The sequence below is a fragment of the Enterococcus sp. DIV2402 genome, from assembly GCF_017426705.2.
GTDB classification, from domain to species: Bacteria; Bacillota; Bacilli; order Lactobacillales; family Enterococcaceae; genus Enterococcus_F; species Enterococcus_F lowellii.
Genome location: NZ_CP147251.1, coordinates 1957574 through 2013803, shown reverse-complemented (window position 1 = coordinate 2013803; position 56230 = coordinate 1957574). Strand labels below are relative to the sequence as shown.

At 35.7% G+C, this 56230-nt stretch carries 68 protein-coding genes (2 of these 68 cut by a window edge); 28 read left to right on the top strand and 40 right to left on the bottom strand.

Going from position 1 to position 56230, the window contains the following annotated elements; all coding sequences use genetic code 11:
* The 5 genes from DOK78_RS09790 to DOK78_RS09770 form a co-directional block, all read left to right on the top strand.
* On the top strand, positions 1-378 hold the 3' portion of the coding sequence (locus tag DOK78_RS09790; protein WP_207940530.1) for a hypothetical protein. Its footprint begins 291 nt before the window's first position; the window shows 378 of its 669 coding nt (coding positions 292-669); its start codon lies off the left edge, out of view; its stop codon occupies positions 376-378.
* Positions 378-1238: a sce7725 family protein gene (locus DOK78_RS09785; RefSeq protein WP_207940531.1), complete on the top strand. Its 861-nt coding sequence runs from the start codon at positions 378-380 to the stop codon at positions 1236-1238. Before DOK78_RS09790 ends, DOK78_RS09785 begins: the two co-directional genes overlap by 1 nt.
* A gap of 196 nt (positions 1239-1434) precedes the next feature.
* Complete coding sequence (locus DOK78_RS09780) at positions 1435-2052, top strand: NAD(P)H-binding protein (RefSeq protein WP_207940532.1); 618 nt, start codon at positions 1435-1437, stop codon at positions 2050-2052.
* Positions 2053-2077: 25 nt separating this feature from the next.
* Entirely contained in the window at positions 2078-3337 is a 1260-nt protein-coding gene (locus DOK78_RS09775; RefSeq protein ID WP_207940533.1) for an MFS transporter, read from the top strand.
* 15 nt (positions 3338-3352) lie between these two features.
* The gene (locus DOK78_RS09770) at positions 3353-3733 is read left to right on the top strand and encodes an iron chaperone (RefSeq protein WP_207940534.1); all 381 of its coding nucleotides are present in this window, start codon (positions 3353-3355) and stop codon (positions 3731-3733) included.
* A gap of 79 nt (positions 3734-3812) precedes the next feature.
* Here the strand turns inward: DOK78_RS09770 and DOK78_RS09765 are convergent, their stop codons facing one another.
* From DOK78_RS09765 to DOK78_RS09755, 3 genes are read right to left on the bottom strand one after another with little or no spacing between them, the layout of a single operon-like run.
* Entirely contained in the window at positions 3813-4613 is an 801-nt protein-coding gene (locus DOK78_RS09765) for a Cof-type HAD-IIB family hydrolase (protein WP_339076097.1), read from the bottom strand.
* A 3-nt stretch (positions 4614-4616) separates the two neighbouring features.
* Positions 4617-5777 (bottom strand): MFS transporter, encoded by a 1161-nt coding sequence (locus DOK78_RS09760; RefSeq protein WP_207940535.1) that lies wholly within the window; start codon positions 5775-5777, stop codon positions 4617-4619.
* Between the two features lie 11 nt (positions 5778-5788).
* Positions 5789-6697 (bottom strand): AraC family transcriptional regulator, encoded by a 909-nt coding sequence (locus DOK78_RS09755; RefSeq protein ID WP_207940536.1) that lies wholly within the window; start codon positions 6695-6697, stop codon positions 5789-5791.
* A 146-nt stretch (positions 6698-6843) separates the two neighbouring features.
* Here DOK78_RS09755 and DOK78_RS09750 point away from each other — a divergent pair, with 146 nt between their 5' ends.
* The 7 genes from DOK78_RS09750 to DOK78_RS09720 all read left to right on the top strand — a co-directional run bounded on the left by DOK78_RS09750 (position 6844) and on the right by DOK78_RS09720 (position 11271).
* The gene (locus tag DOK78_RS09750; protein WP_207940537.1) at positions 6844-7032 is read left to right on the top strand and encodes a hypothetical protein; all 189 of its coding nucleotides are present in this window, start codon (positions 6844-6846) and stop codon (positions 7030-7032) included.
* A gap of 62 nt (positions 7033-7094) precedes the next feature.
* Positions 7095-7319 (top strand): DUF2829 domain-containing protein, encoded by a 225-nt coding sequence (locus DOK78_RS09745; protein ID WP_207940538.1) that lies wholly within the window; start codon positions 7095-7097, stop codon positions 7317-7319.
* Positions 7316-8056 carry a 3-oxoacyl-ACP reductase gene (locus tag DOK78_RS09740; protein ID WP_207940539.1) on the top strand — a complete coding sequence of 247 codons (741 nt, stop codon included), beginning with the start codon at positions 7316-7318 and terminating at the stop codon, positions 8054-8056. The genes DOK78_RS09745 and DOK78_RS09740 overlap by 4 nt, the downstream gene beginning before the upstream one ends.
* A gap of 120 nt (positions 8057-8176) precedes the next feature.
* Positions 8177-8686: a QueT transporter family protein gene (locus DOK78_RS09735; protein WP_207940540.1), complete on the top strand. Its 510-nt coding sequence runs from the start codon at positions 8177-8179 to the stop codon at positions 8684-8686.
* A gap of 79 nt (positions 8687-8765) precedes the next feature.
* Positions 8766-9644, top strand: a complete 879-nt coding sequence (locus tag DOK78_RS09730) for a PhzF family phenazine biosynthesis protein (protein WP_207940541.1) — start codon at positions 8766-8768, stop codon at positions 9642-9644.
* 12 nt (positions 9645-9656) lie between these two features.
* A complete protein-coding gene (locus DOK78_RS09725) occupies positions 9657-10433 on the top strand; it encodes a PhzF family phenazine biosynthesis protein (protein ID WP_207940542.1) in 777 nt (258 codons plus the stop codon).
* A 13-nt stretch (positions 10434-10446) separates the two neighbouring features.
* Entirely contained in the window at positions 10447-11271 is an 825-nt protein-coding gene (locus DOK78_RS09720) for a dihydrodipicolinate synthase family protein (protein WP_207940543.1), read from the top strand.
* 130 nt (positions 11272-11401) lie between these two features.
* Here the strand turns inward: DOK78_RS09720 and DOK78_RS09715 are convergent, their stop codons facing one another.
* Positions 11402-12403 (bottom strand): ROK family transcriptional regulator, encoded by a 1002-nt coding sequence (locus DOK78_RS09715; protein WP_207940544.1) that lies wholly within the window; start codon positions 12401-12403, stop codon positions 11402-11404.
* Positions 12404-12559: 156 nt separating this feature from the next.
* Between DOK78_RS09715 and DOK78_RS09710 the strand changes: the two genes are divergently transcribed.
* A complete protein-coding gene (locus DOK78_RS09710; protein ID WP_207940545.1) occupies positions 12560-13363 on the top strand; it encodes an HAD-IIB family hydrolase in 804 nt (267 codons plus the stop codon).
* A gap of 92 nt (positions 13364-13455) precedes the next feature.
* Here DOK78_RS09710 and DOK78_RS09705 read toward each other — a convergent pair whose 3' ends face one another.
* Positions 13456-13869 (bottom strand): MarR family winged helix-turn-helix transcriptional regulator, encoded by a 414-nt coding sequence (locus DOK78_RS09705; protein WP_207940546.1) that lies wholly within the window; start codon positions 13867-13869, stop codon positions 13456-13458.
* Between the two features lie 64 nt (positions 13870-13933).
* On the opposite strand from DOK78_RS09705, the gene DOK78_RS09700 reads away from it, so the two are divergent.
* From DOK78_RS09700 to DOK78_RS09660, 9 genes are all read left to right on the top strand, one after another.
* The gene (locus DOK78_RS09700) at positions 13934-14374 is read left to right on the top strand and encodes a GNAT family N-acetyltransferase (protein WP_207940547.1); all 441 of its coding nucleotides are present in this window, start codon (positions 13934-13936) and stop codon (positions 14372-14374) included.
* A gap of 42 nt (positions 14375-14416) precedes the next feature.
* A complete protein-coding gene (locus DOK78_RS09695) occupies positions 14417-14590 on the top strand; it encodes a DUF6366 family protein (protein WP_207940548.1) in 174 nt (57 codons plus the stop codon).
* 16 nt (positions 14591-14606) lie between these two features.
* Complete coding sequence (locus tag DOK78_RS09690; protein WP_207940549.1) at positions 14607-14825, top strand: hypothetical protein; 219 nt, start codon at positions 14607-14609, stop codon at positions 14823-14825.
* A 147-nt stretch (positions 14826-14972) separates the two neighbouring features.
* On the top strand, positions 14973-15305 hold the full coding sequence (locus DOK78_RS09685) for a type III secretion system protein PrgN (RefSeq protein ID WP_207940550.1): 333 nt from the start codon (positions 14973-14975) through the stop codon (positions 15303-15305).
* A gap of 335 nt (positions 15306-15640) precedes the next feature.
* Complete coding sequence (locus DOK78_RS09680) at positions 15641-16522, top strand: cation diffusion facilitator family transporter (RefSeq protein ID WP_207940551.1); 882 nt, start codon at positions 15641-15643, stop codon at positions 16520-16522.
* Between the two features lie 280 nt (positions 16523-16802).
* Positions 16803-17333, top strand: a complete 531-nt coding sequence (locus DOK78_RS09675) for a GNAT family N-acetyltransferase (RefSeq protein ID WP_207940552.1) — start codon at positions 16803-16805, stop codon at positions 17331-17333.
* Positions 17324-17692, top strand: coding sequence for an ACT domain-containing protein (locus DOK78_RS09670; protein WP_207940553.1), 369 nt, complete (start codon positions 17324-17326; stop codon positions 17690-17692). Before DOK78_RS09675 ends, DOK78_RS09670 begins: the two co-directional genes overlap by 10 nt.
* 12 nt (positions 17693-17704) lie before the next feature.
* A complete protein-coding gene (locus DOK78_RS09665; protein WP_207940554.1) occupies positions 17705-18496 on the top strand; it encodes a GNAT family N-acetyltransferase in 792 nt (263 codons plus the stop codon).
* Between the two features lie 42 nt (positions 18497-18538).
* Positions 18539-19156: a histidine phosphatase family protein gene (locus DOK78_RS09660; protein WP_207940555.1), complete on the top strand. Its 618-nt coding sequence runs from the start codon at positions 18539-18541 to the stop codon at positions 19154-19156.
* 139 nt (positions 19157-19295) lie between these two features.
* Here DOK78_RS09660 and DOK78_RS09655 read toward each other — a convergent pair whose 3' ends face one another.
* Complete coding sequence (locus DOK78_RS09655) at positions 19296-20183, bottom strand: AraC family transcriptional regulator (RefSeq protein WP_207940556.1); 888 nt, start codon at positions 20181-20183, stop codon at positions 19296-19298.
* Between the two features lie 107 nt (positions 20184-20290).
* Here DOK78_RS09655 and DOK78_RS09650 point away from each other — a divergent pair, with 107 nt between their 5' ends.
* The 4 genes from DOK78_RS09650 (at position 20291) to DOK78_RS09635 (ending at position 23063) form a co-directional block, all read left to right on the top strand.
* On the top strand, positions 20291-20791 hold the full coding sequence (locus tag DOK78_RS09650; protein ID WP_207940557.1) for a GNAT family N-acetyltransferase: 501 nt from the start codon (positions 20291-20293) through the stop codon (positions 20789-20791).
* A gap of 222 nt (positions 20792-21013) precedes the next feature.
* On the top strand, positions 21014-21262 hold the full coding sequence (locus DOK78_RS09645; protein WP_422389678.1) for a GNAT family N-acetyltransferase: 249 nt from the start codon (positions 21014-21016) through the stop codon (positions 21260-21262).
* Between the two features lie 65 nt (positions 21263-21327).
* Positions 21328-21762: a VOC family protein gene (locus tag DOK78_RS09640; protein WP_207940558.1), complete on the top strand. Its 435-nt coding sequence runs from the start codon at positions 21328-21330 to the stop codon at positions 21760-21762.
* Between the two features lie 20 nt (positions 21763-21782).
* Positions 21783-23063, top strand: a complete 1281-nt coding sequence (locus DOK78_RS09635; RefSeq protein ID WP_207940559.1) for an amidase — start codon at positions 21783-21785, stop codon at positions 23061-23063.
* Between the two features lie 798 nt (positions 23064-23861).
* Here DOK78_RS09635 and DOK78_RS09630 read toward each other — a convergent pair.
* From DOK78_RS09630 to menB, 13 genes are all read right to left on the bottom strand, one after another.
* Positions 23862-24413, bottom strand: a complete 552-nt coding sequence (locus DOK78_RS09630; protein WP_207940560.1) for a tyrosine-type recombinase/integrase — start codon at positions 24411-24413, stop codon at positions 23862-23864.
* 290 nt (positions 24414-24703) lie between these two features.
* Positions 24704-25207, bottom strand: coding sequence for a GNAT family N-acetyltransferase (locus tag DOK78_RS09625; RefSeq protein ID WP_207940561.1), 504 nt, complete (start codon positions 25205-25207; stop codon positions 24704-24706).
* The gene (locus DOK78_RS09620) at positions 25204-25734 is read right to left on the bottom strand and encodes an adenylyl-sulfate kinase (RefSeq protein ID WP_207940562.1); all 531 of its coding nucleotides are present in this window, start codon (positions 25732-25734) and stop codon (positions 25204-25206) included. Before DOK78_RS09620 ends, DOK78_RS09625 begins: the two co-directional genes overlap by 4 nt.
* Positions 25735-25834: 100 nt before the next feature.
* Positions 25835-25984: a 50S ribosomal protein L33 gene (gene rpmG / locus DOK78_RS09615; protein WP_207940563.1), complete on the bottom strand. Its 150-nt coding sequence runs from the start codon at positions 25982-25984 to the stop codon at positions 25835-25837.
* 56 nt (positions 25985-26040) lie between these two features.
* Positions 26041-26409 (bottom strand): hypothetical protein, encoded by a 369-nt coding sequence (locus tag DOK78_RS09610; RefSeq protein ID WP_207940564.1) that lies wholly within the window; start codon positions 26407-26409, stop codon positions 26041-26043.
* 12 nt (positions 26410-26421) lie between these two features.
* Entirely contained in the window at positions 26422-26589 is a 168-nt protein-coding gene (gene rpmF, locus DOK78_RS09605; protein ID WP_207940565.1) for a 50S ribosomal protein L32, read from the bottom strand.
* 146 nt (positions 26590-26735) lie between these two features.
* Positions 26736-27278 carry a DUF1697 domain-containing protein gene (locus DOK78_RS09600; protein WP_207940566.1) on the bottom strand — a complete coding sequence of 181 codons (543 nt, stop codon included), beginning with the start codon at positions 27276-27278 and terminating at the stop codon, positions 26736-26738.
* A gap of 24 nt (positions 27279-27302) precedes the next feature.
* A complete protein-coding gene (menC, locus tag DOK78_RS09595; protein WP_207940567.1) occupies positions 27303-28412 on the bottom strand; it encodes an o-succinylbenzoate synthase in 1110 nt (369 codons plus the stop codon).
* Positions 28409-29206 (bottom strand): 2-succinyl-6-hydroxy-2,4-cyclohexadiene-1-carboxylate synthase, encoded by a 798-nt coding sequence (gene menH, locus DOK78_RS09590; protein ID WP_207940568.1) that lies wholly within the window; start codon positions 29204-29206, stop codon positions 28409-28411. The genes menC and menH overlap by 4 nt, the downstream gene beginning before the upstream one ends.
* Positions 29199-30893 (bottom strand): 2-succinyl-5-enolpyruvyl-6-hydroxy-3-cyclohexene-1-carboxylic-acid synthase, encoded by a 1695-nt coding sequence (gene menD, locus DOK78_RS09585; RefSeq protein WP_207940569.1) that lies wholly within the window; start codon positions 30891-30893, stop codon positions 29199-29201. The genes menH and menD overlap by 8 nt, the downstream gene beginning before the upstream one ends.
* On the bottom strand, positions 30868-32220 hold the full coding sequence (locus DOK78_RS09580) for an isochorismate synthase (protein ID WP_207940570.1): 1353 nt from the start codon (positions 32218-32220) through the stop codon (positions 30868-30870). The genes menD and DOK78_RS09580 overlap by 26 nt, the downstream gene beginning before the upstream one ends.
* Positions 32201-33610: an o-succinylbenzoate--CoA ligase gene (gene menE, locus DOK78_RS09575; protein WP_207940571.1), complete on the bottom strand. Its 1410-nt coding sequence runs from the start codon at positions 33608-33610 to the stop codon at positions 32201-32203. Before menE ends, DOK78_RS09580 begins: the two co-directional genes overlap by 20 nt.
* The gene (gene menB, locus DOK78_RS09570) at positions 33610-34425 is read right to left on the bottom strand and encodes a 1,4-dihydroxy-2-naphthoyl-CoA synthase (protein WP_207940572.1); all 816 of its coding nucleotides are present in this window, start codon (positions 34423-34425) and stop codon (positions 33610-33612) included. The genes menE and menB overlap by 1 nt, the downstream gene beginning before the upstream one ends.
* Positions 34426-34565: 140 nt before the next feature.
* On the opposite strand from menB, the gene DOK78_RS09565 reads away from it, so the two are divergent.
* A complete protein-coding gene (locus tag DOK78_RS09565) occupies positions 34566-34931 on the top strand; it encodes a PaaI family thioesterase (protein WP_207940573.1) in 366 nt (121 codons plus the stop codon).
* Positions 34932-34933: 2 nt separating this feature from the next.
* On the opposite strand, the gene DOK78_RS09560 is transcribed toward DOK78_RS09565, so the two are convergent.
* The 16 genes from DOK78_RS09560 to DOK78_RS09485 all read right to left on the bottom strand — a co-directional run bounded on the left by DOK78_RS09560 (position 34934) and on the right by DOK78_RS09485 (position 50068).
* Positions 34934-35524, bottom strand: coding sequence for a histidine phosphatase family protein (locus DOK78_RS09560; RefSeq protein ID WP_207940574.1), 591 nt, complete (start codon positions 35522-35524; stop codon positions 34934-34936).
* On the bottom strand, positions 35521-35913 hold the full coding sequence (locus tag DOK78_RS09555) for an HIT family protein (RefSeq protein ID WP_207940575.1): 393 nt from the start codon (positions 35911-35913) through the stop codon (positions 35521-35523). Before DOK78_RS09555 ends, DOK78_RS09560 begins: the two co-directional genes overlap by 4 nt.
* A 153-nt stretch (positions 35914-36066) precedes the next feature.
* Complete coding sequence (locus DOK78_RS09550) at positions 36067-36915, bottom strand: DegV family protein (RefSeq protein WP_207940576.1); 849 nt, start codon at positions 36913-36915, stop codon at positions 36067-36069.
* 80 nt (positions 36916-36995) lie between these two features.
* Complete coding sequence (locus tag DOK78_RS09545; RefSeq protein WP_207940577.1) at positions 36996-38063, bottom strand: LCP family protein; 1068 nt, start codon at positions 38061-38063, stop codon at positions 36996-36998.
* Between the two features lie 116 nt (positions 38064-38179).
* Entirely contained in the window at positions 38180-39013 is an 834-nt protein-coding gene (pheA, locus tag DOK78_RS09540; protein WP_207940578.1) for a prephenate dehydratase, read from the bottom strand.
* A complete protein-coding gene (locus tag DOK78_RS09535) occupies positions 39014-39520 on the bottom strand; it encodes a shikimate kinase (protein WP_207940579.1) in 507 nt (168 codons plus the stop codon).
* A 1-nt stretch (position 39521) separates the two neighbouring features.
* Positions 39522-40808: a 3-phosphoshikimate 1-carboxyvinyltransferase gene (aroA, locus tag DOK78_RS09530; protein ID WP_207940580.1), complete on the bottom strand. Its 1287-nt coding sequence runs from the start codon at positions 40806-40808 to the stop codon at positions 39522-39524.
* Between the two features lie 9 nt (positions 40809-40817).
* Positions 40818-41915 (bottom strand): prephenate dehydrogenase, encoded by a 1098-nt coding sequence (locus tag DOK78_RS09525; protein WP_207940581.1) that lies wholly within the window; start codon positions 41913-41915, stop codon positions 40818-40820.
* Positions 41916-41933: 18 nt separating this feature from the next.
* Complete coding sequence (aroC, locus tag DOK78_RS09520; RefSeq protein ID WP_207940582.1) at positions 41934-43100, bottom strand: chorismate synthase; 1167 nt, start codon at positions 43098-43100, stop codon at positions 41934-41936.
* An 11-nt stretch (positions 43101-43111) separates the two neighbouring features.
* Positions 43112-44167: a 3-dehydroquinate synthase gene (gene aroB / locus DOK78_RS09515; RefSeq protein WP_207940583.1), complete on the bottom strand. Its 1056-nt coding sequence runs from the start codon at positions 44165-44167 to the stop codon at positions 43112-43114.
* A gap of 30 nt (positions 44168-44197) precedes the next feature.
* The gene (aroF, locus tag DOK78_RS09510) at positions 44198-45217 is read right to left on the bottom strand and encodes a 3-deoxy-7-phosphoheptulonate synthase (protein ID WP_207940584.1); all 1020 of its coding nucleotides are present in this window, start codon (positions 45215-45217) and stop codon (positions 44198-44200) included.
* A 33-nt stretch (positions 45218-45250) separates the two neighbouring features.
* The gene (gene aroE / locus DOK78_RS09505; RefSeq protein ID WP_207940585.1) at positions 45251-46117 is read right to left on the bottom strand and encodes a shikimate dehydrogenase; all 867 of its coding nucleotides are present in this window, start codon (positions 46115-46117) and stop codon (positions 45251-45253) included.
* Positions 46118-46476: 359 nt separating this feature from the next.
* Entirely contained in the window at positions 46477-47241 is a 765-nt protein-coding gene (locus DOK78_RS09500) for an ABC transporter ATP-binding protein (protein ID WP_207940586.1), read from the bottom strand.
* Positions 47241-48125, bottom strand: coding sequence for an ABC transporter permease (locus tag DOK78_RS09495; protein WP_207940587.1), 885 nt, complete (start codon positions 48123-48125; stop codon positions 47241-47243). The genes DOK78_RS09500 and DOK78_RS09495 overlap by 1 nt, the downstream gene beginning before the upstream one ends.
* Entirely contained in the window at positions 48122-49141 is a 1020-nt protein-coding gene (gene trpX, locus DOK78_RS09490; protein ID WP_207940588.1) for a tryptophan ABC transporter substrate-binding protein, read from the bottom strand. The genes DOK78_RS09495 and trpX overlap by 4 nt, the downstream gene beginning before the upstream one ends.
* 336 nt (positions 49142-49477) lie before the next feature.
* Positions 49478-50068, bottom strand: a complete 591-nt coding sequence (locus DOK78_RS09485) for a hypothetical protein (protein ID WP_339076096.1) — start codon at positions 50066-50068, stop codon at positions 49478-49480.
* 191 nt (positions 50069-50259) lie between these two features.
* Between DOK78_RS09485 and efbA the strand changes: the two genes are divergently transcribed.
* Entirely contained in the window at positions 50260-51954 is a 1695-nt protein-coding gene (gene efbA / locus DOK78_RS09480) for a fibronectin-binding protein EfbA (protein ID WP_207940590.1), read from the top strand.
* A 281-nt stretch (positions 51955-52235) separates the two neighbouring features.
* On the opposite strand, the gene DOK78_RS09475 is transcribed toward efbA, so the two are convergent.
* The 5 genes from DOK78_RS09475 to DOK78_RS09455 form a co-directional block, all read right to left on the bottom strand.
* Positions 52236-52916 carry a carbonic anhydrase family protein gene (locus DOK78_RS09475; protein WP_207940656.1) on the bottom strand — a complete coding sequence of 227 codons (681 nt, stop codon included), beginning with the start codon at positions 52914-52916 and terminating at the stop codon, positions 52236-52238.
* A 90-nt stretch (positions 52917-53006) separates the two neighbouring features.
* Positions 53007-54557: a histidine kinase N-terminal 7TM domain-containing diguanylate cyclase gene (locus DOK78_RS09470; protein ID WP_243430441.1), complete on the bottom strand. Its 1551-nt coding sequence runs from the start codon at positions 54555-54557 to the stop codon at positions 53007-53009.
* 83 nt (positions 54558-54640) lie between these two features.
* Positions 54641-55273: an orotate phosphoribosyltransferase gene (pyrE, locus tag DOK78_RS09465; protein ID WP_243430443.1), complete on the bottom strand. Its 633-nt coding sequence runs from the start codon at positions 55271-55273 to the stop codon at positions 54641-54643.
* Between the two features lie 3 nt (positions 55274-55276).
* Complete coding sequence (gene pyrF, locus DOK78_RS09460) at positions 55277-55993, bottom strand: orotidine-5'-phosphate decarboxylase (protein WP_243430445.1); 717 nt, start codon at positions 55991-55993, stop codon at positions 55277-55279.
* A protein-coding gene (locus DOK78_RS09455; protein ID WP_207940591.1) for a dihydroorotate dehydrogenase crosses the window boundary here: on the bottom strand, positions 55990-56230 show its 3' portion. It continues 692 nt past the right edge of the window; the window shows 241 of its 933 coding nt (coding positions 693-933); its start codon lies beyond the right edge, outside the window; its stop codon occupies positions 55990-55992. Before DOK78_RS09455 ends, pyrF begins: the two co-directional genes overlap by 4 nt.

Genomic DNA, 56230 nt, shown 5'->3' with positions numbered 1-56230 from the left:
GGTGTATTAGTTTTTCATTCGTATATCAATGAAGAGATTGGGGTACCAGGGTATTTTACGACCGCTAAAAAACCGCAACGTCAAGAATTACAAGTCAATGAACAAGAGTTGCTTTATCGCTTAATCGCCTCGCAAGCGCGAGAAGTAGGCAAAGCGAAAAAAACAGCTCGTGGCTTGCGAGTATTTGGTACTGAACAATTATTTAAAGAGCTCAAACGTAGACAGCCAGAATACGATTTGTTTGGGGGCGGAGTGAACTATTACGATCGTTTTATTGAAGAGACACAATCGCAAGCAATAGAAGCTTTAAAAGAGGAACTAGAGGCGACGCGTGCTGCTTATTTTGAACTTGAAAATCGCTGGTTGGAGGAAAAGTAATGTATTATCCTTATTTTCGTGGCAAACAATTTGATTTGATTGCATTACGCACGTTGCTGGAAGAAAATCGTTTGTCAAAGCGAATTCAGCCAATTATCGAACCAGTAAAGAAAACGACTGCTTTTACAAAATTAATAGACACAAGTCAACAATTGGCGCACTCTTTTTATATTATTCAAAATCCACAAGTGGGGGCTTTTGCTACTGAAAATGGTTTAGAAACATTGCGCCAACTTCCTAATGAAAAAGCGTATCTATTAGATCAACCATTAGAAACCGTAGAGACTCCTTCAGAAATGATAATTATTAATCAAGCAGCACCTGCTCTAGCAAGTGAATGGAACAATTACCAAGCAAAAGTGTTAGTACCAGAAGAATTTCGTTTATTACAGAGAGTCAAAGGGCAACGGATTTTATCAGAAGATGCCTTTACCCGTTTGCCAAGAACGCATTTTTATCAAGAACAAATGGATGAACTTTTTTCAGTGACACATCAAACTTATCAGAAGAAAGGCTTTGTAGGTTTTAGCGATTTTTCAATAGATAGCCGCATCTATTATGAACATGGCTATCCCACACCTATTTTGAGTTTGCACCTTGTCTATTTTGCAAAAGATCAATTGCGCATCCATCATTTTTTATCACCAGAAGAATTACCTTCGCAAAAGGAAAAATTTTTAGCACTCATGATGGAAGTTGATCAATGGATGCCTCAGTTATGTGACAATCAACCAACAAAGGGGCTGGAATTATTGTTAGAAAAAGCAGCGAAAGAAAAATTCCCTGGGATGGGTGTGATGCGTAAAGCAGCTGTTATGCATCATTTGGAATTGATGAGTCGTTATTTAGATGGGAGATAATCAACTATTATAGGTAGTTATAAGGGAACTCATAAAATTGATTATTGGACCATTTGCTTTTTACTGAGTAATAATGTGGAAAAACATAAAGACAAAATGAGCTTGTAACAACACATTTCAACTGATACAATCTTTCCTAAAAGTGTCATTTTCCCTTTGATTTTGCTAGTATAAAGATAAAAGGAGGGCGAAAACAATGAAGAAATTAGTTATTTTTGGAGGTAGTGGTTTTTTAGGTCGTGAAATTATCAAAGCTGCTCGTGAGGATTATCATGTAATCAGTGTCTCACGTCATGGGCAACCAGCATTGGAAGAAGAATGGTTGTCAACTATTGAATGGGTAAAAGGAGACGTTTTTCAACCAGACGGCTGGCGCCATGTGCTTAAAGACGCCGATATTGTAATTGATGCGATTGGTTTGTTAGTTGAAAATCGTAAAAAAGGCTTAACGTACGAGCGTTTCAATATTGAACCAGCTAAAGTAACTGCTGATGAAGCACAAAAAATGAAGGTTCCTTATTTTGTTTATATTTCAGCGAACCGTTTTACGACTCTTTTCTTAAAACGTTATTTTCACTCAAAAGCGAGAGCTGAATCGATTGTTTTATCTTATTTTCCTCATGCGTTATTGGTTCGTCCAAGCTTTATGTATGGGAAACAGCGTAAACTGACTACGACACAAGCGAAAATGATTCACTTAGCCAAAAAAGTCCCCTTCATTTCACAACCAATTAAACAATTGCAGCCTCAAAAAGTTGAAGAAGTGGCACAAGCAATTGTCATTAAAATGAAAGAGATGACAGAAGAAAAATAGTTCTGTTGTTTAAAAGGAGTATAAAATGAAAGAAACTGAGTTTTCACTAGCGCATTGGCGTAGAAATTTTTATTTATTTTTAAGTGGGCAATTTCTATCAGGAATTACCAGTATGATTGTCCAATATTCTATTATTTGGTATTTAACTGAACTGACTGGTTCAGCCACAGTTTTAAGTTTTGCAACTATTTTAGGGATGTTGCCGATGGTTATACTCAGTCCCTTCGTGGGTCCTTTAATTGACCGCTGGAACAAAAAAACATTGTTGATAGTAACGGATGGAATTGTGGCAATTATCGCCTTGATTTTATCCTTAGTGGGAACATTTTCAGCAGAGTTTCCATTGTGGTTAGTATTTATTTCTCTATTAGTGCGTTCAATCGCGCAAACGTTCCAAATGCCAACCATTCAATCTATTTTACCAACCATGGTTCCTGAAGAGGAATTAACCAAAGTTAATGGACAGTTAGGGATGGTTCAATCTGCTAATTTTATTATCGCTCCTGCATTAGGTGCTTTCTTATTTGCGATTGTTCCTATGAATCAATTGATATTATTAGACGTATTAGGTGCTATTTTTGGAATCGGCTTACTAATTTTTGTAACGATTCCTAAAGTCGTGTCACAAGGAGAAAAAGTTCATCTATTAACAGATACTAAATTTGGTTTGCAACAGTTAATGGCTAATAAAGGTCTATGGTGGATTACGTTAATTGGTTCAGCATTTACTTTAATTTTCATGCCTGCTGCAAGTATGTATCCGTTAATGACGATGGAATATTTTAATCGTTCAGTAGGAGATGCCGGTTTAATTGAAATGATTTATGCTATTGGAATGTTAGCAGGTGGGGCGTTAATCGGGATTGCTGGGAACTGGAAAGATCGAATGAAACCTGTGTTATTAGCCTACGTTGTTATTGGCATCACAATTGGATTAAGTGGTATCTTACCAGCTACAAAGCAAGGGTTTATTCTCTTCATTATCTTAAATGCCTTAGCAGGATTTGCTACGCCGTATTTTAATACGCTGCTCATGGCAATGATTCAACAAAGTTATGATCCTAAATATTTAGGTCGGATTTTAGGAGTTCTTAATTCACTGATGAGTATTACTGGTCCAGTTGGTTTAATTTTTGCTGGTCCTTTAGCCGATAAAATTGGAGTAGAAAAAATGTTTCTCTTAGCAGGAATTGGTACATTACTCTGTGGAATCGTGACTTTTATCATTCCTGCTACACGCAATTATGACAAAGAATTACAAGCGAAGCTAAATAAAAAAGCCTAAAAGGAGGCGTTAGCGATGAGTAACTTATCTGAATATGTTGCCGCAGTAACCGATGATACAAAGCGTCAAAAACTTCAAGAATTATTCGATTGGCTTACTTCTGAATTTCCTCAACTTCAAATAAAATTCGGTTGGGGACAACCGATGTTTACTGACCATGGTACGTTTATTATTGCTTTTAAACATACAAAAAAACATATCACAGTTTCACCTGAAGTTGCAGGTATTCAAAAATTCGCAGATAAACTAGACATAGTTGGTTATGCGCATACAGAGAATACTTTTCGGATTACATGGGAACAAGAAGTACATTATGAATTGTTACGAGAAATGATTCAATTCAATATAGAAGATAAAGCTAATGAAACTAAATTTTGGCGTAAAGCGCCCAACTAGACGAAACAATCATTAAAACAAACCCGAACGGTACACTTTTGCTAGGCTAAAGCAAAAAAGACGTTCGGGTTTGTTTTGTTTAATCGAGATAAGTTTCAATGACAGCAAGTACGCCAGAATTATTGTTAGAAGGAGCTTGGTATGTTGCCGTTCTTTTAACTTGAGGGCTACTTTGTTCCATCGCATAACTGTGCTTAGTTAAACCAAGCATTTCTAAATCGTTGTTGGCATCTCCAAATGCTAAAAGCTCATCAGGCATTATCTGCCATTTTTTTAATAATTTTGCAATTGTGCTACCTTTTGTAATATCGGGAATAATAATGTCAATACTTCCATGACCACTAGCTACTGCTACTAACTGTCCATCAAATTGTACATTTAATTGCTTTACCACGCTGTTCGTCTTCTCAACTTCCACATCCAAAGCGATTTTTACAAAGACATCATCAGGTAGCGTATTAAATGAAGACACCTCTGTTAATTGATAATAATACTTCTTAGCGAACTCTTTGAACTGTTGACTAGCTGAAGATAACAGATAAGCGCTTTTTACGCCACATACGATAAATTCTAACGTATAATCATTCGTTAATAATACCGACAGAAGTGTTTGAACAAAGGTCGATGAAAACTGACTGACACTCTGTAAGTTTTGATTTTCCCCAATAATTGCTCCGTTCTCTGCAACATACACAATCTCAGCATCTTTTCCAGGAAAAAAAGATTTTAATTGATAATATTGATTCCCGCTAGCTACGATGAATTTGATTTGTTTTTTACATAATTGATGATAAATCCGTTCAAAGCGTTGAACATCATAGCGACTCGTTGTATCTAAAAAAGTTCCGTCCATATCTACAGCAATTGCTTTGATCATCATTATTTACCCCTTTAATAGTTGATTTAATCGTTCGGTACTAAAAAGCATTAATAAAGCGAAGAAGGCTAGGAAAAATGGATAAATGGCAAGAGAGGTAACTGACGCTAACCAACCAAAAAATGGCGGGACAAAAGTTGTTCCAACATAAGCAAATGCCATTTGAATACCGATGACGGACTGTGAATACTCCTTACCAAAATTAGTAGGTGTCGCATGGATAATCGATGGATAAATCGGAGCACAACCGACGCCAACAATAATTAATCCAGATAATGCCCAAAATGTTTGGCTACTTGGTAAAAGGATAAAAAGTAGACCAATTAGAATAATCCCTGTGCCTACACGAATTAATTGTTTGTCCCCTAAACGGTCAGCAATAAATCCACAAATGAACCGACCAAAAGTAATCCCTAAAAAGAAAAAGGCAGCAAAACGAGCAGCGATATCCGGATGAATATTTTTGGCCGTTACTAGAAAGGTGCTTGCCCATAACCCGGTTGTTTGTTCAACCGCTGAATAAGCAAAAAAGGCAATTAAAATAGCCCAAATTCCTTTGAGTTTTAATATTTCACTAAAACTTAACGCTTTTGTTGTCGAATCACTAGTATAAGTATCTTTTTGTCGTTTCCAGAGTGGTAGGCTGAAAAATAATACGGCAGTTAAAATCAGCTGTAAGATACCAATTGTTCGATAACCGTTATTCCATGATTGTCCGTTTGTTAAATAAAAACTCATAATATATGGACTAATCGCTGCTCCGACACCCCAGAAGCAATGCAGCCAATTCATATGACGAGAAGTATAATGCAAGGCAACATAGTTATTTAATGCTGCATCCACAGCACCAGCACCTAGACCATAAGGAATCGCCCACAACACTAATGCTAAGAAGTGAGTAGAAATAGAAAAGCCAAATAATGCAATTGCTGTTGTTAACACACTTAATGCAGTGACCAGACCAGCCCCAAATTTGCGTGTTAATTTATCCGAAAATAGACTAGAAACAATTGTTCCACCAGCGATGGTCATAGTAATAATCCCAGCATAGGACACTGAAACCTGCAGTTCTTGGTGCATGACAGGCCAGGCTGATCCGATTAAGGAATCCGGTAAACCTAAGCTGATAAAAGCAATATAAATAATGGCGAGTAGTAATGAATACATCTTGTTCTCCTTTAAAAGTAAGTTTTTAATTTATTGTTTTTACGATAATGCAGAGGGGTGACACCGTATAATTCTTTAAATTGTTTTCCGAAATAACTTGAAGTAGAAAAACCACATTTTTTGGTAATTTCTTCAATTGATAGTGTTGAAAGTTTTAATAGTTTGCTTGCTTGAAACAAACGATATTCGTTAATGTATTCCATCGGCTTTTTATTAGTAAATTTTTTAAAACAACGAAAACATTCTGATCGACTAATCCCAATTTGTTTACATAATTCATCAATGGTAAACTTATTTGCATAATTTTGATAAATGTAAGATAAAATCGCCTTGGTTTCTTGTTCTTTTGAACGATGAGGTGCCTGAATCATAGGATTTTGTGTATCCACATACTCCACAACTAATTTCCAAACTTTACTTGCTTGAGTAATCGCTTCTAATTCAAAATAAGGCATATTGGGTGTTAAGCGTTGCCCGCTTTGAATACTGTGAAGTAATTGTTTTTGACTAACCGTTGTGGGTTGTAGATGAAAACCTTGAATCGAACTTTCAATAATTGGTTGAAAATATTTTTCAAACAATTGAGGTGAGCCTTGTGTTAATAATGTATGGGGAAATAAAAAACCAAAAATTTGATTCTCTTTTTCTTGATTATCGGCAATGGCCATATGTAAGACGCGAGCATTAATAAAAAAACCATCTCCTTTTTTTAGCTTAAAATGGGTACCATTGATAAAATAATCAAATGAGCCAGACAGTACATAGCCAAATTCAAACGAATCGTGCCAATGACAATTTAATGTATCATCTTTTAATTCACTATAGTCATCCACCCAACAGTCATATAAAAAGTTGTTAACCGGATAATCAAATTGTTCTTCTAAATTCGGTGTTACTGGAATTTCACGATAGTTTTGCATACAGCCTCCTTTGATACTATTTTTATATTTAAACGAAAATTATTTTATAAATATGATATAATTGATACTATAATAATATTTTTGTTTTTCGTTTTTGTCAACGGAAATTGAGATAAAATATAAAATAGTAGAAAGAGGTGGCGTTAATGAATAAAAAAACGTATTTTATATTGAAAATCATCTATTTTCTAATCCTAATTGCTGCAATTTTTGTGTTTGGACTAAAAATATATTTAGGTAATAAGATATATATTGTTGTTTTAATATTGGTAATCTTTGGATTAACCAAAGATTTGTGGTTTTTTAAAAAGAAAATAAAAGAAAAAGATACTTAAAGCGAGGATGGTTTTCTAGTCTGTTTTATGTTACAACTAGGAGAGAAAATGGAGGGATACTAATGACATTTGAAGAAATTTTACCAAAGTTAAAACAAGGCAAAAAAATTATTCGTGAAGGCTGGGGTGGATTCGAATTATACGTCACGCTTGTTTCAGGAGAAGAATATGAGGGTTGTCCGGTCACGCCTTATTTTTTAATTAAAACATCCGATGAAGGCTTTTCGAGCTTTGCACCAACCGTTTGTGATATTTTGGCGGATGATTGGAAAGTCGTTGAAGAATGAGCGAATTTAAAAATAAAATAGTGTTTGTTACAGGTGCGGCTTCAGGTATTGGTTATGAACAAGCTAAAGCATTCTTAGAAGCTGGAAGTTTGGTTTTTGGTGTAGATATTCAGCATGATTTTGGCAACTTATCTGCCCATAGTCATTTCAAATCATTTTCAGGTGATTTAAGCCAGGATGAAATTTGTCAAGAAGCCGTTTCAGCTTGTCGGAATTCCTTTGGTGACGTGGATATTCTTTTGAATACTGCCGGAATTTTAGATGACTATCAAACAATTGAGGAAACCGATCTTGATTTATGGCAAAAGGTTTTAGCGACTAATTTGACAAGTATGTTTGTGATTACAAAAGAAGTTTTACCTCAGATGCTTAAAAAAGCTTCAGGTACTATTATTAATATGGCATCAGTAGCGAGTTTTGTTGGTGGTGGCGGTGGTATTGCTTATACGTCAGCAAAACATGCAGTGGCTGGTTTTACAAAACAATTAGCGTTAGATTATGCTGGAAAAGGAATCCATGTCAATGGACTGGCACCAGGAGCAATTCAAACACCGATGAATGCTGCTGATTTTGCTGGAGATGGTGCGATGGCAAAATGGGTAGCAGAAGAAACACCCATGAAACGTTGGGCTCAACCAGAAGAAGTTGCCGCTGTTACGCTCTTTTTAGCAAGTGAGCAAGCTCGTTACATGCAAGGAACAATTTTACCAATTGACGGAGGCTGGCTATTAAAATAAAAGCCTTGCAAACTGAACATTTTTCATTATCATGAATAATAGTGGTTTTCCACACTGCGACACTTCAATCCTTTGGTCGCAGTTATTTACCAAGGCACGTCCTTGCAAAGGAGAAAAGACATGAATAAAGAAAAAACACGTTCAGTTACTCATTGGACAACACAAGAAATAGCAAAAATGGCACTAGTTACGAGTTTATACGTCGTTGTAACGGTCGGATTATCCGTTATCAGTTTTGGTGCTGTACAAATTCGATTATCAGAGATGTTTAATTACTTCGCATTGTATAATAAACGCTATATTTGGGCGGTAACATTAGGCGTTGCGATTGCTAACTTCTCTTCACCGAATGGCTTAGTAGATGTTGTTGTTGGGAGTGTCGGTACGTTTTTGGTATTACTTGTAAGTGTTTATGCAACGAAACGAATTCAAACTATGAAATATAAAATGGTGATGACCGCCATTGTTTTTGCAGTATCTATGTTTACTGTAGCTGGACAATTAACCCTTTTATATGGCTTACCCTTTTTCTATAACTGGTTAATTATCGGTGTAGGAGAACTACTTTCGATGACTGTTGGTGGCATGATTGTTTATACCATCGGCCAAAAAATCGATTTAACAAACTAATTATAAACGCGTATCTAGGATTGAAGATACGCGTTTTTTTCTAGTATAATAAATGACAACACGCAAAGGAGGTTTTTCGATGAAAATTCAAGTGGAACATATTGATGCATTCAGTTCATTACCAAATAAAGGGAATCCTGCTGGTGTGGTACTCAATGGTGATGACTATACAGAGGCAGAAATGTTGAAAATTGCTGCAACTGTCGGCTTTAATGAAACTGCATTTGTTTGCCAGTCAGAAATTGCGGATTTTCAATTCCGTTATTTTACTCCTGGACATGAAATGAATTTATGCGGACATGGTACAATCGGCGCAGTCTACAGTTTGTATCGTCATAATCGGTTCGCGGCAAAAAAATTTACAATTGAAACAAAAGCTGGCGTTTTACCCATTCAAGCAACAGTTGAAAAAGAACAATTAGTTGTCACCATGCAGCAGACTACGCCAAAATTCCGAAAATTCAATGGATCAACGGCACTTTTAGCTAAGGGATTGGGTTTAACTGAAACTGCGATTGATTCACGCTATCCGATTGTTTATGGTAATACAGGAATTTGGACACTCGTAGTTCCAATCAAGGAATTAGCCAGCTTTCAACAAATGGTTCCAAATAATCAACAATTTCCTGAAATATTAACTGAAATTCCTACAACATCGATTCATCCATTTTGCTTTGAAACAGTCCATTCAGACAACGATTTACACGCACGCCATTTTTCTTCACCTTATTCAGGAACGGTGGAAGACCCCGTCACAGGGACAGCTTCAGGCGTGCTGGGTGCGTATTATCAAACATATGTCAAAAAACAGACATCACCACAGACTATTTTCGTAGAACAAGGGATAGAAATGAATCGAGATGGTCAGGTAGTCGTGCATGTAACTGGTGACGACCAATTACAGATAGCCATATCAGGAACTGCTGTGTATGTAGATACAATCGTTATTAACTTATAAGGAGCCAACGAGATGAAACAATATATTGTCGATGCCTTTACTCAAGAAGTATTTAAAGGAAATCCAGCTGCTGTGTGTATTCTGGATACTTGGTTATCAGATAGCCATCTACAAGCAATTGCCTTAGAAAATAATTTATCTGAAACAGCATTTGTTGTAAAAAAAGCGGGCCACTATCATTTACGTTGGTTTTCGTTAAATGGCGAAATTGATTTGTGTGGTCATGCAACATTGGCAGCAGCCTATGTAATTGCCAATTTCTACGAGCATACGGCAGAGTTGATTTTTCACACGATGAGTGGCGACATCGCTGTTAGTCAGCAAGAGGAACGTTTTGAAATCAGCTTTCCTTCATTTGATTTGGAAGAAGTTACGATTACAGATGAACTTGTTGCGGCAATAGGTTGTCAACCAACAGCAGTGTATCTGGGAAGAGATTTGTTGTGTATTCTTGATACAGCAGAAGATGTTTACCGTGTCACTCCAAATCAAGAAAAAATTGCTGCATTAGACGGATTATTATTGCATGTGACAGCTAAAAGCGAGGGAGAATATACCTGTGTTTCTCGAACCTTTGCGCCAAAATTAAATATCGCCGAAGATTCTGTATGTGGGAGTGGGCATTGTCATATTGTTCCTTATTGGGCAAAAAAATTGCAGACTGAGACAATCATTGCTTATCAAGCATCTGCAAGAGGAGGTATTTTATACGGTACTTATGCGGGTGATCGGACTAAATTAGCCGGGTATGCAACTTTGTTTGCAATAGCGGATATTTTCATTTCATAAAGGAGTTAAGATAATGAAAACAAATTTACAATGTGCGTATCACATAGCTGTTCCAACGGCTTTTTTCAAAGATGAAGAATTAAATGTTTCCGCAACAATTCAACATGTGTCTCACCTCCAAAGACAAGGAGTGTCTTCCGTTTTAATTTGTGGTTCAACTGGAGAACAGCACAGTCTTACTCTGGAAGAAAAATTAGCTTTAATTGAAGGCATTGAACAGACTGTTTTCCCTGAATCTTTTGAAATTCTGTTTGGTGTCGCCAGCATTCGTCAAAAAGAGGCAGAACTATTGGCTCAAGCAATTGCTCATTCAACAAAAATTGCAGGCGTATTGTTAGGTTTTCCACCTTATATTTTACCAACCCAGCAAGAAGCAAAAGCTTATGTTTTAGCAATAGCAAAAATCATTCAAAAACCAATTATTCTATATAATAACCCTAAACGAACGGGTTTTGATCTTGCCGTTGCAACGATGAATGAGTTAATGACCATTCCTCAACTTATTGGATTGAAAGAAGCCGGCGTGTATCAACGAATTTCGCAGTTTCATCTCCCTAAAAATCGTAGCTTTTATTTCTATGCAGGTGGTGAAGCGAATTTAGCTGAAAAAATTACGTTAGGCTTTACCAGACTATCTTCCATTGGTGGCAATCTCTATCCAAAAGAAATGGAACAATGGTTTCAAGAATTATTAGCCGGAAAAAACAGTCCTTTTTGTCATCAAGAAGCACTAGATGAATTATTTAGTGAGAGCGTACTACCTGCACTCAAGCAAGCCATCAGTGAGAATGAAGGCATTAAAATGGGAAGTGCCCGTTTACCGTTGGGCAATACTTAGGAACTAAAGACATCATATAAAAACAAAAACTATTCGAACGATAGCAAGTGAGGAACACTAATTCTGGTGAATTCGCAGACACTTATCGTTCGGATAGTTTTTATTGTTAATAGACGTGTTCATAGCCCCGTTATAATTGATAAATACTCTCCGAAGTTACTAACCAACGTAGGCCATAAGTCAAGGCCGTCTGAAAATCTTCTACAAAGAGTAAGTTGGGTTGATTGACTTGTTTCGCTAAAAGAGTGGATTGTTGGATTGCTTGGCGAATAGTTGCTTCTTCAACTGAATCCGCAGAGATGATAAAGGTATCTGGAGCAAGCACGGCATTATAGATGGCTAGAATTTCTAACAAACTGGTCATAAATGCTGCAGTAGTATCTGGCGTAGCCGCGTCAATGAGGTGGGGAAGGAATTTTGCTTCTCCTGCTAAATTATGACCACCTTCAATCAGTCCGTCGTTCGCATAAATGGTAATTCCTGGCATACTATTTTCGGGATAAAAAATACCCACAATAGTTTCTAACTTACTTAGTTTTTGTTGAATCGTGGTACCCACGGTTAATAAATGCGCATCATTTTGAACCAATAAAGGGATTGAAGAATGCTTGGACCATTCGTTTTCAAACTCCCAATAATCGAATAAACTTTCCCAGCTAGACAGAACAACGCCATTATAAATTTTTCCGGGAAAAGATAAACCGATTTTAGTTAAATCAAAACCTAAGTGGATAAAATGGGTGAGTTTCTCTATAAAAAATTCCATTGAGATATCGGTAAAATCAAATCTTGCGTCATATTTGACATCTCCCGCTAAATTGACAATTTTTCCAACGATACATAAGGAGCGTTTCGCATGGATTTGTTGTTCTTGGATACTAAGCAATAGAAAATGGCTCAAGTCATAATTGAAATGATAACAAATGGCAGGGCGTCCCAAAGGTGGTTGGACCATTTCGCCTTCGATGATAATATTTTCTGCAACTAATTCTTTGACTAAGGTATTGATTGTCACAACGCTAATTCCGGTTTCCTTAGCCATCTCAGCTTTTAAGGCTGTACCTTTTTGAAAAAGAAAGGATTTGAGGATTGCTAAGTTTTTATCTCTAATTAGATTTTTGTTTTTAGACATTGTTAGCCTCCAATTTAATTAAATAAGTTAATTAATAATAGCTTCAATATAATATAGATTCACGGAAAAGTAAAACGTTGACAGAAATCTTATTGACAAGTTTTATTATAATTAATATACTTAATTAATAAGTTTAACAAAAGGAAGAGGATAGCGATGATTAAATTAATTATTACCGATTTAGATGGAACTTTTTTAAATAATAAAGGAGAATTCGATAAAGCTTATTACAAAAAAGTGCGACAACAAATGAACGAGCAGGATGTTTATTTTGCTGCATGTACTGGAAAACAATGTGAGCGAGTGGAAGAACTTTTTGGCGATGAAACCAAAGATATTTGGATTTTAGGTGATAGTGCGACTCGTATCAAACATGAAGGTCAGTATGTCTATGAATCACTTCTTCCGAATCAATTGGGGCGTCGAATGATTGCTAAGTTGGCTACAATTGCTTCAGATCACGTGATTATCGCTTGTACACCAACTGCAGCATTTATTCAAGACTCTGTTCCAGAAAATGAAGCAAAAAAAGTGCGTGGTTCGTATGCTGTTGTAAAAACATTGGCTGATTTACAAAAAATCGAAGAAGATTTTGTTAAAATTACGATCTATGATCCGAAATTACGTTGTTTTGATAGTGTCTTAGAATTGGAGGAATTTAAGAATGAGGCGTATATTGTTGCTTCAGAAGCCGCGTGGATTGATATTTCAAATTACGGTGTGCATAAAGGAACAACAGTAAAAGAATTGCAACAGCTCTTAAATGTCACAGAAGCAGAAACAATGACTTTTGGCGATGGATTAAATGATGTTGAACTGATGCAAGCTGCGACATATAGTTTTGCGATGCGTAATGCTTTTGAAGAAACAAAAAAAGCGGCAGCATTTGTAACTACTTCGAATGATGAAAATGGTGTCTTATCAACAATTGAAAAGATATTAGCTTTACAAGCAAAATAAGCCAAAAACAAACATATCTATAATTTCATAGATACGTTTGTTTTTTAGATACAGTTGCATTTGCAACTGTATGTGGTAAAATAAACCCAACATTAATTAGTTAGGTTTATTTTTTGTAATAATTGATTGAGTAGTTGTTTTTCTTCCAAAGTCAATTGTTGTAATGCTTGCTGAATATAGTAGCTTTCAAGCGTATGTAATGTCTGATAAATTTCTTGTGCTTTTGGGGTAGGGAAGAGTTGATTAAATTTTTTATTCATAGGATTGGTTTTTCTAATTAAATAATTTTCAATCTCTAGTTTTTTTAATGCACGACTGAGTGTGGTTTTATCAATTTTGACTAGTTGTGCTAATTCAGACTGAGAGATACCTTCATTTTCTACAATACGAATTACATACAAAAATAAATTATTATCTAATTGATAAGTAGCCGCATATTGATTCATATCCGTTGTTGCTTGTCTGGAAATCGAACCAATTAATCGAAATAGTGCAATATCATTCATAATGAAACTCCTTTATGCTTGTTGTTCACTATTTTACAGGATTATTTAGAAAAGAGGAACTGCTATGTGGAAAGTGAAAGGCTTAAAAGAATTGACTAGTGAGGAATTGTTAGAGGTTTTACGTTTAAGGATTGATACATTTGTCGTGGAACAAACACGAATTTATCATGAAGTAGATGACTACGATAAAGTTGCTTATCACGTATTTTATCAAACTGAACAGGGAGTCGAGGCTTATGCCAGAGTATTTAACCTTGAAGATCATGTGACGTTTGGGAGAGTTGTGATTCAAAAAACTTTACGTGGAACTGGTCAAGGGAAAGAGTTAATGACACATATTTTAGAAACGTGTCAAACGTATTTTAAAGGACAAGAAATTGTGATTGAATCGCAAGAACAGGTAGTATCCTTTTATAAAAAATTTGGATTTGAAATTATTGGAGAAACCTTTATTTTTGAAGGCACACCGCATGTGGAAATGAAATTAGAAAAAGCTGTGCTATAATTATATTATAAGTAATAACTCTACAGAATGGAGGCAAAGGAGATGAAGAAAGACATTAAAAAACAACATCCAATTTTTGATGTAGGTGGGAACCTCAATCGTTTCATGACTGGCAATCATGGTGATCAGTATCATCAAAATAGTTGGAAAGATACCTTAATTATGATTGGGATTGTCATTGTTGGCTATATTGTGTATGTGACATTTTTTAAATAAGAAAGGGGCAGTAGTGATGGAAGAATCGATTTTTTTCAATAAAGGTAATGCAATTTCTTCAAATGTTGATTTGAAAAGTTTATATGAAACCGCGCAAATCGAAAAATATCGTGGAACGAATGAAAAATTTGTTATTGTACAGAAAAATCGTGACGGCGAGTATATTTTATTTAACAAAACGGATTTCGACCAGTTAACAGATCGCGAGGAATATCAAATTGTGGAACATATTTAATTTACACAAATAAAAGGAATGAGAAGACGAATCGTTGCTCATTCCTTTTTTGTCTAAAAAATTGGCTTTCGTTAAAAAAGGGTGCTATGATAAGGATAATTACTATTATTGCGTTCGCGATATACATAAAAAGGAGGCACATCAAACATGACAATCAATACTTATGTATACCCCCATCCAATCAATGTTTTTGTTATTCGTGACTTAGGTGTTTCATTAGATCGATTGTGCGAGATGCATGGTTTCAAGCAATCAACTGTTGCTTCTTGGATTCATCGAGATCGTCGCATTGAATCACTGCCCGTATCGTTTATTTATGCCTTATCTTTAGCATCCAGTCGTAGTATGAATACAGTATATAGTCGCTTACTAGCTTTACAAGATGACTATGATAAACAATTGGCACAGAATAAAAAGAAGGCAAAAGAGCGCCTAGAAGATGTAGCAGAAGCAATTCCTTTACAAGATACCATGGAGTAATTGGAGAAAATCCTCGTTTTCCGTGCATAATGAGGATTTTTTTTATGTCAGATAATACAAAAAATTCCTTCCAACCATATCACTCAAGCATTCACTTTACTCGATTCTTTTGTTCTCTACTCATTATTGCGTATATAATAAAATAAATATTACATGTAGCTAAACGTTATTGATTGTTGCTAACAAGTGATTTTTAAGGATTGTTGATTCCATTTTTTGGTGCACTGAAACCTAGGTTATATGTGCTACCAAAAACATTACATTTCTCAAATGTTCACCTTTTTTCAGAAAATTTTTTGTATGATAAGAGCACTCATATTAATGGAGGGATAATCATGCACAAAGATAGACAACAAGACCTCAAAAAAGCTGAAACCGGTGCAATTCTTAGCATCGTTTCCTATATTATTGTCACTGTACTAAAATTAATTGTCGGAAATTTCGCCAATTCTAAAGCACTTATTGCGGATGGATTAAACAATTCTACCGATATTATTGCCTCAATCGTCGTATTCATTGGGTTACGAATTGCTCGCAAACCCGCAGACAAAGATCATACGTATGGCCATTGGAAAGCTGAAAATGTTGCTAGTTTGATAACCTCTTTTATCATGCTATTGATTGGATTAGAGGTACTTTATTCATCGATACAAGCCATTTTGAAAAATGACATGCATAGCCCTGATAGTAGTGCCGCAATTGTGGGTGTAGTTTCTGCAGTTATCATGTATGGTGTCTACCTATACAATAAAAAATTATCTGAAAAGGTACGTAGCTCTGCACTATTAGCTGCTGCAAAAGACAATCGAAGTGATGCCTGGACCAGTATAGGAACATCTATTGCTATTTTTGCTGCTTCCTTCAATTTAGGTTGGTTAGATAGTTTAACTGCAGTCGTGGTTGCTTGTTTAATTCTAAAAACAGCTGTCGATATTTTTAGAGAAAGTGCTTTTTCGCTATCAGACGGTTTTGAAGAAGACTTGTTAGCGGAATATTCGGAAGCAGTGAAACAAGTTGCTGGCGTAGATGAACTGGTGTCCATTCGTGGTCGTTATTATGGCGCAAATATCTTTTTAGATGTTGTTATAAAGGTAGATAAAAATCTAACAGTCGAAAAAAGTCACGCCATCGCGGATGAAATTGAAACGATTTTATATGAAGAATTTCATGTATTTGATACCGATATTCATATTGAACCATTTAAACAGACTAGTTGAAAAACTAGCTGTTTTTTTTTTGACCTGACATTTGTAATTATTATATGAGAGGTAATTCTACAAGAAAAGTTTCATCAAGCTAATAAATAAGCTTTGCAGATTTCAAAAATTGTGATACGTCATGAAATGTTTTCGCATTGCAAATGGAAATAAGTTACAATCAATATATTGATAATCGTTTTTGGTGAAGAAGAAATTCAACAATAGAACACTTTTCTTTTTGAAATAGTCAAAATAAAATGAAACAAGGAGTAGTAGAGTGAATAAAGGAGTTGAATAAATGATTTTAGAAACCAACCGTTTACGTTTACGAGAATGGCGTGCCGGAGAAGAGACCATTTTAAAAACATTTTTAGGTTCTGATGAAGTAATGTATGCTTATGAAGGTGGATTTAATGACCAAAAAATCATGGATTGGCTATCTTGGAACCTCGCTTTATATCATGATAAAGGATATGGTCTTTGGGCAATTGAAAGAAAATCAGATGGGAAGGTTATTGGTGAGTGCGGATTAACCAATCAAACCATTGATGACACAACTTATTTAGAAATCGGTTATCATTTAATATCTAATGAGTGGCACAAGGGCTATATGAGTGAAGCTGTGCAAGCAGTTAAAACCTATGCATTTGAAGTACTAAAAGCAGAAGAGGTAGTATCGATTGTACGTGATACCAATCTATCATCAATGAATGTGGCTATTCGTAATGGTATGACAGTATTTAAACGTGTTACGAAACATTATAAAGGCATAGATATGCCACATTATATTTTTAAAGTCAAAAAAGGAGCTGATTTATCTTGTTATTAACTGTTTTATCAGAAGAATTCTCAGTCATTCAAGTATCCGACATATCAATGATTGATTTGGCAATCTCACCACTTTTTATTGGACAAACTACAGATGAAATTTCTGTTGTTTTACCCACGAAAGCTATCACGGTTTCTACATTAAATCGTGAAGATTATTGGAAAGTTTTTAAAATTGACGGAGTTTTGGATTTTAGCTTAGTAGGAATTTTAGCTAAATTAGCAACTATCTTAGCTGAACAGTCAATCAGTATATTTGCCCTATCAACATTTAATACCGATTATATTTTAGTTAAAACCGCTGATTTTGAAGAGGCTAAGAAAGTCTTGCTTCATCAGGACTATCAGATTCAGGAATAAAGGGAGGTATTCATGGAAAATCCCCAAATTATTTTACGTCAAACAATAGATGTACAACTTTATCAGAAAATTAAAGAGTTAGAAACAATTTGCCTTCAGAATGAGGAAGTTGATTCGTATAAACTAGAACTAGATTATAAATTAAAGAATAGTATGTCTCATGAAAATAATCAGAAAATCAATGAATTTTTATATTTTATAAATAACAACTTAATTGGTTATCTTGGCATTTGCGATTTTGATAACGAAGTATTAGAAGCTACTGGAATGGTTCATCCCAATTTTCGGAATCAAGGTATTTTTACTCAATTATACACTCTTGTTCAAGATGAATTTAATAAACGACCAGCCAAAGAATTATTGTTTATTTGCCCCAAAGATTCAAACACCGGTATTCAGTTTATCGAAAAGAAGCAAGCAGCGTATCATCATGCTGAATATGACATGTACTTAAATAGTCATTCATTTATTCCTATGAATAATTATCATTTAGAGCTAAAAGAAATCGACACTCAAAAACATCTTTTTAATGGGCGAATAGGAGATACAGTGGTCGGTCAAGTTCGTATCGAAGTAGTGGGGGAACTTGGAGGAATTTACGGCTTAGAAATATATCCTAGTTTTCGTAGACAAGGATATGGGCGTGAATTATTAATGCAAACCATCGAAAAACTATTAACTTTGGGAATCAAGAACGTATTCTTACAAGTTGACACTATTAACGAAAATGCGCTATCTCTCTATCAATCTTGTGGATTTATTGAAAAAAATGTCATGAATTATTATTCGATTTCTAAAAAATAAGTTACTACTGCAAAGTTGATAGCATATAAAAGAGGAGAAACTATGAAAACCATTATTACCATTCAACACACGGAATCCATTCATCACTCCAATGGTATGATTGGCTCTTGGACAGATTGGGAATTATCAGAAAAAGGGCATCAACAAGCCAAACGACTTGCTGAGAGACTGGCACCCACCATCGCTTCTCAAAAATGGCTACTGTACAGCTCTGATTTAAAAAGAGCGCAGCAAACAGCACGCTATCTTGCAAAAAGTTTGGAAATAGAACTTCATTTGAGGGAAGAATTACGTGAAAGAAATTTAGGAGAAGCTGTTGGAAAATCGGTGAAGTGGTTTCAAGATCGCTTAATTCCCGAAGAAACAGTTTACGATCGTCTCATTCCGTCTGCTGAATCTCGTAGCGAATTATGGGAACGTCTAGTACCGATTGTCCATGAAATTGATGAATCCGAACAAGAAAATTTTATTTTAGTTTCCCACGGTGACTGTCTTAGTGTTTTCAATGCCGTATGGTTAGGTCTTGAAAAGGAAACATTAAATACAATGGATTTCTACGGTCAAGCAGGCGGTGTATCTTTTTTGTATGATGAGGGTAGAAAAAAGAGAATTCGTAGATTAAGTGATATGTCATTTGTAACTGAGTTTATTGAGCATTAAAAAGAGAGAGTGAAAAGAAACAAAATTGGAGATATTATGCAGATTTTATAGACTTGGACGGCCATTTATGAGAAGTACTTTTGAATAACTTTAACCAGCTCCATCACTCCTGTCTCTGAATGTAGCTGGTTACTATTTTCTAATAAAAATCTTTATATTGTTTTGGTGGGTAACCAAATTGTTTTTTAAATGCTTTGATAAAGTGACTTGATTGATTAAACCCTACCTTTAAAGCTATTTCTGAAATAGACGAATCTTCCTTTAATAGCAAATCTAAACTTCTCTTAATTCGGTAATTAATCAAGTAGTTATATGGTGTAGTGTGTGTAAATTTTTTAAACGTACGTGTACATTCAGAGATACTGATATTGGTAATTTCAGCAATGTCATTTAATGAGGTATCTTCAAAATAGTGTTCATGGATAAATTGAAGCATGATTTGCATCCGTTCATAATGCAGATAAGATTTAGTTGAAATTTCTTTGTTTGGAATCTCTTTGATTGCTCGGATAAGGATCAACCAAGACTCTACAAGTAAAATTGAAATCTGATACTGCCACGCAAAGTCTCTTTCTTGAATCGTTAAATAAATTTCTTCTATTTCTAATAAGTTAGCAAGGATTCTATTTTGCCAAGAACTGTCCAAATGAAGTGTTAGGTAAGGAAGGACTAACTTTTCTGTATACGGATTTACATAATTTATTTCTAGTCTACTATTAGGAGAAAATCCCAATAATTCTTTTGGAAAATTGATGCTATGATACTTCGAATTTGTTTCCATTTCAATCATTTGATGAAGGACGCCACTATTTATAAATATACCTTCATTTTCTTGAAGTATAAGATCCTCACCATTTATTTGAATCGAAATCTTTCCTTTTTTTATAAGTGTAAACTGTAATTCCTCATGCCAGTGTAAGTCATTAAAGCCACGCCCTTGAGGAATAGTTCCAGTCATATCCGTTTGATAGATTTCAAAGGGGAAGCGAGGGTCATTGTATTGATTTTTTTCATATAAAATAGTCATTTAAATCACCTTTTGACGATATTTTGTTATAATTACGCAGAAATTTTGCTATAAATATTCTTTTTTTGATGATATTATTATATCATTAAATTCATAGGAGTGAAATGATGACTATTTTATTTTCAGCATATAAGCAGGAACATTTAAAACAAATGACCGATATGTGGAATGCAGTATTATTGGACGGAAATGCTTTTCCTGGAGAAGAATATTATTCAAAAGCTAGTTTTGATAATTATTTACGAGAACAATCTTTAGTGACTTGTGTCTGGCTAAACGGAGAGTTAGCAGGTTTCTTTGTGATTCATCCCAATAATATTGGACGGTGTGCGCATGTGGCAAATGCAAGTTATGTAATAGATAAGAAATTTCGAGGTAAAGGAATTTTTAATCATATGGTTGGGCAGTCGTTGATTCAATCTAAAGAATTAGGATTTTTAGGCATGCAATTTAATGCTGTTGTGTCCACAAACTATGCTGCGATTAAAACATATATTAATCATGGATTTGAGATAGTCGGTACTATTAGAAATGGATTTCGTATGAAAGATAATAGTTTCTCAAATATGTATGTGATGTATCGAGATTTGGAGAACAAATGTAGTTAGATGACTACATTTTATTTTTAGGAATAGTTATAACTTTTTACGATAATCAATAACTTCATTTACAAAAAACGCTCAGTATAATATTTATATTATTGGGCATAAGTAAACAAAATTTATTAAACACATGGAGAAGAAAAATTATGAACAATTGGAAAATTGAAGTAGGGAACACACCATCTTTACTAGCCTCTAATTTGTATGTTCGAATGGAAGTTTTTGTTCTTGAAAGAAAGTACAGAAATTATGCGCATTGGACGTGTTGCTACTTTAAAAGAGTATCGAGGACAACAGTGTGGTAAAAAAGTGTTGCAAAGTCTAGAAAATTTAGCTGTTTCCCAAAATTATAAAAAAATTCTAATCCATGCTGAAATAACAGCTGCAAGATTTTATGAAAAACTAGGTTATATTCAAATAGGCGATATTTATGAGGAAGATCAGATTCTTTGTATCACATTATTTAAAAACATTTAACTGGTAGCTCAATAAAGTCGCAGCAAAATTGGATGCAAAATAATCTATCAAAAGGAGTTTTGACAATGAATAGAATTAATTTAATATGCTTAGGTGTTAAAGATTTAGAAAAATCTTTATTATTTTATAAAAATATTGGCTTTCAAACTCAAGCGAAAGAAGATGCGGGGATTGTCTTTTTTAATAATCAAGGAACTAAATTAGAATTGTTTCCAATTGAAGAACTAGTGAAAGATATCAACGCAGATAATCCACCAGAAATTAATCAATATAAATTCTCGGGTATAACACTAGCTTGTAATATGAAATCAAAGCAAGAAGTGGATGATTTGTTTTTGCGTGTAAAAGAAATTGATGGAGTAATTGTAAAAGAACCACAAGTAGTTGAATGGGGTGGGTACAGTGGATATTTTCAAGATCCAGATGGATACTATTGGGAAGTTGCATATGCTGATTCTTGGGAATTTGACGAAAATGATATGTTAGTTATAAATTTTTAAAAACTACCATTGGCACAAATTTGGTACATTCGTATTATAAAAGAATAGCAGTTGTTGAACCTATAATTAATGCTTTTTCATTTCTTAAAGAGGAATATAGCGTAATCGATGAAATAAATGTTCTGTTGAGGAACCAAGTTAATCAATGTCCATTATTGGGAATTCCTTATGGTGTTAAAGATTTAGTTCAAGTTGAAGGATTGCCTTTAGAAGCTGGATCAAAAATTTTAAAAGGTAATATAGCAACTAAAAATGCAACAGTTATTAACAGATTAAATAGAGCTGGTGCTGCTTTGATTGGAAAAACTACAACTGCTGAATTTGCAAGTGGTGGTGGCGCGCCAAGTACTAAGAATCCTTGGAATTTATCACATACCCCTGGTGGTTCAAGTTCTGGCTCTGCAGCCTCTGTAGCTTCAGAGATGGTAATGTTTGCTCTAGGAACTCAAACTTCAGGATCAGTAATCAGACCAGCTTCATATAGTGGAGTAGTCGCTCTTAAACCAACTTTTGGACAAATTAGTAAATCTGGAATAATCCCAGCTAGTTGGAGTATTGATTGCATAGGTATCTTTACTAAAAATGTAAAAGATTTAAAATATATTTACAACGAGATAGCAGGTTTTGATATTAAAGATCAATACACTTATCCTTATAAAAATAAAGTTTTACATTTGACAAATGGTAATCTATCAAAAAAATTTAAAATAGCAGTTTTAACTGATGATTATTTTATGGCTACTATCGATATTATGGATAATTTTCAAAAAGTTATGGAGAAATTAAGAGATATGGGGCACGAGATTATCTCTATAAAAATGCCTGCACTTTTTGAAAAAGCAAACGCTGCACATAGCGTTGTTGTAGATTCTGAAACAGCTTTTTATCATTCTTCTTATTTCAATAAAAAGAGAGAATTATTTAGCACAGAGCTAAGAACTGATATTGAAGAAGGTTTATCTTATTCTGCTCATGATTATTTAGAAGCCCAAGAAATGAGATATGAATATCAGAAAGAATTTGTAAAGATTTTTTCTGATATAGATTTAATAATTACGCCTGCTACTCCAGAAACTGCACCAGAAGGGCTTAAAAGTACAGGCTCTCCTAAGTTTAACAAACCTTTTTCCAACGCCGGTTTGCCGGTCATTACTATCCCAATAGCCTTATCTGATAAAACAAATTTACCTATTGCTGTTCAAATTATTTCCGATTTTGATTGTGAGCAACGTTTGATAGATATTGGAGAGCAACTTCAATTTTATTACAAACTACCAGATTATATGCCCAATTTAATTTAGCAATTTAAAAAAGCATTCAATTTATTGGGTGCTTTTTAGAGAGTTGCAAATTTGATTTATAATTTAACTGGCTTAAAAATGTCTATTGGATTACAACTAGAGAAATATCAAAACTATATAAATATGTATCTATGTTTGCTGATTTTATATTGGTGCATCGGATATTAAAAGTGGAAATTTGATTTCGTGTATTATGTACAAAGTCATTTGAAACTAGGGGAGGACCAATGAGTTTAAAGGATTAAAAACATTCATTTCAAATATCATTAAAAAAATATATATTTTAGTTTACATAATATATATTATACAAAGTTATATCGGGAATTTAAGTAGTGAATAAGCTAATAATTTTACAATTTTAGCCTCTCTTTTGTTGATTATTAACTAACAATCTATGTGTTTACATCTTTATTCGTTATTTTTATTTACAGTTATTTAAAAATAATAATTATTTTATTTTCATTATCCCAGTATCTATTCATCTATTCAATAGTTATTTCTCCATAAACATTCATAGATTCAAATTTAACATTATAAATTATATTCAAATTATTGCTATACAGTCATATTTAATTTCATAGTTTCAAAATTTATATATCAAAAACCACTCATGAAGAAAAATAATTCCATGAGTGGTTTTTGATCATTTTGCATAGATTCTTCAACTGCATATTAGTTATTTATCTGAATAACTAATAATATTCAAATTACTCTAAAATAGATTTAAAAAAGAAAAAACAGTTTACATAACAAAATGATTTACATAATTTATATATAATAAACTAGACTCTTTGGAATTCAAAACCCTAAATGAAATCCTTCTAAAGAGTTTCCAATTTCGTCTGCGTTGATTCCTATATACTTTTTAGTCACGCGTTCGCTGCTGTGATTAAACAATTCCATTAAAGTAGCAACATCTCTAGTTTTCTTGTAGTAGTGATAACCAAACGTCTTTCTAAGTGTATGCGTGCCAATATCTTCTCTATCTAAGGTGTTTGCAACGCTTTGAAATATTTTGTATACAGCATTAACTGTTAGATGCCCACCCTTTTTAGACGGAAATAGAAATTCGTCGTCTTCACGTCCATCAATATATTTTCCAATCAATTCTTGCATATTATCTAAATAGAGAATTTTCCTTTTGCCTGTTTTTTGTTCGATAATAACCGGGCGTGCTGAATAGCGAATGGTTTTTACTTGCAGTTTTACGATGTCTGACATTCTTAATCCGGTATTAATTCCTAACAAAAAAAGAAAAGAATCTCTTTCTGGATTTGCTGTTCGTCGTAAGCAAAATAAAAAATCATCTATTTCTATTTTCGTACGTAATGGTTCAACATTATACGGCATAAAATCCCTCCAAATCAACTATTCATTATTTTTATATTATATTAACATAATAAGGAATTAAAATAAATATTTTTAAGAAAATCAATAAAATCAATAATTCTTATTCATGAAAATCATACAAATAGTGAATAAGATCGCAAAATAACTTCAAAAAGCAATCAATAAATAACGTGTGTTAGAAACGCATTCTAAGAGCTTTTCAAAATATTAATATGAATTTCTATCTAATCCAATGAACGAAAAAACACAGATGAAAAATTATTCTTCATCTGTGTTTAAATTACTATTATTTATAGGGATAACTGTAATAAATACTCATCAAAATAGTTTTGGCCATCAAACAATGCTTTGGGTTCTTTACCATAGACAACAAATCCTAATTTCTCATAAAATTGCTTTGCTCGATTATTTTCAGATACGACACTCAAATTCAATACAATCAGGTCTGGTATTTTTCGGACTTCTGTGATTAAGGTTTCCATAACTATCGTTGCAATTTTCTTTTTACGATATTCAGGTAAACAATACACAGCGACGACATTTCCTTTATGTTTGCTCTTCTCTCTTGTCTCTCTAAAAAAAGCGGCTACACAACTAAGATCGTTATTATCCAAGGCGCCTATCGTAAACTGATTATCAGTGATTTTTAATCGATTAGCGAAAACTTCTTCTTGTAAATCACACTCTTTTTGATAAGCTGATGCAAATGCTTCAGGAACCTCTTTTAAAACTTTTAATCGTAAATCAATAAATTGACTTAAATCATTTAAATCTAATTTCCTTACAGTTATCATGCATTTTCCTCTAAAGATTCTAAGACAATTTGTACATTGTCTTCAATCGAAGCTGTACCCTCTAGGATAATATCTGCTGTTTCAGATACATAAGCTTCATGATTGACAAAAATAGGTCTAGCAAAATTCAAATATGTTGCTGCCCATTCTAAAATCTCTTTCTGCGTTTTAGCCGAAAAATCACGCAAAATTTGTCGAGCAAGAGCAATATCTAAAGGCGTTTGAATGTAAAATGTGGTGTCAATATATGGCGCCAATACTTCATGACGATTACCAAAAGGAAAATCAATTAATACAATTTCTGTTTCATCCGGAATATTAAGAAAATCATCCATCAACTGTTGCAGTTCATATTGATTGATCGCGTCTTCTATCGGTGTATCTAATGGTGGCGCTGAAGGCAATGCATCAATGCTATAATCATCAAATGAAATCACGACACAGTTTTCTATTCTTACAGCTAATTTTTGAATCAAGGTCGTTTTTCCACCACCAGTAATGCTACTAAAAACTAAAACTTTTTTCATTAGTTATCGCTCCTCATTGATGTAATAAAGCGATTATCTCAATAAAAAATATTTTCGTCTACAAAAAGCAGACATATCTGAAAGATACATCTGCTTAGCCTTATTTTGTTTCTCTAAAAAGAGCTTTTCTTCTTAGTTTTGGTGAATATTTTTTTAATTCTAAACGATCTGGTGTATTGCGTTTATTTTTGCTCGTTAGATAAATTCGTTCCTTCGTTTCCACACACTCTAAAATAATATTTTGTCTCATATTTGTCTCTCCTATTTAGGTAAAATGGTTAATAGATATCCAGCCGTATTAGTTGATTATCGATCTGCTAGATATTCTTCTATCTGTATTTTTTCATCGTAATTAACATTCTCAGAAGCTAAAGCTTGTAAGAGTTCTTCTTTCAATGTAATTGGAATCTCCCAAAAGCCATCTACTAATTTAAACAACTCTTGATCGTATTCTTCAAAAATTGGATAGATAGCTAGAAATTCATCAAACGATAAATTTTCTTTTTCATAAAAATCCTTAATCCAACCATTTTCCAATGCGTATTCAGTTGGCAAGCCATTTTCTGTAATGATTCCTTTCTCGACCATCGAACGATACATATCTGCTTTACTGATGTGTTGAGTAGCATGATAAGTCACACTTTGTTCAACGAGTGGCGGATAAACTATTTTCATTTCATTCACCTCTTATTCAATCACTTTTTTCCCTTTATAATATCCTTTTAACGATACCCGATGACTACGACGATAATCGCCTATTGTTTCATCATAAGCAATTTCAGGTTTAGTAACCTTTTGATGTGTACGACGTAATCGTTTCTTTGCTTTGGATGTTTTTCTTGCTGGTACGGCCATTTCATTCACTCCTTTTAATCTGTAAATCGTAATAATTACGATTTAATGTAGTTACTTTATCATTATATAAACAATCTGTCAACAAAAAAATAACATGATTTCTCATTCAAATGAAGAAGAAATCATGTTATTTCATATTACGTATTCTACTTGAAAGTTTCAGCAATCGCTAACACTTTGGATAAAGTATTAAAATTACGCGTCGTCGCTACTAGTTTCCACGACTTTTCTAATGTGATGTTACTCAGTTTACTTCTAGCAGCACTACCTGGAATATACATATAGGCTGTATCTCCAGAAACGATTAAACGTTCCGTCGTTTCTTTAATTTTTTCTTGGACAACCTGTACAGCTTCTTTTGTTGGACTATGACTAAGCATACTGAAAAAAACACGTTTTAATTCATCTTCCGGCTGTTGAAAAGGATTATTTATCAATATTTGTTGAACGGCTTCAGGCGTTCGTACTAGAACACCTAAATCTGGCCCAATATTTGTTAGAATCAGTTGATAAATATGTTTTGCTAATTCATTAGGATTCTTTTCAGACGTAAGAATAATATTTCCCGTGTGCAGGTATGTTCGTGCATTAGGATAGCCATTTTCTTGAAGCAACTCTTGCAATTGTTTCATTGGGACTCTATTTTTACCAGAAGGCATCACACCACGTAAGAATACGAGTTGAATCATCGCTCTCCCCTCTTTTCTCTAAGATTACAATAAGAATTTATTTGAAGAATACGTATAACGTTCGATTGTTGTCCAATCTAATTTTACACCAATCCCCTCGCCTTTGGGAACCTTCAATGTTCCAGCCACGACTTTTGCTGGATTCATAATGATATCCTCATAGTAATACCGATCTGAACCGGAAATATCGCCAGGAAATTGGAAAATTGATTGGCTAGCAAATTGAAGGTTTAACGCCCGTCCAACTCCCGATTCAAACATGCCACCTAGCCACACAATGAGCCCTTTTTCTTTGCAGAAATCAACGATACGTAACGCCTCTGTAATTCCACCCACACGAGGAATTTTTAAATTAATGCTTCGACAACTGCCCAAAGCGTACGCTGTCTGTACATCTTCTAAACTACGAATATTTTCATCCAAGCAAATTGGTGTGTGTAATCTTTTTTGTAATTGCTGATGCATAACAAAATCTCGTTGATGAAAAGGTTGCTCAATCATCGCTAAGTTTAACGTATCTATTCTTTGAAGCAAAGGTAAATCTTCCCAAGAATAAGCTGAATTAGCATCCGCCATCAACAATAACTCAGGAAACTGTTGCCGAATAGCTGTCAATGGTTCGTAATCTTGATTTGGTTTAATTTTTAACTTAATCCGCTGGTACCCTTGTGCCACATAGTCTTGAACGATCTTTAGTAACTGTGAGATAGACGGCTGGATTCCGATGCTTACACCCACTGGAAGGACTTGGCGTGTTTCCTCAAAATAAGTCACCAATGATCGCTTCTGGCGTTTCGCATATAAATCCCATACCGCTGTTTCTAATGCCGATTTAGCCATATAGTTACCTTGAATTCCTTGAAATAATTGCCAAACGTCTTTCGGATGGTAAATGTCAGTCTGTCCTAATAAAGGGAATAAAAAATTGTGAATAACGTGGCGGGAGTTTTCAATAGTCTCTTCAATATAATCAGGTACTTCAAAAGATACCAGTTCACCAATTCCTTGATTGCCAGCTTCATCATATAAAAGATATAAATCAAGGGCTTTCTCCTTTAAAACGCCGTAACTTGTTACAAATGGAGATTTCAATGGTAAGCGTAATTGTACATGTTTCACTTCAACAATCTTCATTTAGCATTCTCCTTTAACCAATCTTCGACAATCTGACAATAGGCTGCAGGTTGTTCAATATGCACACAATGACCAGCACCAGATACTTCCTGAATTTGTATGCTTGGATTTTTTTTGCGCATGTTATATGCAATTTGTTGAAATTTTTGATCCCATTCACCAGTAATTAAAAGCATTGGCGTAGTAGTCTCTAAGTATTGCCAATAGCTCGGCTGTTGGCCGGTCCCCATCATATAGAGACTCATCGCTAAACCATATGCCTGTTGACTCATTCGTTCAGCACGAATCGTGGCTTGAGTAGATGCTGGCAACTGTTTTTGCGAGGCGAATAAGGGCAACTCTTGCCAAAAATCAACAAATTCGATTAGCGATTCTGTTAATAAACGTCGTGCAAGTTTATTATCGCTTGCTATTCGCTGGTTTCTTTCTTCTTGGCTGGCTAATCCTGGAGAAGCACTTTCTAAAACAATCCCTTGAACATTCGTATCTTGCAATCCCCAAGCTAATGCCACACGTCCACCCATCGAATAACCTACTAAATAATAGGTCGAAATATCTAGTTGCTGCACGAGTGATTGCAATTTATTAACGACCTGCTCCATTTGGTACTCATCGGGATGGACAAAGACACTACTGTTGCCATGACCAATCAAATCAATCCCTAAGTAGTTATACTCTGCTGAAAATGTTAAGGATCGAAAGGTATTCGACGTCCCTGTAAAACCGTGTAAACAAATAATTGTCGGTCGGTGCGCTTGATAAGGGGTAAACCATTGATAAAAGTAATTAACCATCTTGCTCACCTAGTGCCGTTTGATACTGCTGACAAATTTGTTGCCATAAATTAACGGGTTCTTTTTGTGTACCACAGACTTCAATAATTTGGAAAATCGGCTGTTGTTGTGCCTCGCTAATTAATTGTTCGAATGCTGCTAATGTTTTAGGTTGATGATAAACCGCCCCATATAATTTTGCTACATGCTGAAAATCCATATTTAGAGGTGTACCAAATAGCGGTTCAAAGTCTTCTGGTTGTAGTTGGTTTTGCGATAAAAATGAAAAAATGCCACCCCCATTATTATTTAACAAAACAATTGTTACAGGGAGTTGGTAGTGTTTCATCATCTGTAAGCCATTCATATCATGGAAGAAAGCTAAATCGCCAATTAATAAAAAGGTAGGTTGAGCTTGATTGGCAGCAATTCCTGCTGTAGTAGAAATTAAACCATCAATTCCGTTGACGCCACGATTTCCATGAATGGTCACATTATTGGCATTCACTGCAGTCAATCGATCGACAAAACGAATCGCATTACTGTTGGCCACAAATAATTGACTGTTTTTTAACTGCTCGACTAACGCCACCGTTGCAGCAGATTCATTGAATTCAGTTAACAGCGCTTGTTTTGTTAAAGTTGTTGTTGCAATGGTTTGTTGCACTTGCCATGAAGTTACCCATTGCGTAGCTATTGGCTGAAATGTCCTCTTCTTTATGCTTGTCAATAGCTCATCAATTGTCGCTTCAATAAAATAATTGGTCGTTTGTAATTGATCTTGCCAAGATAAAGTTTCTTCCACAAAAATTGTTGGTGCCGTTAATTTTTGTAAATACAATAAAACATTTTTGGTTACTGGCAAACGTCCAAAACGCAGAATAACTTCTGGTTCTAACGTTGTTTGACTAAAGATCAAATCCGCTTGTTTCAAATAATACGGTGATGACTGACAAGTTGCTAAATTGGTTAACGGATCACCTACAATGGGCCAATTCAATAAAGCAGCTAATTCTAGATAACGTTTTGCTTCTTGGGTAGTGTGTTGTTCTCCCACAATAATTAACCCTTTTTTAGTGAAAAAAGGCATTAACTCACTTAAATCGACGATACGTTGACTTGGAAGAATCATTGAGTTTAGAAATTCAGGTGCTTTTAGCGTCAAATCAGGTAATAATGGTTCACGTAGTGGTAAGTTTACATGCACAGGACCTTTTGGAGCTTGTTGCGCATGTAAGCTATTGGTTAATCCTTGCCAATGACTATATCGTAACAATTCTTCACTATCTTCTGGAACCGTCATTTCTGTAAATCGTTTTACATGACTAGCATAAAGTTGTTGCTGATCCATTGCTTGAGGTGCACCGACATTTCGTAGTTCTGGTGGCCGATCTGTTGTTAAGACAACTAATGGCAAATTGGTTGCATCTGCTTCACAAATCGCTGGATAATAATTCGCCGCAGCTGTTCCAGAAGTACAAACCAATGCAACAGGTTCTTTAGAAGCTTTGATTAACCCTAAGGCAAAAAAACCAGCTGATCGTTCATCGACATCAATAAAACAAGTTAACTCTGTATCCCGATGCAATAATAATGCTAGTGGGGTCGAACGAGAACCGGGACTAATCACTACTTGTTTAATCCCTGCTGTTTTTAATCCTGCAATAAACGCTAATAAATAGCTAGTCATCGTTTTTTGGTGACTCAATACCTTTCACTCCTCGCAACATCGGTTGGAATTTAATCCGTGTTTCTTTTTCTTCTTCTTCAGGGATGGATTCTCCTACAATACCACAACCTGCATACAACAAACCTTCATCCTGACTAAAAACACCCGAACGAATGCCTACTGCAAATTCGCCAATATCTTCTTTTAAGCTTAACCAACCAATCGGGGCACCGTATAGTCCACGACCAGCTGCTTCATGTTTGGCTAACCACTGCATGGCGGCTTGTCTAGGTTCGCCCCCTAATGCAGGAGTTGGATGTAAGGCTTGAATACACTGTAGCAAATAAACCTCTTTTTTTCGTTTACCAAATAATGGTAAATAAATATGTTGAATATCTCTATTTTTTAACAGTCGGCGAGGGCCTAACGTTAGTTCATCAATAAAAGGAGCTAACTCTTGTTCAATTCGATTGACGACTAAACCATGTTCATGAGAATTCTTTGGATCGGTTAGTAACGATTGTCCCAGTTGCTCATCTTCTGTCTCTGTTGCTCCCCGTCTAATCGAACCCGCTACACTTGCTGTAGCAAAATAATCGGGTGTTCCTTCAATTAATCGTTCAGGCGTTGCACCAATAAACGTTCTTGTAGCCCCTTCTAATAAAAAGACATACGTATTTGGTTGTTGCGATAATAGATTTTTTAAAATAGCTGCTAAATGAAACGTGCCTTGTGTAGTGACCTTCATTTGACGAGACAACACGACTTTTTTTAGTTTGCCTGCATGAATCGCAGAGACACTTTTGTTGACTAAGGCTAACCATTCAGGAACGCCTAATTCCTGCTCTTGAAGTGGTGTTGATATCATTTTAGGAAGTGGTGCTGCTAAGAGGTTTTCAACTTGCTGCTCTAGTTTTGCAAAAGTTTGCGCCACTTCTTTTTGATTGCGAACGGTTAACGTCGCGAATAGCTGTTTTTCTTGTTGGCTAAATAAGATAGTTGGGACTTGAAAAGAGCCTTGTTCTAATTCTTGCCAAAATGGGGCGGATTTTCCATTTAAATCAAATGCAAATCCACCAAATAAAAGCGGTTCTTGATAGACTTCTGTTGGCAAAATCGTACAGTTCTCAAAAAAATTCGTTTGAAACGCACGAATTTCTTCAACTGTTTTACCATATAAAATTTCCAACTGACCTAACCCTAGAAAGACTACTTTTTTATCTGCTGATTGCCAAAAGAAACGTGTTCCTTGATACGCATCACTTTTGGCAAATAAATCTTCTAAAGCAACTGATGCAATCGGATAAGAATAACTAATATATTCTGTTTGAATAGCTGCTAGTTGCTCATGTAAGTTGGTACACAATATAGTTCACTCTTTCTTCTGTTAGAAATTTTCGTTTTAGTGGTTTCCCACTAGCCGTTTTAGGAATGCTCGAAACGATAAAATAAGCTTTTGGATGTTTATATTTTGCTAATCCTGTTAAATAGGAAGGGATAGTCCGTGCTTGTAAGGAATCATTTATCACTAGATAGGCGACAGGGACTTGCCCCCACGTTGGATCTTCTGTTCCAACGACAATCGCTTCTTTGATTTGTGGATGCTGCATCAAAGCGTACTCAATTTCTGCTGGATAAATGTTTTCACCACCAGAGATAATTAATTCACTCATCCGACTGAGCACATATAAATAACCTTCTTCATCCAGATAACCTAAATCACCTGTATGAAACCAGTTCTCCTCATCCATACTTGTATGCTGATTCAAATAAGAGGACACAATACTAGGACCTTTTAATAAAATCTCTCCCTTTTCAATCTTCAATTCGACATTTTTCAACGGAAGTCCAGCTGAACCAAGCTTTTGGCTCGCTTTTTCAGGAGGTAAGGCGATAACCTGAGAACAAGTTTCTGTCATACCAAACGATTGAATGACTGAAAACCGTTGTGCTTCCGATTGTTGTAATACTTCTTTGGAAATCGGACCTCCACCTAATAAAAAGTGACGAAACGAAGTAGGACATTCAGGTAATAAAGGTAATAGCTCCATCAACATTTTGCTGACTACAGAGGCAATTGTTCCGTATCCTTCACGAATATCACTAGCTAATTTTTCAACCTCATATTTTTCATACAAACGTACACTCATCCCTAACACTAACGAACGTAGCAAAACAGATAAACCACTAATATGATATAAGGTTGTAGGACACAGCCAACAATCATTGGCTGCAATCTGCATATTTTCTTGTGTGGCTATTGCGCTTGCGTGATGATGTGCAAAAGTTTGGGGAACGCCTTTTGGTTTGCCTGTTGTTCCTGAAGTATACATGATTGATGCAGTAGCAGTCGCTTGATACCCGTAATCAACGAAATTGTTTGGTTGAACCGATGGAATTTCGTTTGGAAAAGCTAAAGACATCACAATCGTAAGTGGTTTTTCGCTAATCACCACTTGTGTGTCAGCATCTTGTAATTGAAAGGTAATTTCCTCATCTGTTAAACGAGTATTTAACAATTGAATCTCAATTCCTAATTCCCAAAGTGCTAAAATCGTCAAATACATCTCCTGAGAATTGCTACTAAAAATTGCGACACGTGAGCAATTTTTAGGAAGATGTTGTTGAAAATACTGCGCGTACCCTTGGACGTCTTGATTTAACGCATGAAAAGACCAGCTTTTATCTTTCCAATAAAAAGCTGGTCTTTCTGGATAAAATTGCGCTTGTCGCTGTAACCAACTATTTGGTCTCATTATGGGAATTTAGGGAACTGATCAAAATCAGGTTCACGTTTTTCTTTGAAGGCGTCGCGACCTTCTTTAGCTTCATCCATTGTATAATACAATAATGTTGCATCCCCTGCTAATTGTTGAATACCGGCTAAGCCGTCAGTATCTGCATTCATCGCTGCCTTAATCATACGTAAAGCTAATGGACTCTTCTTCAACATTTCTCCTGCCCATTCCATTGTCACATCTTCTACTTCTTCTAAAGGAACAACAGTGTTAATCCAATTCATTGCTAGGGCTTCTTCTGCCGTATATTGTTTTGTCATAAACCAAACTTCCTTGGCTTTTTTATGTCCAACAACACGTGCCAAATAACCAGAGCCATAACCACCATCGAAACTACCAACATTCGGACCAGTTTGACCAAATTTAGCATTATCTGCGGCGATAGTAATGTCACACACTAATTGAAGGACATTTCCGCCACCAATAGACCAGCCTTTAACCATCGCAATGACCGGTTTAGGAATAACTCGGATTAAACGTTGTAAATCTAAAACGTTGAGACGAGGAACTTGATCTTCGCCAACATAGCCACCATGTCCACGGACTTTTTGGTCACCACCAGAACAAAAGGCTTTATCGCCAGCACCCGTTAAGATAATTACACCAATATCTTGTCGATCACGACTAATGTTAAACGCCTCAATCATTTCCGCTACTGTTTTAGGCGTAAATGCATTGTGTCTTTCTGGACGATTAATTGTTATTTTTGCCACTTTTTCGTATTGTTCAAAAAGAATTTCATCGTATTCTTTAATTGTTTGCCATTCTCTCATGGATTTAATTCCTCCTTTATTGCATCACTTACTCATTATACAGTAAGATAGCAAAAAAAGAGAGAGTTTATGCTTAATAAAAAGCAGCTAGCCAATTTTTTCACTCTGCGCTATACTAAACAAAACGAAGGAGTAAGAGAATGAATTTATTAGAGCATTTAGCAATACACACAGAGCAAGTAACAAAAGAAAAAGTTATTTTATCTTTAGAAGTAGCAGCAATCCATAAACAGCCATTTGGTTATTTGCATGGCGGTGTAAGTGGTGTCTTGATTGAAACTGCTTGTAGTCTGGGTGCTAATCAGCACCTTACAGATGGATTTGCGGTAGGTGTGGATTTACAAATCAGCCATCTTAATACTGTACAGTCAGGCAAGATCCAAGTTATCGCTTCCCCAGAAAAAGTAGGCGGACGTTTACAATTTTGGCACGCAGAGATTTATTTAGCAGAAACATTAATAGCAACCGGTAAATGTACATTAATGGTGAACAAAAAAAACGAGTAACTCTACGAGTTGCTCGTTTTTTGAATGAATTCCCCTACGCGCTCGCCTTCTAAGACAATTGGATAGCAATTGGGGATCTGTAAGCGTAATGTTTCGGCTTCCGTTAAATTCATCAGATGCATCATAATCGTACGGATACAACCTTGATGTGAGAATACAGCCATTTCATCATGCCAATAATCACTAAAAAAAGCATGCATTCGTTGCAGAACATCCGTATAACTTTCGCCTCCTGGTGCTTTCGTGTGAAAACTATGAGTGAAATCTTGTGGTAATGTGGCACAAAAATCAGTTAAGTCAGCTAATGACTGTCCTTCTAGTTCGCCTAACGATCGCTCTTTCAAACGCTCATCAAGCAAGATATCCTTTCTATTTGTTGCTAACTGAGCAGTTTCAAAAGCACGAGATAGCGTAGATGCATAGACCGTTTCAATCGTTCTCAATTCTTGAAATTGTTGTAATTGCAATGCTTGTTGGCGACCCATATCTGTTAAAGGGGTATCGAATTGTCCGGTAAAGACGCGTTTTTGTGGATTCTCACGATTAAATTTATTATAAGTCGATTCGCCATGTCGAATTAAAATTAGTTTCACACTATTCCTCCTAATAAGTTCGTTAATTTTGTCAGTGAAAGTGGCTGCTGTGGTACGTATTGATTATCCCAAAAAGCATCGTTTGGGTAACGCGGGACAACATGGACATGAAAATGAGTCCCCTCATCCATCACTTTTCCGTTATTTTGCAGAATCGATACTCCTTGAATATCAAAATGAGTTTCTAATAATTCTGTTAGTTCTTGTTCTAACTCAATTAATTCATATAAGCTATGTCTCGGAAGACTCCGTAAATTCGTATAATGTTCTTTAGAGATGATTAACAAATGGCCTTGTTGGATAGGATCGATATCGTAGACGACATAAAAGTGAGCGGTGGTTTTTAAGTAATTATGCGAGGAAATCGCATGACAAAATTGACAAAGCATCTGCTACCGCCTCCTGATAAATAGTTGATGCGTTTATTATTCCAAGAAAAAGTCAATTCGTCTAGATTAAAGCTCATCGAATATAAGTTTACATAATTTTATTATGGTTTTCTCAGGCAAAAAAAAACTCGTACCTATGCACGAGTTTTTCAATTATTGCGCAGAAATCGCTAAACCAATTGCTTTTTCTCCTAAATGAGTGCCGATAACTGGTCCGAAATAACCAATTTCAACTGATACATCGGGATAACGTTCTTGTAATTTTTTTTGTTCTTCTAAAGCCATTTCTGGATTATTCGCATGAATAACATATAATTTTAAAGGACGATTGATTTCCTGTTTATGTTGGCCAATTATTTCTTCAGCACGATTGAAAGCCTTCTTACTGGAACGAATTTTTTCAAATAATACAATTTTTCCATTTTCAAAAGTTAATATTGGTTTGATTTTTAGAAGCCCCGCAATAGCTGCTGCCCCATTGGTTAGACGTCCACCACGCACTAAATTATTTAAATCATCAATAATTAAATACGCATAGGTATTGTCACGAATGACATCTAAATGAGTTAAAATAGCTTCTAAACTTTTACCTTGATCGGCTAAGTCAAGAGCTGCTTCCACCATATGGCCCATGGGCATACTCGTAATTTTCGAATCATAAGGGACTATTTTCACACCATCAATGGCCTCTTCAATTGTGTGCAAATTATGAACAAATCCTGAAATACCCGAAGATAAATGAATACTAATAATGGTATCATAACCTTTTGCAGCGATACTTTCATATAGTTCAAGAGCTTCGCCTAATGCCGGTTGTGAAGTTGTTGGAAATTCCTTGCTGTTTTTTAGTAATCCATAATATTCCTCTGCTTCAATATCGATTCCTTCGTTATAAATTTTCCCATCTAAAATAACAGGGATTGGGATAACGAATAAATCAGAATGTTTTTGAATGCGTTCAGGTAAAAATGCCGTACTATCTGTAACAATTGCTAATTTCATTTTCTATCCTCGTTTCAAACAATTTTCAAACGTTAGTACTAATATAGCATAAACCTATCCGTTTTTAAAAGTGCTTCTAATTATTTTGACAGAAACTGTTGAATAGCTTGACGATTCATCTCAGTATCAACGACTAATACACTACCTGCTTCATAGGTTTCACCATAAGACCATGAGCCTTCAACAGGAACACTTAAACGATCGACACCAGCCGCTCCTTTAGCAATCGACAAGGTATTTTTCAATAAAAAGCCCATCGATAAATCTGTTGACGCATATCCCATGACTTTCCCAGCTGCATAAGGCAATTTTAATAAAGAAATAGGATTTTTTAATTGACTAAATACGGCGTTCATCACTTGTTGCTGACGACGAACGCGACCAAAGTCCCCTTCTTCATCCATTCTAAACCGAGCATATTGTAAAAGGGTCAAGCCATCCATTTTTTGTGGACCTTGTTTAATGGCTACTTCTAAATTTTTACTCATGTCTTTTTCGGCATCAATTTTTACACCGCTTGGAAAAAGAGTATCAATCACTTTTTCGAATGTCTGGAAATCAACTGTTGTATAATAGCTAGTTTCAATACCAAAATTTTGTGATAACGTTATTCGGACTAATTCTGCTCCTCCATAGGCATACGCAGCATTAATTTTATTATCGCCTACACCAGGAATAGTCACAAGAGTATCGCGCATGAAAGAAATAAGTTTAGGTTTCTTGGCAGGTCCATCTAATTGCAAGACCATAATCGTATCAGCACGTGCTGTTTCTCCTTCACGACTGTCATTTCCTATCAATAGAATATTGTGACTCCCGTCTGCTGCGGTCATTCCGTTAAAGGTTTCTGGTTGGACAGAAGCACTATCACTTTTAGCGACTAGTTGCCCGACAAAAAATGAAATACCCGAATACCCAATACATACAATTAAAAAGGTAATCAAACATCGGACAAAGCGATGTTTTTTTTGTTTTTTGGGCTTCTTTTTAAAAAAGCTTGATTTAGGTGGAGGTGCACTAGGTGGTAGCTTATTCCCACTCTCAACGTCCTCCCAATCTTCTTCCCAGTCTGTTTGTTTTTCAATCGTTTTACGAGCAAAAATTTGTTCTGTTGATTTTTGTTTTTTATGACGATCCATTCGACTCATAATTTGTTCCTCCAAAGATATATTCTCTTATAGCATACATGACCCTTACAATAAAGCAAATTAAAATAAGAAAACTTAACCTTTTTCTACAAAAAAACCTATGCCAAAAGCATAGGTTACTGAATGATTTTTACAGGATAACTCCCGATGTTTCTGGTACGTCCATTTAAAAGCTCAATTTCTTCAATTGCATTTTTAATTAAAGCTTGATTATCTTCCAAAGTTAAATCAACGATAAAGAAATATTCACCTAAACTTGTTTTTAAAGGACGCGACTCAATTTTACTCAAATCGATATTTCGCCACGCAAAACAAGACAAGACCTTATGCAAAGCTCCGGGTAAATTATCTGGTAACGTAATAAATAAGGTGTTGCGAGCCGGTTTTCCTAAGGTATCTAACGTTTCACCTTTCGTAGCAGTTAATATCCAAAAACGTGTTTGATTTAAAGCATTATCTTGAATACCATGTGCTAAAATGTTTAATCCATATTCACTTGCTGCTTTTTCCGAAGCAATAGCAGCAACTTGTTCTTCTGGATGATTTGCGACATATTCTGCTGCAAAGGTGGTCGATGCTACTGCTTCCAACGGAGTCAAGGGATAGTTCGTTTCTAAAAAGCGTTGCGACTGCGCAAGAGCTTGCGGGTGCGAAAGGATTTTAGTAATTGGTTGTTCATTGGAATAGCCTAATAATTGTTGTCGAATCGGTAAGACAATTTCTCCGGCAACAAACAGCTTATCTTGATGGAAAATGCGATCCACACTGGCATGAACTGAACCTTCCAATGAATTTTCAATAGGAACTACTGCAAAACTAATTTGATGTTCTTCTAAAGCTTGAATACAAAAAGGAATAGACGGATATGCGACAAGTTCTGTTTCGTCTGCGATGGTACTTGCTGCTTGGAAGGTAAAGGAATTTTTAGGTCCTAAATAACCAACTTTCATTTACTCACCTACTTGTTTCAAAATTTCTGTGACGATTTCTTGCGGCGTTTTACCTGTAGTTTCAATAATAATTTGTGCACTTTCTTCATATAAAGGCACTCTTGGACGATAGATAGCTTCAATTTCTTGCGGCGTTTTTGAATCTGCTAGCGGACGGATATTCTCTTCATCTTGCGTTACTCGTTGAATTAATTCTGTTAAGTCAGCTTTTAAATAGACCACATTCGCCATTTTTTTGAGTAATTCACGATTTTCTGCTTTTAAAACAATCCCGCCACCCGTTGACAGAATACCGTCTAACGCGTCAACTTCAGCTAAAACAGTTGTTTCAATTTCACGAAAGGCTACATCGCCATATTGTTCAAAATAATCGGCAATACTCATACCGATTTTTTCTACGATAAGTTGATCAAAATCATATTGCTGACTATTCAGTTTTTCAGCTAAAAGATTTCCGACAGTTGTTTTACCCGCACCCATAAAACCAATCAAAACAATTTGATTCATTTTATTTTGCGCCTCCTTGAATTAACGATTGAACATCATCAAAAAAGGCTGGATAAGAGATAGCCACCGCTTCTGGGCGTTCTAATTCAACATCCCCTTCGCTAATTAATGCAGCAACCTGCAACATCATACCAATACGGTGATCGCCTAGACTAGAAACGGTTGCACCATGCAATGGTGTTGGACCGTTAATGATTAGACCGTCTTCTGTTGCTGTAATATCAGCGCCCATTTTGCGTAATTGGTCAGCTGTTGCATCGATACGATTGGTTTCTTTAACTTTTAGCTCTTCAGCGTCTTTAATTACCGTTGTTCCTTGCGCCTGAGTTGCTAATAACGCAATTACTGGTAGTTCATCAATTAAACGAGGGATTAAATCTCCTTCAATCGTTGTGGCTTTTAAATGAGAGGTACGAATCACCATATCTGCTGCTTGATTTTTTGTATCTTCATTTAATATTTCTAAATCAGCTCCCATATCCGTTAAAACATCCACAATTCCTGTACGTGTGGGATTAATCCCTACGTTTGTTAAGGTAATTTCGCTATTTGGTGTGATTGCACCCGCAACTAAGAAAAATGCTGCAGAAGAAATATCTCCAGGAACTGTTACAGCTTGACCGGTTAATGTTTGTGGACCTGTGATTGAAATTTCTTTGCCAGAAACATTAATTTCGCCACCAAATTGACGAATCATTTCTTCTGTGTGGTTGCGTGATACTTCTTTTTCTAGAATAGTTGAAGTGCCATTTGCTTGCATAGCAGCAAAAATAATCGCTGATTTAACTTGCGCACTCGCCATCGGCATCACATAATTAATTGGCTGTAGCTCATCCACGCCTTCAATTGTAATTGGCGGAAATTCAGAATCATTGTCTCCGTGCATTTGAGCATTCATTTCACACAATGGCAACATCACACGGTTCATGGGACGTTTATTTAAAGAGTCATCACCAAATAACGTAGTTTTAAACCCAGAACCTGCTAAGATACCCATCATTAAACGAATCGTTGTCCCAGAATTTCCAATATCAATTGGCGAATCTGTTGGTTTTAAACCGTCAAACCCTTGCCCATCAATCGTAATTGTTTCGCCGTCGTCCGCAATTGGTACACCTAGGGCTTGAAAGGCATGAAGCGTACTCATACAGTCTTCCGCACGTAGAAAATTTTTCACGGTCGTTCTTCCACTTGCTAACGCCCCAAACATGATACTGCGATGTGAGATTGATTTATCTGCTGGAACCCGTAACGTCCCTTTTAATTGATTTGCCTGTGATAATTTCATAGTTTCCTCCTATTTCAGACGACAAGGATAGTCGGTCTTCTCTTCAATACATTGTTTACCGGCAAGTAAATCGCCTTGATTTTTAAAGGTTAACTGTAAGACACCGATAATGTCTTCTCGTGTCTCTAAAATCTTAATATTAATAACAGAAAGCTCGGCCTGTCCTAAAATACTCGTGATTTCAGCAATTACCCCTGGACGGTCTGGAACATCCACCATTAAATCATAAAAAGCCGGAATCGCCCCATTACTATGAACGGGTAAGCTATCACGTGTATCTTTCGCATTTTCAAAAAACTCAAAAATTTTCGTACGATCGCCTGCTTTTAACCAGTCAGAAATTTCTGTCATTTGTTCTTGCCAAGTGATCATTAATGAAAGCAAGGCTTCCCGATTGCTTAACAAAATATCCGTCCACATTTGTGGATCAGCAGAAGCGATTCGTGTAATATCTCGAAAACCACCTGCAGCTAATTGTTTAGCGCGTGGGTGTAATTGATTAAAAACATCGGCTTGATTGACTAATCCAGATGCAATAATATGTGGTAAATGCGATAACATACCTGTAATTTGGTCGTGTTCATCAGCAGTCAATATGACATACTTGGCACGAGCACCTTGGAACAACTCTTGTAATTCAGCTACCCGTTTGGCTACTTGTTCATCTTGTGGGACAGTAAAAATATAGTAGGCATTTTCAAAAAGATTCCCATCAGCGGCTGACACACCTGATTTATGCGAACCGGCCATTGGATGTCCACCGATAAAATCAAAGGGCAGTTGCTCTGCAAGCAGCATAATTTCCTGTTTCGTACTGCCTGCATCGGTTACAAGGACCGTTGATTTTAATGGAAGTTTGGCTAATTCTTTTAAATAAGTTAACGACGTTTTAATTGGAACAGCTAATAAAATAATATCTGCTTTAAGTGCTCCTTCTTCAAACGTAGTTGGAATTTCGTCTACGATTTTTTGATTTTTGGCAATCATACGTGTTTCTTCAAAGTAATCCCAACCAATCAATTGCACATCGGGATGTTCTTTTTTAATAGCAATAGCTAATGACGCACCGATTAAACCTAAACCAATGATTAATACATTTTGTTTCATGCCTACCTCCCCAACATCTTAGTAATTTTTCAAGTATTCACGGTATTCTTTGACAGCTTGAACCAACTCTTCAAATGAATCGCTAGAAAATTTTTCTAAAATTTCATTTGCCACAACTGTTGCAACTACACTTTCAGCAACTACACTAGCTGCTGGCACAGCAGTACTATCCGAGCGTTCTACACTAGCTTTATACGGTTGTTTTGTATCCATATCTACACTTTGTAATGGTTTGTATAATGTCGGGATTGGTTTCATTACCCCACGGACAACAATCGGCTCACCATTTGTCATTCCACCTTCAAAACCACCTAAATTATTACTGCGACGTGTGTAGCCATCTTCTTCGTTCCATAAAATTTCATCCATCACTTTTGAACCAGGTAAGACACCAGCTTCAAACCCAACACCGAATTCAGCACCTTTAAAGGCGTTAATGCTGACTACTGCTTGTGCAATTTTGGCATCTAATTTTTTATCCCATTGTACGTAACTTCCAAGTCCTGCTGGTACACCACCAACTAAAACTTCAACAACACCACCGATAGTATCACCATTACGTTTGGTTTGATCAATCAATTGACGAATGTCGCTTTCGACTGTTGGATCCACAACACGAACATCCGAAGCTTCGGAAATAGCTTTTACTTCACTGACCGTAATCCCTTCTGGAATTGTTGCTTTAATGCCACCAAGCATCGTAACATGGCCAGCTACTTCGATTCCTAGTTCAGATAAGATTTTTTTCGCAACTGCACCAATAGCAACACGCATCGTTGTTTCACGAGCAGAAGAGCGCTCCAAAACATTACGTAAATCATCATGATGATATTTCATACCACCTACTAAATCTGCATGTCCTGGTCTTGGACGAGCAACACGACGTAATTTTTTTTGTTTTTCTTCCACTTCTTCAATACTCATGACTTTGGTCCAGTTTTTCCAGTCTTTGTTTTCAACAACCATTGTCACTGGTGAGCCAAGTGTTTTGCCGTGACGAACACCAGAAGTGATACGTACTTGGTCTGTTTCGATTAACATGCGGCCTCCACGACCATAACCGGCTTGACGACGTGCTAATTCATGATTAATATCTTCTGCGGACAAAGGCATTCCTGCTGGTAGTCCTTCAATAATTGCTGTTAGTTCTGGTCCATGTGATTCTCCTGCTGTAATATAACGCATATAAGTTCCCCCTATTGTAAGTAATCTTTCATCGTTTCAATTGGAATTGACACAATTTTTGCTTGGCCAATTTTTTCAAGTAAAATAATCTTTAATTGCGAGCCTCGTGCTTTTTTATCATGCGTAATCGCTTGATAAACAGCTTGTGAGTCGATTTCTAGCTGTGTTGGCAAATGGAATTTCTCAATCATTTGAATTAATTGTTCTGTGGTACCTGGAAGCATTTCACCAATTGCTTCGGCGTGTTTTGAAATCATTACCATTCCGACAGCAACACCTTCCCCATGGCTGACAACACCATAACCTGCAGTATTTTCGATTCCATGACCGATTGTATGACCAAAATTCAAGGTCAAACGGCTACCATTATCAAATTCGTCTTCTTCAACGACTGTGCGCTTCACCTTTAATGAAGGAATAATCACTTCTTCTGCACGTTCAAGTAATTCAAACTCATCTTTCATCGAAGCTAATAAATCCCAAAGATTTTCATCTGCAATTGCAGCAGATTTAATAATTTCAGCAATACCTTCACGCAGGCGGCGGTCATCTAGGGTATTTAATACTTCTGGATCAATTAACACGCCATCGGGTTGGGAAAAAGTTCCCACCAAATTTTTTGCATTTTTCGTATTGACGGCTGTTTTGCCTCCAATACTTGAATCGACCTGTGAGACTAAAGTAGTTGGAATTTGCAAGAAATGTAAGCCACGCATGTATGTGGAAGCAACAAAACCGACTAAATCACCGATAACGCCGCCACCTAATGCGATGATACCATCGCTACGTGTGAACCCATCTTCTGCTAATAAATCATATAAGTTTGCTGCTTGTTCTAATGACTTACTTTGCTCACCGGCTGGTACAACAAAGAGGCTTACTTGAAAATCACAGGCTTCAAGTGACTCTGTTACCATTTTACCGTAAAGTGGGGCAACATTGCTATCAGTAATCACTGCGATTCGCTGTGGTTTCCATAAAGTTTGTACCCATTGTCCACATTTTTTTAGCAAATGACGTTCAATTTGAATATCATATTGATGATTGGTTAAATTTACCCTTAGCATTTCTTGACACATCCCTTAAGTTAATTATTTTTACATTTCACGAATTTGTTTCATCGCATTGAAAATAACATCGACTTCTTTCATCATTTTCAAGTAGTTTTTCTCGTTTAATGATTGTGGACCATCTGACCAAGCATTCGCTGGATCTGGATGGATTTCAACAATCATTCCATCTGCTCCTGCAGCAACGCCGGCACGTGCCATTGGTGGAACTAAATCCCAGACACCTGTACCATGGCTTGGGTCAACAATAACTGGAAAATGGCTTAATTTTTTCATGATTGGAACAGCACTTAAGTCAAACGTATTGCGGGTAGCTGTTTCGTACGTACGAATTCCACGTTCAATGAAAATAACTGGGCTTTTTTCTGAAATAGCAATGTATTCTGCTGCATTTAACCATTCATCAATGGTTCCAGAAATTCCACGTTTCAAGCCAATTGGTTTTCCTGTTTGGCCAACAGCCGCTAATAATTTGAAGTTTTGCATGTTACGCGCACCAATTTGGATAATGTCACTGTATTTTGCAACAACATCAATATGTGCTTCATCCATCACTTCAGTAATGACTTTCATATCGTATTCATCGGCAGCTTGGCGAATGTATTTTAAGCCTTCTTCTTCTAAACCTTGGAAAGCGTATGGAGATGTACGTGGTTTGTAAGCTCCGCCACGTAAAATTTTTGCACCACCAGCTTTGGCCATACGAGCTGTTTCACGGATTTGGTCTAAACCTTCGATGGAACATGGACCAGCCATTGTTACAAAGCTACCATCCCCAATTTTTACTCCATCCACATCAACAACTGTATCTTGTGGGTGGAATTCACGAGAAGTTAATTTGTACGTATTACTGATACGTACTGTTTTATCGACACCTTGGTAGCTACGGAAAGCGACATCTTGAATGTTGCGTGTATCTCCGATTAAACCTAATACAACTTGTTCACTCCCTTGGTTAATTTGGACATCTAAGCCACTATCTTTAATACGCTTAATAACGACATCTACTTGCTCTTGTGTTGCACCTGGTTTCATAATTACGATCATTTGTTTATCCTTCTTTCATTTGTCTTTTTAATGTTAACTATTTTCAATAATTGGTTTAATTTGTTCCACAGGCATTTTTTTGCCTGTCCAACATTCAAATGCAGCGGCACCTTGGTACACAAGCATTCCTAAACCGTTAATGGTTTTAGCACCCGCTGTTTTGGCTTGTTTTAATAAATACGTTTCGCGTGGATTGTAAATAGCATCATAGACGGTTAAGTCTTTACGCAGCAACGATGTGTCGCTAATTGGCGATGTATCGTCTGACATTCCAACACTTGTCGCATTTACTAATAAACTTGATTGTGCTAAAGCAGTTGCTAATTTATTTTGATCACTTAGTTCTGTTAGCGTAATCACACAATTGGTTTTTGCAGTAATTTCTTTGATTTTTTCTTGCATCCGTTCATAGCGTGGGCTTTTACGACTAAAAATATGGATGGTTTTCATCCCGTCAAGAGCCGCTTGGCAAATCATTGCGGTTGCTGCTCCCCCTGCGCCGAGTAACGTCATGGTTTCATTTTTGATGAGTACCTGATTTTCTCGTAAGCTTTCACAAAAACCAATACCATCCGTATTATGCCCAATTAATTTACCTTCACGATGAATAATGGTATTGATCGCCCCAATTAGCTCGGCAGCTTCTGTTAATTCATCCATATGAGAAACGGCGGCAATTTTGTGAGGCATTGAGACGTTTGCTCCTAACATATCAAAGGTTCGAATCGCTTGTATGCCGTGTTCCAATTCGTCTTTTGATACATCGAAAGCAAGATAAACTGCATCGGTATTTGTTTCTTTAAAAGCTAAATTATGCATTTTGGGAGAAATACTGTGTTTAGCTGGACTAGCTAAAAAACCAACTAAACGAGTATAGCCACTAATTGCTGTTTTTTCCACTTGCTTCCTCCTTACAATAAAAATGTCCACTAGTAGGCTGAAAAATCTACTAGTGGACATTTTAATACTCAAAAAAAGTATGAAAATTTATACTTAGCCACCATAGATTTTCCCTGATCTACGTGGCTTAAAATCAATACGAATCGCTCTAGCCATCATAGATACAAACTGTCTGTTTGTACCCATGGTTTCATGAATACAAACCTATCTAAAATAGCTAAAGTAGTAATTATTCAGTTTTGGTTGTCGTGTATTTTTCATAAAAAATCGCTCCAAACTGATGTAAGATTGAGTTTAGTATATGGTTTTAATTAGAATCTGTCAACAGTAAAATTAAAAATTGTCTAATTTTTGTCCTGTTACACAATTTCTTCGAAGAATTGCAACAAGTCCGGTAAGGTTAATTTAGCTTTTTCTTCTGCATTTAAGTCTTTAACAATTTCACCTTTTTGCAAGACAATCATTCGATTCCCATATTTCAATGCATCTTCCATGCGATGAGTAATCATTAAACAAGTTAACTGTTGCTCTTCGACACGGCGAGCAGTAATTTCCATTAATTGTTTAGACGTCTTAGGATCCAATGCTGCAGTATGTTCATCCAGTAAAAGTAATTCGGGGGTTTGAATAGTTGCCATCAATAAACTTAACGCTTGTCGTTGTCCCCCTGAAAGATTACCAGCAGGTGTTTCCAAATGATTTTCTAGTCCATTTCCGATTTCAGCACATAAAGAATAGAACAACTCACGATTTTGTTTAAGTTGACGTAATTTTAAGCCTCGTTTTTGCCCACGATTTTTTGCTAACAATAAGTTTTCTGCCACACTCATCCGTGGTGCGGTTCCCATCTTTGGGTCTTGGAAAACACGTGAAATGTACTGGGCACGACGTTCTTCTGAAAAATTCGTCACCTCTTGATCATGAATAAATAGTTGTCCTTTAGTTAATGGGATTGTGCCAGAGATGCTATTAAACAACGTGCTTTTTCCTGCTCCATTTCCACCTAAAACTGTGATAAACTCGCCTTGATTAATCGAGAGGTTCACATTGTTTAGCAGAATTTTTTGTTCGCTAGGACCATTATTAACAATTTTTGTTCCATTTTTTAATTCTAAAATAGCCATTATTTTTCCTCTCTTTCAAAATCAGTTTTAAGATGTAACGCTTGTTTAAATTGTGGAATTAATAGACACATCGTTAACACGATTGCTGAGAAAATTTTCAAGTAAGTCGTATCAAACCCTAAACGAATAACTAACAAGATGAGCAATTGATAGATAATACTTCCGACTACAATGGCTATTAAACGTTCTGTAAAAGTTAATTCACCATATAAAACTTCTCCGATAATAATTGATGCCAGACCGATAACGATAACCCCAGTTCCTTTACTTACATCGGCATAACCGTCATTTTGAGCAATCAATGCCCCAGCTAAAGCGATGACGCCATTGGATAAGACTAAACCAATAATTTTCATACGATCCGTTTTAATCCCCATAGAACGGGCCATGTATTCGTTATCTCCAGTTGCGATATATGCTTGTCCAAAATCTGTATTAAAGAAATATACCAGACAAGCAATTAATAAGAAAATGACAATGAGACCAACAAAAACCGTGTCGTAATGATTTGGTAGATTTAATTTTGTAAAAAAGTCTAAAATTCGTGGTTGATTTAATAGTGATAAGTTAGGGGTCTGCATGACAAACAACATCACCGAATTCAAAGCAGACATGACCAGAATCCCTGATAAAATGACTGGTATTTTTCCTTTAGTATATAACAAACCAGTCACCAACCCTGCACACATGCCAGCTAAAACACCTAGAAAAGTTGCAATAATTGGCGGAATACCTTGAACAATGGCTGCCACACATACTGCTCCTCCTAAAGGAAATGATCCTTCCGTTGTCATATCTGGAAAATTTAAAATTCGATAGGTCATAAAAATTCCTAAACCTAAAACACCCCATAATAACCCTTGTCCAATAGAAGAAATAATCATTCTTCGTCACCTCCAACAAATTTTGCTTGTTCTCTTAATTCTTTGGGAATGTTAATTCCTAAAAATTCAGCTTGTTTTTCATTTAAAATGACATCCCCTTGTTTAAATGTGTAGATTGGTGTAGTGGCCGGATCTGCTCCTTCTAAAATCGAAACCACCATTTCTCCAGTTTTTCTACCTAAAGTATATTGGTCAATTCCAATAGTTCCTAATCCGCCTTGTTCAACCATCGTATCAACTGACGTAATAATCGGTACTTTTTTCTTGTTAGCTTCACCGACAACTGTTGGCATCGCATTGGCAATAGTGTTATCGAGTGGAATATAGATGAAATCAACGGCATTGCTCATTACTTGCACGGTTTGTGTAATTTCATTTGTGGATGGAATTGGATACGTTTTGACTTCTAGCCCTAATTCTTTAGCTGCTTGAGCGGCTTCTTCCACTTGATATTTAGAATTGTCTTCGGTTGAGGAATACAGCATACCCACCGTCTTAGCATCGGGCATCAATTCTTTTCCTAAACGAATTTGTTCATCTGCGGGTGCTTTGTCTGAAACACCAGTGATATTGCCACCTGGGCGTTCGATATTTGCAACAAGGTTAGCACCGACTGGGTCAGTAACTGCCCCTAAAACAATTGGGATATCTTGTGTGGCATTTGCTAATGCTTGAGCAGCTGGTGTGGCAATACCTACAATAACATCTGACTTCTTATTGACAAGTTGTTCACTCATCGTCGCTAACTTGCTTTGATCGGCTTGACCATTTTGATATTCTATCGTTAGATTTTCACCTTCGATATAACCCGCCTCTTTTAAAGAATCCTCGATGCCATCACGAATAGCATCAAGTGCGGGATGACTAACAAATTGCAAAATTCCGACAATTTTGTTTTCCGAGTTGTCTGCTCCTTTTGGTTTTTCTGCACTTGCTTTTCCATATTGGAAAGCAAATGTGCCAATTAAAACGACAAAAATGACAATTAATGTTGCAATTAACCCTTTATTTTTCATTTTTTCTCCCCATTTCTATTTTGTTATACATTTTTAAAAGTAAAAAAAGCAATTGCGCGTGGCAATTGCTTCAACAAAAAAGCCACACAGATTTATTCCTCTATGCGGCGATATTTACAAGTTCATTTACCGACATAGATACACACTTTAGAATGTTCTCTAAAAAGTTGTATCTATGGATTAAAGCATCCACTAATACAACTATCTACGCCAGTTTTGCCATGTTTTTGGTTGATACGCGTAAAATAGTTTCATGAATACTTCCTCCTTTAGTAATGTTGAAATTAGAATACCGTAATCTTTAGTATCCGTCAACTAGTAAATTAGCTTTTTATTTTAATTGTCTTCTTTTTCTGCAGCTTGAATATTAAACATTGGCAAACGATTTAATTCAGGAACCAAGTCTTGTTCAGCATCTTCTAGCGAATCCAGCGTAAAACGATTTTTTTCAACACCATTTTGAAAGAAAATAAACGTAACTTTGTCTGGCTCTACATTGTATTGCTGTTTCAATACGTCTGCATCATAAACAATAGGATAATAATAAAATTTCCGATTCAATTCATCGCTTTTTTCACTCAACAAAGCCATCACGTCATCGTATTGTTCGCCATTAGGTTTGGTAAACATGACTGAAATAGCTGCTTTATTCTTAATTTCTCGATCGCCTTGCTCATAAGAAAAAGGAATAATTTGTTCTGTTGGTAATTCATTAATAATCAGTTGATCGATTTGCGCTTTCCGAATCATAGGACTTGCTGTCAGCATGGCTAAGGTTAATGCGCCCATTAAAACTGCCGTAATCACTATTCGGATAAGAGTTTTCTTACGATTGGCATTGACTGCATAGCCAAATTCTATCCATGATTCTTGCAGTTGGAACAAGATCGTTTCTGCTATCATTTTAATCGTTTTCAATGGATACACCCGCTTTAGTAAATTATCTTTTAACTATACTAAAATACTAGCAATTAAACAACACAATCGTCAAGTAAGTTCCTAAATCACTTGTTTTTTTCTAATATTTTTTGAATTTTCCTCACGCTATCTTCCTCTTTGTTTTCTGAAGTATTTTAGCTATAATGGAGAAAGACTATTTAAGAAATGAGGGATAAACGATGTCTTTTGATGGTGTATTTACCCATTTAATGGTAAAAGAGTTATCCGAAGAACTGATTCATGGAAGAATCAATAAAATTCAACAACCCTATGAGAATGAAATCGTCTTAATCATTCGTTCAAAAGGAAAAAATCATAAATTGTTATTATCAGCTCATCCAAATTATGCACGTGTTCAATTAACTTCGATGAACTACTTAAATCCAGACACTCCACCTAATTTTGTTATGATGCTTCGTAAATATTTAGACGGTGCTATTTTAGAACAAATTGAACAGTTGGATAATGATCGTGTATTACATTTTAATTTTAAAAAACGAGATGAATTAGGTGATTTGCAGCAAATTGTTTTAGTTGTGGAGCTAATGGGACGCCATAGCACAGTCTTACTCTTAAATAAAGAGACTGGTAAAATTTTAGATGCGATTAAGCATATCGGTAGTGCACATAACACCTATCGTTCATTGCTGCCTGGTGCGGAATATATCGCTCCTCCTAAGCAAGATACCTTAAATCCATTTACAGCCAGCGATACGCAAATTTTTGAAAAGCTATCTACACTTCCTGAACTAAATGGCAAAGCTTTACAGCAACGGTTCCAAGGATTAGGAAAAGATACTGCTGACGAATTAGCCGCTCGTTTAAACGAAAAACCTAATGAAAAACTTCCAGTATGGCAAGCATTTTTTAACGAGTTGCAAGCGCCAGTACCAACCTATATTCAAACCGAACAAAAAGAATTCTTCACACCGATTCTTTATCCTTCTTTACATGGTATTGAACTGACAACGTATCCTTCTTTAAGCACACTCTTAGATGCTTTTTACCATGAAAAAGCTGAGCGTGATCGAGTCAAACAACAAGGCAGTGAGCTGTTAAAAAAAGTTGAAAATGAATACAAACGAAACCAATTAAAATTAAAAAAACGACAACAAACACTTGCCGATTCAGAAAATGCTGAAGAATTTCGTCAAAAAGGCGAACTGCTAACCACATTTATGACGCAAGTTCCTAGAGGTGCTACTGCTGTTCAATTAGAAAACTATTATGACGAGAACCGTTTAATAGAAATTGCACTTGATCCAGCATTAACACCCAATCAAAATGCCCAAAAATATTTTCAACGTTACCAAAAATTACGTAATGCTGTAAAATTAATCGGAGAACAAATCCGTGAGACCAAAGAAGAATTAACTTATTTAGAATCGATTTTATCGCAACTGGAATTAGCAGGACCTATGGATATTCATGTGATTCGTGAAGAGTTAGTTGAGCAAGGCTATTTAAAAAATCGCAATCTGAAAACAAGGAAAAAAGAGAAAAAATCACAACCTGAACACTTTCTATCTTCGGATGGTACAGAAATTCTAGTTGGGAAAAATAATTTACAAAATGACCAATTAACTTTACGTACTGCGCGTAAAACCGATTATTGGTTACATGCAAAAGATATTCCTGGATCACATGTCATTATTCGTAGCAATGAACCATCCGAAACAACAATTTTAGAAGCTGCCGAAATCGCAGCTTATTACTCAAAATATCGTTATTCAGCACAAGTTCCCGTTGATTTCGTTCAAGTGAAACATATTCGTAAACCAAATGGTGCCAAACCTGGTTATGTGATTTATGAAAATCAAACGACTTATTATGTCACTCCATATGAAGAAAATGTACTAAAATTGAAAAAATAGCTATTACCTCTTATTACGATGTGTAATGAGAGGTTTTTTTACGTATTTAGAATCTGAAGGATGTTTGTTGATGTTGTTGCTGGGTGGGTTTTATTGAAGTGCAATTTTTGCTAAATTTGGTGAGGGTGGATTGATTTTGATAGGATTATTTTAAATGCAATAATAGTTCGAATAGGCGATTTGTATGTATTAATTCTCTTTATTTCTATATCGCGTATGCGATAATAGTTTCTTTCCTTCTAAAAAAAAGAAACAGCCAACTTAATGACTGTTTCTTCTCTTTATTTACTGTAGTAAATCGGACGATCTTTTTTATTTTGTAGCGGACGATTATTGTTTTCTAACACTTCTTCACGAAACTCTTCAATAAACAAGCGGCTCATCTCTCCGATTGTATCAAAGACAAACCAATTCACAGGTCCTTTGGTTGGAGGCGTTGTTAACGAGCCTACATAATGGAAATGACTGTGTTTTTCTGGTAAGAAAATTGATGGATCGAACCATTGGATATGATGATCAAAATCCCAGATACTATCATCTTGATCGTTACAAATCCAATTTAATTTGTCTGTTAAATTAAACAAGACTCCTACTACTAAGTTTTCTTGGTTTGCATTTGTATGCACTAAATGAAATTCTAATTCTGTTTGTGTGTCATCAATGACATGTTCGCTAGGCATATGGAAATGAATATCTGTCAAATGATATTCGACGCCTTTGAAAACAACATAACTTTCTGTGTTGTAGGGTACAAAATGGATAGTGTTTTTGAATTCTTTTTCGGTAAATTTTTCTTTTTTATAGTGGAAAGAAAGAATTTCATCGCCAATGTCTTGTGTTTCATCATGAATCAGATGAATTGGTGATTGATAAGGATATTTCGCTCCTTCAGCGTACCAATCACATAAGGTGTGCCAATGTTCTGGACCATTAGCTCCAGAGTAGCTCCATTCCACGTCCATATTCCTTTTTTTCTTCAATGAATTTCCTCCTTTAATGAGTGTTATAATCACTCATTTTTTTATGCTAGCAAATTTCAAATAAAAAGAAAATCATTTTGCACTTGAATTTATGTGCATTTCTTGTGTATTTTTATACAAACAAACTTGATTTCGTCCTTTTGTTTTAGCTTCGTATAATGCCACATCTGCTTGTAAAAGTAAGTCTTCTAATGATATTTTTTCTTTTTCATTGGAAACACTAATACCAATGCTAACTGTGACTTCAATTTTTTGATTTACCCATGTAAAATCAGTTTCAGAAATTTTTTGTCGAAGCATTTCAGCTATTACTTTTGCTTGTTCAATATCAATCGAAGTGAATAAAAAAGAAAATTCTTCCCCTCCATATCGACCGAACACAGCCTGCTGAAATCCTTGCATACTTTGACGCATTTCATAAGATAAAATTTGCAATATTTTATCTCCACAGGGATGTCCATAACGATCATTAATCTGTTTGAAATTATCAATATCCAAAAGTAATGCTATATTTCCTGTATCTTCTTGATTTTTTATCAGTAATTGCTCTGCCTTGTCAAAAAATGCTCTTCGATTATAAATATCTGTTAAGTAATCCATCGTCGCTTGTACGTGTAATTCCTTTAGTAATTGTTCTTTTTCTGTAACATCATGTAATACAATATAATATCCGCCTTGTTTAAAATTGGTAATTTCTTGAATTTGCGAGACTTCATAAATGTGTTCAATCTCATCAACAAAAACGACGATTTGTTTATTGGTTAAGAGCTGTTCTAAGAGTGGAATACTTTCTCCTGCACTCACTTTATTTAATTCTGGAAAAATGTGTTTCGCAGAAGTATTCGCATCAATATAGTGTTTTTTCTTATTAAATACGATAAATCCATCTGCCATTGTATCAATCACTTGATCTTTAACAATAGGCATGACTCGTAAAAGATTATGACTGTTCGAAGAATAAATCAACATGACAATCGTAACAAGTGTCGCTAAAGGCGTATAATCAAAACGCACCTTATCTGTTTCAGCCATCACATAAATGACTGAGGTAAAAATTGGTAAAGAAAAACCAATTAATAAAGGCACACTTTGTTTTTTCATTAAAGAATTGTCGCCAAAAAACGCTTCAAATAATAAGCCTAAAATACAAACTGTAACACAATATTGATAGACAACATGAATGTGGTACAGTGGTCCTGGTGTGATTTGCGCGTTTGCAATAATAGTATTCGAAACATACTGTACATCTTCGTAAAAAAGACGTTGATACGGATATGTTTGCATTCCTATAGAGCTTATCATGGGAAAAATAAACAAAATAAACAACTGAAACTTCGTAACTTTTTTTTGCCCAAAAATATCTCTTAAAAATAAATAACTATTTGATAGAATGAATGGAAATCCCATATACTGCATACGAACGCTGTAAAAGGCTTCATAGAAGTTATCTGACACCAATTCTAAGAAATAACCAAATATATAAAGAAATAATTGTAGAGACAATAAAATAAAAAAATACGAATTTTCTGCTTTTCGATATTTCAACGAATATAAAAGCATACCTATCGAAATAAAAATTGAAATAAAACTGACTAATACGGGGAATTCAGATAACCCCATCATTGATCTTCACTTTCCTTTATAGGCTAAAATCGCGCTTAATATTCTACTTAAGCGCGATTTTCCAACTATTCTTATTTGTTTTCTTATTTATTCCAGTTTTCTGGGTCTTGTTTCCAAGCTTTTAATAATTCTACATCATCTTCTTTAATGTAGTTTGAAGCTAATGCAGCTTCGATTAAAGTAGAATAGTTTGTTAACGTTGTTAAAGCAATTCCAGCTTTTTCGAAATTCGCTACACCTTTTGGTAATTCATAAGTAAAGATAGCTGAAACACCTACAACATCTGCACCTTCACGTTTCGCTGCTTCACAAGCTTCTAAAACACTACCACCTGTTGAAATTAAATCTTCAATAACAACCATTTTTTGACCTTCTGTAATACGGCCTTCAATTTGGTTGCCTTTACCATGGTCTTTTGCTTTGCTGCGAATATAAACCATTGGTAAATCTAAAATATCTGCTACCCAAGCTGCATGAGGGATCCCAGCAGTTGCGGTTCCGGCAATTACTTCAACATTTGGATACGTCGCTTTAATTTTATCAGCTAATCCTTGTGCAATTGCTTTACGAACTTTTGGATAACTCATTGTAATGCGGTTATCACAATAAATTGGGCTTTTAATCCCACTTGCCCAAGTAAATGGGTCATTAGGGTTTAAGAATACTGCTTCAATATCTAATAAGTCTTTTGCGATTGTCGTTTCAATTGTTGTCATTAATTATTTTTCTCCATTCCATTCATTTTTAATAGCATGATATGCTGCTACTGGATCATCTGCTTGGGTAATTGGTCGACCAACAACAATTACACTTGAACCAATTTCTCGTGCTAATGCTGGTGTAACCACGCGTTTTTGATCTCCTACAGCCGCTCCACTTGGACGAATACCAGGTGTTAAACACATAAATTCGTCAGAAGTTGCTTCATGAATTTTCGCAGCTTCTAGTGCAGAACAAACCACACCGTCAAGTCCAGCTTTTTCAGCACATTTCGCATAATTTAACACACTTTCTTCCAATGTTGCTGAGATTAATTGTTCTTTTTGCATTTGTTCCTCCCCAGTTGAGGTTAATTGCGTCACTGCAATTAGTTGCGGAACAGGCTCGCCAGATTTTGTTCCACTAGCTAGGCCACGTTTAGCTGCTGCCATCATTTCGATTCCACCAGCCGCATGAACATTGGTGATTGTTACACCTAATTTTGCTAATCCCTTCATTGCATGCTCAACTGTATTGGGAATGTCATGCAATTTTAAATCTAGGAAAATATCATGACCTAAGTCTTTTAACCAGCGTACAATTGCTGGCCCTTCTTGATAAAAAATCTCCATACCTACTTTGACAAATAATTTTTCGTCAGCAGGAAATTTGGCTAAAAAGCTTTCAATTTCTTTTTTTGATGGAAAATCTAAAGCAATAATTGGTCTTTCGATCATTGATTTCTGCCCTCTCTCACTTCTTTAATTAATGTTTCTAGTGATGAAATTCCCAGTTCGGCCATTCGTTTTGGTAATTCATCAATTAATTTTGGACAAATATACGGATCCGTAAAGTTTGCCGTCCCTACACCAACTGCACTGGCTCCTGCTAGATACATTTCTAACACGTCATCCACCGTCATCACACCACCCATTCCGATAATTGGCAGTGTTGATACATTAGCAACTTGATTA

Excerpts from the sequence above, each read along its gene's own strand:
- aroC (WP_207940582.1), bottom strand. The coding sequence starts at position 43,100 with ATGCGTTATATTACAGCAGGAGAATCACATGGACCAGAACTAACAGCA.
- DOK78_RS09710 (WP_207940545.1), top strand. The coding sequence starts at position 12,560 with ATGATTAAATTAATTATTACCGATTTAGATGGAACTTTTTTAAATAAT.
- menH (WP_207940568.1), bottom strand. The coding sequence starts at position 29,206 with ATGGTTAATTACTTTTATCAATGGTTTACCCCTTATCAAGCGCACCGA.
- DOK78_RS09475 (WP_207940656.1), bottom strand. The coding sequence starts at position 52,916 with ATGGACGTGGAATGGAGCTACTCTGGAGCTAATGGTCCAGAACATTGG.
- DOK78_RS09765 (WP_339076097.1), bottom strand. The coding sequence starts at position 4,613 with ATGATGATCAAAGCAATTGCTGTAGATATGGACGGAACTTTTTTAGAT.
- DOK78_RS09740 (WP_207940539.1), top strand. The coding sequence starts at position 7,316 with ATGAGCGAATTTAAAAATAAAATAGTGTTTGTTACAGGTGCGGCTTCA.
- DOK78_RS09685 (WP_207940550.1), top strand. The coding sequence starts at position 14,973 with ATGACAATCAATACTTATGTATACCCCCATCCAATCAATGTTTTTGTT.
- DOK78_RS09630 (WP_207940560.1), bottom strand. The coding sequence starts at position 24,413 with ATGCCGTATAATGTTGAACCATTACGTACGAAAATAGAAATAGATGAT.
- DOK78_RS09650 (WP_207940557.1), top strand. The coding sequence starts at position 20,291 with ATGACTATTTTATTTTCAGCATATAAGCAGGAACATTTAAAACAAATG.
- DOK78_RS09735 (WP_207940540.1), top strand. The coding sequence starts at position 8,177 with ATGAATAAAGAAAAAACACGTTCAGTTACTCATTGGACAACACAAGAA.
- DOK78_RS09675 (WP_207940552.1), top strand. The coding sequence starts at position 16,803 with ATGATTTTAGAAACCAACCGTTTACGTTTACGAGAATGGCGTGCCGGA.
- DOK78_RS09770 (WP_207940534.1), top strand. The coding sequence starts at position 3,353 with ATGAGTAACTTATCTGAATATGTTGCCGCAGTAACCGATGATACAAAG.
- DOK78_RS09550 (WP_207940576.1), bottom strand. The coding sequence starts at position 36,915 with ATGAAATTAGCAATTGTTACAGATAGTACGGCATTTTTACCTGAACGC.
- aroF (WP_207940584.1), bottom strand. The coding sequence starts at position 45,217 with ATGATCGTAATTATGAAACCAGGTGCAACACAAGAGCAAGTAGATGTC.
- rpmG (WP_207940563.1), bottom strand. The coding sequence starts at position 25,984 with ATGAGACAAAATATTATTTTAGAGTGTGTGGAAACGAAGGAACGAATT.
- DOK78_RS09755 (WP_207940536.1), bottom strand. The coding sequence starts at position 6,697 with ATGCAAAACTATCGTGAAATTCCAGTAACACCGAATTTAGAAGAACAA.
- DOK78_RS09625 (WP_207940561.1), bottom strand. The coding sequence starts at position 25,207 with ATGATAACTGTAAGGAAATTAGATTTAAATGATTTAAGTCAATTTATT.
- DOK78_RS09640 (WP_207940558.1), top strand. The coding sequence starts at position 21,328 with ATGAATAGAATTAATTTAATATGCTTAGGTGTTAAAGATTTAGAAAAA.
- DOK78_RS09660 (WP_207940555.1), top strand. The coding sequence starts at position 18,539 with ATGAAAACCATTATTACCATTCAACACACGGAATCCATTCATCACTCC.
- DOK78_RS09525 (WP_207940581.1), bottom strand. The coding sequence starts at position 41,915 with ATGAAACAAAATGTATTAATCATTGGTTTAGGTTTAATCGGTGCGTCA.
- DOK78_RS09470 (WP_243430441.1), bottom strand. The coding sequence starts at position 54,557 with ATGATGGGGTTATCTGAATTCCCCGTATTAGTCAGTTTTATTTCAATT.
- DOK78_RS09680 (WP_207940551.1), top strand. The coding sequence starts at position 15,641 with ATGCACAAAGATAGACAACAAGACCTCAAAAAAGCTGAAACCGGTGCA.
- DOK78_RS09555 (WP_207940575.1), bottom strand. The coding sequence starts at position 35,913 with ATGCTTTGTCAATTTTGTCATGCGATTTCCTCGCATAATTACTTAAAA.
- DOK78_RS09725 (WP_207940542.1), top strand. The coding sequence starts at position 9,657 with ATGAAACAATATATTGTCGATGCCTTTACTCAAGAAGTATTTAAAGGA.
- DOK78_RS09720 (WP_207940543.1), top strand. The coding sequence starts at position 10,447 with ATGAAAACAAATTTACAATGTGCGTATCACATAGCTGTTCCAACGGCT.
- DOK78_RS09695 (WP_207940548.1), top strand. The coding sequence starts at position 14,417 with ATGAAGAAAGACATTAAAAAACAACATCCAATTTTTGATGTAGGTGGG.
- DOK78_RS09565 (WP_207940573.1), top strand. The coding sequence starts at position 34,566 with ATGAATTTATTAGAGCATTTAGCAATACACACAGAGCAAGTAACAAAA.
- menE (WP_207940571.1), bottom strand. The coding sequence starts at position 33,610 with ATGAGACCAAATAGTTGGTTACAGCGACAAGCGCAATTTTATCCAGAA.
- pyrF (WP_243430445.1), bottom strand. The coding sequence starts at position 55,993 with ATGATCGAAAGACCAATTATTGCTTTAGATTTTCCATCAAAAAAAGAA.
- DOK78_RS09535 (WP_207940579.1), bottom strand. The coding sequence starts at position 39,520 with ATGAATCAAATTGTTTTGATTGGTTTTATGGGTGCGGGTAAAACAACT.
- DOK78_RS09665 (WP_207940554.1), top strand. The coding sequence starts at position 17,705 with ATGGAAAATCCCCAAATTATTTTACGTCAAACAATAGATGTACAACTT.
- DOK78_RS09500 (WP_207940586.1), bottom strand. The coding sequence starts at position 47,241 with ATGGCTATTTTAGAATTAAAAAATGGAACAAAAATTGTTAATAATGGT.
- DOK78_RS09780 (WP_207940532.1), top strand. The coding sequence starts at position 1,435 with ATGAAGAAATTAGTTATTTTTGGAGGTAGTGGTTTTTTAGGTCGTGAA.
- trpX (WP_207940588.1), bottom strand. The coding sequence starts at position 49,141 with ATGAAAAATAAAGGGTTAATTGCAACATTAATTGTCATTTTTGTCGTT.
- DOK78_RS09655 (WP_207940556.1), bottom strand. The coding sequence starts at position 20,183 with ATGACTATTTTATATGAAAAAAATCAATACAATGACCCTCGCTTCCCC.
- DOK78_RS09600 (WP_207940566.1), bottom strand. The coding sequence starts at position 27,278 with ATGATTCAACTCGTATTCTTACGTGGTGTGATGCCTTCTGGTAAAAAT.
- rpmF (WP_207940565.1), bottom strand. The coding sequence starts at position 26,589 with ATGGCCGTACCAGCAAGAAAAACATCCAAAGCAAAGAAACGATTACGT.
- DOK78_RS09715 (WP_207940544.1), bottom strand. The coding sequence starts at position 12,403 with ATGTCTAAAAACAAAAATCTAATTAGAGATAAAAACTTAGCAATCCTC.
- DOK78_RS09545 (WP_207940577.1), bottom strand. The coding sequence starts at position 38,063 with ATGAGTCGAATGGATCGTCATAAAAAACAAAAATCAACAGAACAAATT.
- DOK78_RS09690 (WP_207940549.1), top strand. The coding sequence starts at position 14,607 with ATGGAAGAATCGATTTTTTTCAATAAAGGTAATGCAATTTCTTCAAAT.
- DOK78_RS09620 (WP_207940562.1), bottom strand. The coding sequence starts at position 25,734 with ATGAAAAAAGTTTTAGTTTTTAGTAGCATTACTGGTGGTGGAAAAACG.
- menB (WP_207940572.1), bottom strand. The coding sequence starts at position 34,425 with ATGAGAGAATGGCAAACAATTAAAGAATACGATGAAATTCTTTTTGAA.
- DOK78_RS09610 (WP_207940564.1), bottom strand. The coding sequence starts at position 26,409 with ATGAAAATAGTTTATCCGCCACTCGTTGAACAAAGTGTGACTTATCAT.
- DOK78_RS09745 (WP_207940538.1), top strand. The coding sequence starts at position 7,095 with ATGACATTTGAAGAAATTTTACCAAAGTTAAAACAAGGCAAAAAAATT.
- pyrE (WP_243430443.1), bottom strand. The coding sequence starts at position 55,273 with ATGACAACAATTGAAACGACAATCGCAAAAGACTTATTAGATATTGAA.
- DOK78_RS09760 (WP_207940535.1), bottom strand. The coding sequence starts at position 5,777 with ATGTATTCATTACTACTCGCCATTATTTATATTGCTTTTATCAGCTTA.
- efbA (WP_207940590.1), top strand. The coding sequence starts at position 50,260 with ATGTCTTTTGATGGTGTATTTACCCATTTAATGGTAAAAGAGTTATCC.
- DOK78_RS09495 (WP_207940587.1), bottom strand. The coding sequence starts at position 48,125 with ATGATTATTTCTTCTATTGGACAAGGGTTATTATGGGGTGTTTTAGGT.
- DOK78_RS09700 (WP_207940547.1), top strand. The coding sequence starts at position 13,934 with ATGTGGAAAGTGAAAGGCTTAAAAGAATTGACTAGTGAGGAATTGTTA.
- DOK78_RS09730 (WP_207940541.1), top strand. The coding sequence starts at position 8,766 with ATGAAAATTCAAGTGGAACATATTGATGCATTCAGTTCATTACCAAAT.
- DOK78_RS09750 (WP_207940537.1), top strand. The coding sequence starts at position 6,844 with ATGAATAAAAAAACGTATTTTATATTGAAAATCATCTATTTTCTAATC.
- DOK78_RS09785 (WP_207940531.1), top strand. The coding sequence starts at position 378 with ATGTATTATCCTTATTTTCGTGGCAAACAATTTGATTTGATTGCATTA.
- DOK78_RS09775 (WP_207940533.1), top strand. The coding sequence starts at position 2,078 with ATGAAAGAAACTGAGTTTTCACTAGCGCATTGGCGTAGAAATTTTTAT.
- menC (WP_207940567.1), bottom strand. The coding sequence starts at position 28,412 with ATGAAGATTGTTGAAGTGAAACATGTACAATTACGCTTACCATTGAAA.
- aroB (WP_207940583.1), bottom strand. The coding sequence starts at position 44,167 with ATGCTAAGGGTAAATTTAACCAATCATCAATATGATATTCAAATTGAA.
- pheA (WP_207940578.1), bottom strand. The coding sequence starts at position 39,013 with ATGAAAGTTGGTTATTTAGGACCTAAAAATTCCTTTACCTTCCAAGCA.
- DOK78_RS09705 (WP_207940546.1), bottom strand. The coding sequence starts at position 13,869 with ATGAATGATATTGCACTATTTCGATTAATTGGTTCGATTTCCAGACAA.
- aroA (WP_207940580.1), bottom strand. The coding sequence starts at position 40,808 with ATGAAATTATCACAGGCAAATCAATTAAAAGGGACGTTACGGGTTCCA.